This is a genomic window from Aliidiomarina iranensis, assembly GCF_003987135.1.
Classification (GTDB): Bacteria; Pseudomonadota; Gammaproteobacteria; order Enterobacterales; family Alteromonadaceae; genus Aliidiomarina; species Aliidiomarina iranensis.
The window spans coordinates 1-57,671 of the sequence record NZ_PIPJ01000002.1 but is presented as its reverse complement, the minus strand read 5'-3'; the positions used below and the strand labels follow the sequence as shown (position 1 = coordinate 57,671).

General features: G+C 45.9%; 50 protein-coding genes and 1 pseudogene (1 of these 51 running past the window's edge). 19 read left to right on the top strand and 32 right to left on the bottom strand.

What is annotated here, in order from left to right:
- Positions 1 to 1,073: the 3' portion of a S41 family peptidase gene (locus tag CWE08_RS03395; protein ID WP_126765652.1), read on the top strand. 130 nt of this gene lie to the left of the window's left edge; the window shows 1,073 of its 1,203 coding nt (coding positions 131–1,203); its start codon lies beyond the left edge, outside the window; its stop codon occupies positions 1,071 to 1,073.
- A 42-nt stretch (positions 1,074 to 1,115) separates the two neighbouring features.
- Here CWE08_RS03395 and CWE08_RS03390 read toward each other — a convergent pair whose 3' ends face one another.
- The 14 genes from CWE08_RS03390 to CWE08_RS03325 form a co-directional block, all read right to left on the bottom strand.
- Entirely contained in the window at positions 1,116 to 2,207 is a 1,092-nt protein-coding gene (locus tag CWE08_RS03390) for a cytochrome-c peroxidase (protein WP_126765650.1), read from the bottom strand.
- Complete coding sequence (locus CWE08_RS03385; RefSeq protein WP_126765648.1) at positions 2,201 to 4,933, bottom strand: TonB-dependent receptor; 2,733 nt, start codon at positions 4,931 to 4,933, stop codon at positions 2,201 to 2,203. The genes CWE08_RS03390 and CWE08_RS03385 overlap by 7 nt, the downstream gene beginning before the upstream one ends.
- Positions 4,896 to 7,595, bottom strand: coding sequence for an Ig-like domain-containing protein (locus tag CWE08_RS03380; RefSeq protein ID WP_126765646.1), 2,700 nt, complete (start codon positions 7,593 to 7,595; stop codon positions 4,896 to 4,898). Before CWE08_RS03380 ends, CWE08_RS03385 begins: the two co-directional genes overlap by 38 nt.
- Before the next feature lie 91 nt (positions 7,596 to 7,686).
- Positions 7,687 to 8,970 carry an acetyl-CoA hydrolase/transferase family protein gene (locus tag CWE08_RS03375; protein ID WP_126765644.1) on the bottom strand — a complete coding sequence of 428 codons (1,284 nt, stop codon included), beginning with the start codon at positions 8,968 to 8,970 and terminating at the stop codon, positions 7,687 to 7,689.
- A 97-nt stretch (positions 8,971 to 9,067) separates the two neighbouring features.
- Positions 9,068 to 10,618, bottom strand: coding sequence for an AbgT family transporter (locus tag CWE08_RS03370; protein WP_126765642.1), 1,551 nt, complete (start codon positions 10,616 to 10,618; stop codon positions 9,068 to 9,070).
- A gap of 161 nt (positions 10,619 to 10,779) precedes the next feature.
- Complete coding sequence (gene trxC / locus CWE08_RS03365; protein ID WP_126765640.1) at positions 10,780 to 11,226, bottom strand: thioredoxin TrxC; 447 nt, start codon at positions 11,224 to 11,226, stop codon at positions 10,780 to 10,782.
- A gap of 29 nt (positions 11,227 to 11,255) precedes the next feature.
- Entirely contained in the window at positions 11,256 to 12,272 is a 1,017-nt protein-coding gene (locus tag CWE08_RS03360) for a DUF3667 domain-containing protein (RefSeq protein ID WP_157981219.1), read from the bottom strand.
- Positions 12,273 to 12,388: 116 nt separating this feature from the next.
- Entirely contained in the window at positions 12,389 to 14,212 is a 1,824-nt protein-coding gene (locus tag CWE08_RS03355) for a putative bifunctional diguanylate cyclase/phosphodiesterase (protein WP_126765637.1), read from the bottom strand.
- Positions 14,209 to 15,168 (bottom strand): GGDEF domain-containing protein, encoded by a 960-nt coding sequence (locus CWE08_RS03350; RefSeq protein WP_126765635.1) that lies wholly within the window; start codon positions 15,166 to 15,168, stop codon positions 14,209 to 14,211. The genes CWE08_RS03355 and CWE08_RS03350 overlap by 4 nt, the downstream gene beginning before the upstream one ends.
- Positions 15,169 to 15,189: 21 nt before the next feature.
- Entirely contained in the window at positions 15,190 to 16,002 is an 813-nt protein-coding gene (locus CWE08_RS03345; protein WP_126765633.1) for an alpha/beta fold hydrolase, read from the bottom strand.
- Between the two features lie 97 nt (positions 16,003 to 16,099).
- On the bottom strand, positions 16,100 to 18,739 hold the full coding sequence (locus tag CWE08_RS03340) for a sensor domain-containing phosphodiesterase (RefSeq protein ID WP_126765631.1): 2,640 nt from the start codon (positions 18,737 to 18,739) through the stop codon (positions 16,100 to 16,102).
- Positions 18,740 to 18,763: 24 nt separating this feature from the next.
- Positions 18,764 to 20,119, bottom strand: a complete 1,356-nt coding sequence (locus CWE08_RS03335; RefSeq protein ID WP_126766518.1) for an MBL fold metallo-hydrolase — start codon at positions 20,117 to 20,119, stop codon at positions 18,764 to 18,766.
- 218 nt (positions 20,120 to 20,337) lie between these two features.
- Positions 20,338 to 21,225 (bottom strand): S-formylglutathione hydrolase, encoded by an 888-nt coding sequence (gene fghA / locus CWE08_RS03330; RefSeq protein ID WP_126765629.1) that lies wholly within the window; start codon positions 21,223 to 21,225, stop codon positions 20,338 to 20,340.
- A 25-nt stretch (positions 21,226 to 21,250) separates the two neighbouring features.
- Positions 21,251 to 22,369, bottom strand: coding sequence for an S-(hydroxymethyl)glutathione dehydrogenase/class III alcohol dehydrogenase (locus tag CWE08_RS03325; RefSeq protein WP_126765627.1), 1,119 nt, complete (start codon positions 22,367 to 22,369; stop codon positions 21,251 to 21,253).
- Between the two features lie 228 nt (positions 22,370 to 22,597).
- On the opposite strand from CWE08_RS03325, the gene CWE08_RS03320 reads away from it, so the two are divergent.
- Positions 22,598 to 23,470 carry a LysR family transcriptional regulator gene (locus CWE08_RS03320; protein WP_126765626.1) on the top strand — a complete coding sequence of 291 codons (873 nt, stop codon included), beginning with the start codon at positions 22,598 to 22,600 and terminating at the stop codon, positions 23,468 to 23,470.
- On the opposite strand, the gene CWE08_RS03315 is transcribed toward CWE08_RS03320, so the two are convergent.
- The 5 genes from CWE08_RS03315 to CWE08_RS03295 form a co-directional block, all read right to left on the bottom strand.
- Positions 23,453 to 25,216 (bottom strand): putative bifunctional diguanylate cyclase/phosphodiesterase, encoded by a 1,764-nt coding sequence (locus CWE08_RS03315; RefSeq protein WP_126765624.1) that lies wholly within the window; start codon positions 25,214 to 25,216, stop codon positions 23,453 to 23,455. The genes CWE08_RS03320 and CWE08_RS03315 overlap by 18 nt on opposite strands.
- Before the next feature lie 208 nt (positions 25,217 to 25,424).
- Positions 25,425 to 27,263, bottom strand: a complete 1,839-nt coding sequence (locus tag CWE08_RS03310) for an amino acid ABC transporter ATP-binding/permease protein (protein WP_198677064.1) — start codon at positions 27,261 to 27,263, stop codon at positions 25,425 to 25,427.
- Positions 27,253 to 29,076, bottom strand: a complete 1,824-nt coding sequence (locus CWE08_RS03305; RefSeq protein WP_126765620.1) for an ABC transporter ATP-binding protein/permease — start codon at positions 29,074 to 29,076, stop codon at positions 27,253 to 27,255. Before CWE08_RS03305 ends, CWE08_RS03310 begins: the two co-directional genes overlap by 11 nt.
- A complete protein-coding gene (gene cydB, locus CWE08_RS03300) occupies positions 29,063 to 30,070 on the bottom strand; it encodes a cytochrome d ubiquinol oxidase subunit II (protein ID WP_126765618.1) in 1,008 nt (335 codons plus the stop codon). The genes CWE08_RS03305 and cydB overlap by 14 nt, the downstream gene beginning before the upstream one ends.
- Positions 30,067 to 31,473 (bottom strand): cytochrome ubiquinol oxidase subunit I, encoded by a 1,407-nt coding sequence (locus tag CWE08_RS03295; protein WP_126765616.1) that lies wholly within the window; start codon positions 31,471 to 31,473, stop codon positions 30,067 to 30,069. The genes cydB and CWE08_RS03295 overlap by 4 nt, the downstream gene beginning before the upstream one ends.
- 256 nt (positions 31,474 to 31,729) lie before the next feature.
- Here CWE08_RS03295 and CWE08_RS03290 point away from each other — a divergent pair, with 256 nt between their 5' ends.
- Complete coding sequence (locus CWE08_RS03290; protein WP_126765614.1) at positions 31,730 to 32,542, top strand: TlpA disulfide reductase family protein; 813 nt, start codon at positions 31,730 to 31,732, stop codon at positions 32,540 to 32,542.
- Positions 32,543 to 32,560: 18 nt separating this feature from the next.
- Here CWE08_RS03290 and CWE08_RS03285 read toward each other — a convergent pair whose 3' ends face one another.
- From CWE08_RS03285 to CWE08_RS03270, 4 genes are all read right to left on the bottom strand, one after another.
- Positions 32,561 to 33,727, bottom strand: a complete 1,167-nt coding sequence (locus tag CWE08_RS03285; RefSeq protein ID WP_126765612.1) for a vWA domain-containing protein — start codon at positions 33,725 to 33,727, stop codon at positions 32,561 to 32,563.
- Between the two features lie 5 nt (positions 33,728 to 33,732).
- Entirely contained in the window at positions 33,733 to 34,605 is an 873-nt protein-coding gene (locus CWE08_RS03280; RefSeq protein WP_126765611.1) for an AAA family ATPase, read from the bottom strand.
- An 86-nt stretch (positions 34,606 to 34,691) separates the two neighbouring features.
- A complete protein-coding gene (locus CWE08_RS03275) occupies positions 34,692 to 34,898 on the bottom strand; it encodes a DUF3185 family protein (RefSeq protein WP_126765609.1) in 207 nt (68 codons plus the stop codon).
- A 263-nt stretch (positions 34,899 to 35,161) separates the two neighbouring features.
- Positions 35,162 to 36,226 carry an alpha/beta hydrolase gene (locus CWE08_RS03270; RefSeq protein ID WP_126765607.1) on the bottom strand — a complete coding sequence of 355 codons (1,065 nt, stop codon included), beginning with the start codon at positions 36,224 to 36,226 and terminating at the stop codon, positions 35,162 to 35,164.
- A 267-nt stretch (positions 36,227 to 36,493) separates the two neighbouring features.
- Here CWE08_RS03270 and xthA point away from each other — a divergent pair, with 267 nt between their 5' ends.
- Complete coding sequence (gene xthA, locus CWE08_RS03265) at positions 36,494 to 37,306, top strand: exodeoxyribonuclease III (protein ID WP_126765605.1); 813 nt, start codon at positions 36,494 to 36,496, stop codon at positions 37,304 to 37,306.
- Positions 37,307 to 37,343: 37 nt separating this feature from the next.
- Here xthA and yfbV read toward each other — a convergent pair whose 3' ends face one another.
- Entirely contained in the window at positions 37,344 to 37,769 is a 426-nt protein-coding gene (gene yfbV / locus CWE08_RS03260; RefSeq protein WP_126765603.1) for a terminus macrodomain insulation protein YfbV, read from the bottom strand.
- Between the two features lie 356 nt (positions 37,770 to 38,125).
- On the opposite strand from yfbV, the gene CWE08_RS03255 reads away from it, so the two are divergent.
- The 4 genes and pseudogenes from CWE08_RS03255 (at position 38,126) to CWE08_RS03240 (ending at position 40,737) form a co-directional block, all read left to right on the top strand.
- Positions 38,126 to 38,476 carry a Spx/MgsR family RNA polymerase-binding regulatory protein gene (locus tag CWE08_RS03255; RefSeq protein WP_126765602.1) on the top strand — a complete coding sequence of 117 codons (351 nt, stop codon included), beginning with the start codon at positions 38,126 to 38,128 and terminating at the stop codon, positions 38,474 to 38,476.
- Positions 38,469 to 39,617 (top strand): annotated as a pseudogene (dapE, locus tag CWE08_RS03250) (succinyl-diaminopimelate desuccinylase); the annotation flags it as partial. The gene CWE08_RS03255 and the pseudogene dapE, both read left to right, overlap by 8 nt.
- A gap of 146 nt (positions 39,618 to 39,763) precedes the next feature.
- Positions 39,764 to 40,498 (top strand): M15 family metallopeptidase, encoded by a 735-nt coding sequence (locus CWE08_RS03245; protein ID WP_126765598.1) that lies wholly within the window; start codon positions 39,764 to 39,766, stop codon positions 40,496 to 40,498.
- Entirely contained in the window at positions 40,495 to 40,737 is a 243-nt protein-coding gene (locus tag CWE08_RS03240) for a DUF2897 family protein (protein ID WP_126765596.1), read from the top strand. The genes CWE08_RS03245 and CWE08_RS03240 overlap by 4 nt, the downstream gene beginning before the upstream one ends.
- Positions 40,738 to 40,792: 55 nt before the next feature.
- Here CWE08_RS03240 and purC read toward each other — a convergent pair whose 3' ends face one another.
- From purC to dapA, 3 genes are read right to left on the bottom strand one after another with little or no spacing between them, the layout of a single operon-like run.
- Positions 40,793 to 41,506, bottom strand: a complete 714-nt coding sequence (gene purC / locus CWE08_RS03235) for a phosphoribosylaminoimidazolesuccinocarboxamide synthase (protein ID WP_126765594.1) — start codon at positions 41,504 to 41,506, stop codon at positions 40,793 to 40,795.
- A gap of 14 nt (positions 41,507 to 41,520) precedes the next feature.
- Entirely contained in the window at positions 41,521 to 42,639 is a 1,119-nt protein-coding gene (gene bamC / locus CWE08_RS03230) for an outer membrane protein assembly factor BamC (RefSeq protein WP_157981218.1), read from the bottom strand.
- 10 nt (positions 42,640 to 42,649) lie between these two features.
- Positions 42,650 to 43,528, bottom strand: coding sequence for a 4-hydroxy-tetrahydrodipicolinate synthase (gene dapA, locus CWE08_RS03225; RefSeq protein WP_126765590.1), 879 nt, complete (start codon positions 43,526 to 43,528; stop codon positions 42,650 to 42,652).
- Between the two features lie 138 nt (positions 43,529 to 43,666).
- Here dapA and bcp point away from each other — a divergent pair, with 138 nt between their 5' ends.
- Positions 43,667 to 44,131: a thioredoxin-dependent thiol peroxidase gene (gene bcp / locus CWE08_RS03220; RefSeq protein WP_126765588.1), complete on the top strand. Its 465-nt coding sequence runs from the start codon at positions 43,667 to 43,669 to the stop codon at positions 44,129 to 44,131.
- Positions 44,132 to 44,277: 146 nt separating this feature from the next.
- On the opposite strand, the gene CWE08_RS03215 is transcribed toward bcp, so the two are convergent.
- Entirely contained in the window at positions 44,278 to 45,378 is a 1,101-nt protein-coding gene (locus CWE08_RS03215; RefSeq protein WP_126765586.1) for an AI-2E family transporter, read from the bottom strand.
- A 327-nt stretch (positions 45,379 to 45,705) separates the two neighbouring features.
- Here CWE08_RS03215 and bepA point away from each other — a divergent pair, with 327 nt between their 5' ends.
- From bepA to CWE08_RS03200, 3 genes are read left to right on the top strand one after another with little or no spacing between them, the layout of a single operon-like run.
- Positions 45,706 to 47,196: a beta-barrel assembly-enhancing protease gene (gene bepA / locus CWE08_RS03210; protein ID WP_126765584.1), complete on the top strand. Its 1,491-nt coding sequence runs from the start codon at positions 45,706 to 45,708 to the stop codon at positions 47,194 to 47,196.
- 44 nt (positions 47,197 to 47,240) lie between these two features.
- Positions 47,241 to 47,597 (top strand): arsenate reductase (glutaredoxin), encoded by a 357-nt coding sequence (gene arsC, locus CWE08_RS03205; protein ID WP_126765582.1) that lies wholly within the window; start codon positions 47,241 to 47,243, stop codon positions 47,595 to 47,597.
- Complete coding sequence (locus CWE08_RS03200; protein WP_126765580.1) at positions 47,594 to 48,019, top strand: DUF2069 domain-containing protein; 426 nt, start codon at positions 47,594 to 47,596, stop codon at positions 48,017 to 48,019. The genes arsC and CWE08_RS03200 overlap by 4 nt, the downstream gene beginning before the upstream one ends.
- Before the next feature lie 4 nt (positions 48,020 to 48,023).
- Here CWE08_RS03200 and hda read toward each other — a convergent pair whose 3' ends face one another.
- Complete coding sequence (hda, locus tag CWE08_RS03195) at positions 48,024 to 48,749, bottom strand: DnaA regulatory inactivator Hda (protein WP_126765578.1); 726 nt, start codon at positions 48,747 to 48,749, stop codon at positions 48,024 to 48,026.
- A complete protein-coding gene (locus CWE08_RS03190; protein WP_157981217.1) occupies positions 48,737 to 49,921 on the bottom strand; it encodes a DUF2066 domain-containing protein in 1,185 nt (394 codons plus the stop codon). Before CWE08_RS03190 ends, hda begins: the two co-directional genes overlap by 13 nt.
- Before the next feature lie 164 nt (positions 49,922 to 50,085).
- On the opposite strand from CWE08_RS03190, the gene CWE08_RS03185 reads away from it, so the two are divergent.
- Positions 50,086 to 51,381: an MFS transporter gene (locus CWE08_RS03185; RefSeq protein ID WP_126765575.1), complete on the top strand. Its 1,296-nt coding sequence runs from the start codon at positions 50,086 to 50,088 to the stop codon at positions 51,379 to 51,381.
- A 75-nt stretch (positions 51,382 to 51,456) separates the two neighbouring features.
- Here the strand turns inward: CWE08_RS03185 and pgm are convergent, their stop codons facing one another.
- Positions 51,457 to 53,091 carry a phosphoglucomutase (alpha-D-glucose-1,6-bisphosphate-dependent) gene (gene pgm, locus CWE08_RS03180; RefSeq protein ID WP_126765574.1) on the bottom strand — a complete coding sequence of 545 codons (1,635 nt, stop codon included), beginning with the start codon at positions 53,089 to 53,091 and terminating at the stop codon, positions 51,457 to 51,459.
- Positions 53,088 to 53,642 carry a replication initiation negative regulator SeqA gene (seqA, locus tag CWE08_RS03175; RefSeq protein ID WP_126765572.1) on the bottom strand — a complete coding sequence of 185 codons (555 nt, stop codon included), beginning with the start codon at positions 53,640 to 53,642 and terminating at the stop codon, positions 53,088 to 53,090. The genes pgm and seqA overlap by 4 nt, the downstream gene beginning before the upstream one ends.
- Positions 53,643 to 53,897: 255 nt before the next feature.
- On the opposite strand from seqA, the gene CWE08_RS03170 reads away from it, so the two are divergent.
- The 6 genes from CWE08_RS03170 to CWE08_RS03145 all read left to right on the top strand — a co-directional run bounded on the left by CWE08_RS03170 (position 53,898) and on the right by CWE08_RS03145 (position 57,516).
- Positions 53,898 to 54,710 (top strand): alpha/beta fold hydrolase, encoded by an 813-nt coding sequence (locus CWE08_RS03170; protein ID WP_126765570.1) that lies wholly within the window; start codon positions 53,898 to 53,900, stop codon positions 54,708 to 54,710.
- Between the two features lie 139 nt (positions 54,711 to 54,849).
- Positions 54,850 to 55,068, top strand: a complete 219-nt coding sequence (locus CWE08_RS03165) for a DUF2788 domain-containing protein (protein WP_126765568.1) — start codon at positions 54,850 to 54,852, stop codon at positions 55,066 to 55,068.
- A gap of 12 nt (positions 55,069 to 55,080) precedes the next feature.
- Positions 55,081 to 55,359 carry a LexA regulated protein gene (gene ybfE, locus CWE08_RS03160; protein WP_126765566.1) on the top strand — a complete coding sequence of 93 codons (279 nt, stop codon included), beginning with the start codon at positions 55,081 to 55,083 and terminating at the stop codon, positions 55,357 to 55,359.
- 69 nt (positions 55,360 to 55,428) lie between these two features.
- Positions 55,429 to 55,953 carry a flavodoxin FldA gene (gene fldA, locus CWE08_RS03155; RefSeq protein WP_126765564.1) on the top strand — a complete coding sequence of 175 codons (525 nt, stop codon included), beginning with the start codon at positions 55,429 to 55,431 and terminating at the stop codon, positions 55,951 to 55,953.
- A 67-nt stretch (positions 55,954 to 56,020) separates the two neighbouring features.
- A complete protein-coding gene (gene fur / locus CWE08_RS03150; protein ID WP_126765562.1) occupies positions 56,021 to 56,488 on the top strand; it encodes a ferric iron uptake transcriptional regulator in 468 nt (155 codons plus the stop codon).
- Positions 56,485 to 57,516: a saccharopine dehydrogenase family protein gene (locus CWE08_RS03145; RefSeq protein ID WP_126765560.1), complete on the top strand. Its 1,032-nt coding sequence runs from the start codon at positions 56,485 to 56,487 to the stop codon at positions 57,514 to 57,516. The genes fur and CWE08_RS03145 overlap by 4 nt, the downstream gene beginning before the upstream one ends.
- Positions 57,517 to 57,671: the final 155 nt, after the last annotated feature.

Below are 57,671 nucleotides of genomic sequence, written 5' to 3'. Positions count from 1 at the left end.
CCATTCCCGGTGGAAAAGAACAACCTACACTAACTACCGAAGAAACCGCCCACTATCAGAATGTGGTTGCGCATTACAAATCTTGGGCAAACAATTCGCAAACTTTCAACACAGGTAATGCCCAGCCCTGTGAAGTTAACCAAAACAGCGCTTACATCATATCGCAAAATGCACCCATGAATGTGAGCAAGAGCATCATACGAATGGGGGCTAGAAGTTTAAATCAAAGAACGACGATGTCACCAATTCAGGTCCACCTTCTTGCTGGTGAGTGTAATAATGGTGAGATCTCTGGCCCGTTTGAAGCCATTGTTTCCTATTCAACGAATACAATGTTGGCAAGTAACACGCAGCAAAATACAACTTACACAGCACGCATCAAGGGTGAACTCGTTAATAATACCCAACGCGGCCAATGGCAATCTATATCAAGTGTTCGCAGCCAATCAGAGTATTTTGGTAGCGATCAAACCAGCTGGTCTGCGCAAAGCTATGAGTTTAACAATGGCCAAATTAGTGGGACCCAAATGACTTACGCTGAGTTTCCACAATTCAACAGTTTAACTATCACGGATAGCCCCTATGATAATGAAATGCGGCGGGTACGAACCTTCACTGGGCGCAATATGAGTAACATGTATACCACCTTCCAGAATGCTATTTACGGCTGGTTCTACACCTATAACAACAATCAGCTATTGGGAACCTCTTGTATGTGGAATAACCAAACTGTTGCCAATACCGCTTGTCAGCGTTTTTCCGCTGCAGCACCACTTTCCGAGTTTGTAGGAATAGGCATTATGCTTCCCAATGAGATACGTGGTCGCTTTCAAGTTCACGGATTATTTCACCCAAGTGGCGCATCGAGGGCCGGAATAACAGTAGGCGATACCATTCTTGCTATTAACGGTGTTGCGTTAACAGATGCTCACGATTCCACCTATGTACAAGATAATCTTCGTGGCGCTGAGGGCTCTAAAGTTTCTATCACTGTACTTTCTGAAAATGCTCTACAAAGTCGTGAAATAGCCTTAACACGATCTCGAATTCGCAATCCCGCGCTCAGTAACTAAATGAAAACTATTGTTCTTGATTTTCACCTTGAATGCGCTGCCTCACAGCGCATTCAAGAATTTCACCAGCGCTTGCTCCTCCTCTTTCGTCAACGAAAAGGGCTGCAATAGTTCTGATGTTTCCGGAAATAAGGGATCATTTACCTGCTCACCTCGCGGTTTTGGCCGAGCGCCACCGTGGCTATACATGCGCACAATGCCGAGCAAGTCATTGAAAAGGCCATTGTGCATTAAGTGTTCGCGCTCCCCAACATAACGCAACGAAGGCGTTCTAAATGCCCCTACGTGAGCTGGATTACCACTGATTTGATAATGGCCGAGATCCTCAAAGCTCCGGCCGTAATAGGCCAAACCAATGTTGTGCATGCGCTGATCTGAAAATAGATCGCCAGCATGGCACTGTACACAACCCGCTTTTGTTCGAAACAAATGGAGGCCTAACCGCTCCTCAGCATTTAACTGTTCAGCAGCCGCTACTTTATCTCCTTCAGCTACTGCGTACATGAACTTATCGAACCGCGTGGGTGGATGTTCAACCGCGCGCATAAACTCCGCGATCGCTTCCGCAATAAGGTTCCATGTTGCCGGTTGCTGAAACACATGTTGAAACATTTCCGAATACCGATCACTTGCAGTTACATAACTCTCAACGTGAGCTATAGTGCTATCCATTTCCATAGGATCTTGCACCGGATGTGCCACTAAAGCTTCTAAATTCGCTACTCGGCCATCCCAAAATAAAATATCCCAATGCCCTGCTAGCCGAAGCATTTGTGATGTTCTGCGCCCTTCTCTGCCTTCTACTCCAGGCGAAATACGCACGGTATCGGCAAAGTGGGCTGAACTTTTGTGGCAACTTGCACAACTCACACTCCCATCCCGTGATAAACCCGGATCGTGGAATAACTGTTCCCCAAGTTGCACTATATCCGCATTAGTTTCGAGAGGTTCAGGCAGTGCAGCCACATCTGCATGAGCATTTTCATGAAGTGTAGGCCATTTGCTTTGGGGTTCGAGGTAGCGCTGTGTCAACTCGCTCTCGGCTGCTAAACTCGGGGCAACACCGAACCCGGCGCACCACGCTAGAACACTTAAACAAACCAACGCGGCTGAGGCGTAAAAACGCTTTACCATGCAATATTTACTCCCAGCCAAAACTCACGGCCAACCTCAATACCGGCCGTGCCTGGAGATACTAAGTAGGTGCGCTCGTTTAATAAATTGCTAACTTCGAAATTAATCGCTGCACTTAACTCATTAGCTAGTGTTAAGCGATACTCGAATCGACCATCAAATGCTAGGCGTTCGGGCCGCTCATATTCCCGAAATAAAGGATAAGTAAGCGCATTGATATCGCAATTTTCACAAATCAGCGCGCCATCGCGTTCAAACTCATACAACAGCCCGGTATCAATGATTGAATCAAATTTACCCATGTAGCTTGCAGTTAGAGTTGAAGAGAAATTTTCGAACCAACGAGCGTTCCATACTAGGTTTGCAGTAACTGGGCGGCTAAAATCCATTTGCCTACGAGTCAGATCATCAAAACTCAAAAGTTGCAGCTGATCATTCAGGGAGCGAACAACTACCAGCTCATCTTCTGGAACGCCCACTACGGTGCCATCGTATGATTCAGCTGAGGATTCATTTTCCGTGTAACTCACATTAAATGTTAGCGCATGCCTATCCCACGCTTGGTTATATGATAACGAAATACGATCATGCTGATTACTGCCCTCATTTGTTTGAAACAAATAGGTAAGCCCATCAATAACTTGCTGTGGCCCTCGCGTAATCTGATCATAGCCTCGGCGTTGCACATAGTTCAGCGAAACGATTGCGTTATGGCCTAGATATTGATTAATCCCCAAAGTTGCCTCATCGCTGTAAGGCGTTCGCACATCATCAAATCGATAACGAAAACGCGGCGCCGAGGAAGACGTTACCCACGGCCCAACCACTCCACCGCTAAGCGTTCTGTATTGGGTTATGTATGGGCGTTGTTCTTCCCGCAACTTATAGGTAATTAGGTTTGCAGCATAATAACGATTTAAGCCTGCCACAATAACGGTTGAATCATTCCCAAACACATCAAACCCAATCCGGCTGCGATAAGCCACATTTAAATTCTCGAGAAAATCATCGTGGTCGGCACGAAAACCCAACGTAAGTTTTAGGCGTGGCCAATCCAATGAATACTCACCGTAAACACTAGCTTTTTGCAAGCTGACCGCAATATCTTCTGCCAAATATAAACGGCGATAGCGGAAAAACTGGCCACGTGTAATCAAGTTATCCGCGTATGCTTGCACATGCTCCGGATTACTGAAATCAATACTGCCACCCAGCATCACCTCTAGCTCAGCTAGCGGTATCTGATATGTTTGTTCAACACAATCAATTGTTTGCCCGTTACACTGGATATTTGCATCACGCCATGCTGACGAATATGTAGCCGCTGTATTAGGCCGCTCTCGTTGCAAATCGAGCTGCGTTGCTGAAACGCCAACATCGACACTATGCAGTGCGCCTAACCACTCTCCTAAAAAGCGTTGGTAATCCGTGTTCATCGACCATGATGTTTGTGTTTTATCGAGATCACCGTATCCGCCCTCTACACTTAATGGGGGTTGTCCGCTATCGATACCCCATGATTTCCCTTGAGCTCGAATCCAGGGTAAAAACAAATTGGGGGCTGTGCGGCTATTTTCACTCTGCGACCAAGAAAATAATGCACTCCAATCACCATCCCAAAGCTCATTTTCTAATTTGAGGCTAAGTTTCGCTCCACCGCCTTCTAAATCAAATTCCGAGTCACGAACATTGGTAATGATGTGACGCCCAGTGTAGGGAGAATATCCCGCATTCAGCCGGATACGATCAAAAACAATATCATCGAGTTGATAAGTAATTGCGGTACTGATTGATTCACGCTTGGTTTGCACCGCATCTTGCAACGAAATATCGGTTATCGTTGAAGTTGTCCGTGCTACTGAAACAGTAACCGCTTGATTATCCGATATTTCTCTACTGGCGCTAAAGCTTAAGCTTTCCTTATCAAAATTTGGCTGTTCCGGCCAATCAACATCTAAAGCTTCAGCCTCGGCATCCTCATTGTATTCCCGCAAATCAAGTAGGTGATAACTACCCCAGTCACTGTGAGAACGCCGATAATTCAAGGTGAAACTCGGGCTTAATCGCGGTTCCCGCAGTTGCATGTCTACCACACCACCATTAAAAGCCCCATATCGTGCCGGAATATTACTATCGTAAAGCGTAACACTGCCAACCAACTCCTGATTTACAAAGGTAGCTTCTGGGTGCCCCTGCACATCATTAATCGCTGTGGGCGAACGGCCACTACTACCCGGATCAAGATACGAGTTATTGTTCACCCCATCCAACATAAAAGCGGTGTGCCAGGGTTGAGCTCCGGATATTGAGAGTAACTGGCTGCGTATTTCTGCTTGTTCACTAGCACTCAATGCCGATTCTGAGCCCTGTACACCGGGAAGAAATAACAGCATATCAGTTATATTTCCATTCCCTTTCAGTGCGTTATCAAGAAACTCGCGATTTAACGTGAAACTACCCTGAGCACTGGTTGTTTGCGGTAACCATCGGCGGCCGTAAACTTGAATGCGCTCAATATTAGTGCGATCACGAGCTTGCTCAACATTGCTTTCTGTATCTCTGTTTAAAGTTTGGCTTTGCTGTGATTCAGAGTTTGCCTGCGGCCCAGAATTTTGTTCATCAGCAGCAGTAGCCAATGCCCCGAAGGGCACCGGCAAAGCAATGATGAATGCAATTGGCCAGCAGATTTTAAAGCGCAGAGCCAAGCGGTTGTGGATCTTCTTCATCAATTACTCCATCGCCATCGGCGTCATCATCAAGTTGAATATCAGTTTCAGCAAGTTGCGCGGTAGATGCTGCAATCGCATAGAAATTTGCGCGGCCATCGCTATCGGAATCTACCGTAGCAATTGCACTTGCTGGAAAATCATCTTGGATCGCTTGAATGCTTGAAATTAAAGTAAGGTTTTGTAAGCGTTCTACGTCACCAATACTCAGAGATTGCAGTGTGTTCTCAGCGGTGCGATAAAGGCGAGCTAGAGCCAAAGCTTCCGTTAATTCTTCAACGAGCTCATCTTGCTCTGGTAGGGGCAAGCTTGTTACCGTTCCCGCTATCTCAGTTAGTAATCCCTGTACTGAAGATGTAATATTTTGCAGCCACTGAGAATAATTGAGTTCGTTGTATGCATGGCTGCGCAATTCCACGAAAAGAGAACGCGCCGGAGTATAAACAGTTGCTTCCTGCCAGCCGGTGATTTGTTCAATGGCCTCAAGCGTGCTGGAAATATCGTCAATCGCTGACGTTTGCACACTATTAAGTTCATCAAAACCCTGATTAAAGTAATTCTGACCACGCTCATAAAGACGAGCATTTACTGCGCTTCGCGCTAAATCCAACCAACGATTTGCAGCATCAAACTCGCTTTCAATTTCATCATTTAAAACAAATTCAGCTTGCTGAAATAAAACCTCTGCGCGTTGCGGTTGCTGAACAGCAAGATGCATTTTTATAATGTTCGTTGTATTTTCAAACGCGCCGGCGGTGGCCTCAGCCAAGAGGCTTTCACACTGAAGGGCGCCTTGTTGGGCGCGCTCTTGTTCACCAATGCCCAAAAGTCGATTTACCGCGCGGAAACAACCGCTGTTGCCGGTTAAGAATCGCGGCACGCTGCCATTTTGTTCGATGTATTCGTCCGATAGCATAAGCGTAAACGCTCGATCGTAGGCGTACAGAGCCTCATCGTATAAACCAAAGCGCCAAAGCAGAGATGCTAATTTTGGAAATTGTGGCGATACTTCAATAATTTCTGAAACCTGCGTACGCGGATTACCAGCATGGAATACGAGAAGCTCATCAATCACGTTTTCCACACTGTTGGTGCCCGTGCCATCATTCAGAATTCGCAGAAAGAACGACATACCCTCGATATCGTCGAGCGCTCGAGCAAAGGCAACGGCATTGCCATTCGCTTCAAGAAGCGCTAAGGGATAGTTGTCTGCTTCAGGGTACAGCACGGAAAACATTACTGCCGCGTCTCGAAGCGGTGCTGTGTATTGTTCTAATGTGGCCTCTGCATATGGCTGCGCAGGAAAGCTATTCGCCGGGTCGTAGTCCACATCGCCATAATAAGACAAGCTAAAGGCTAACTGAGTTTTGGCTTTCTCGAGTTCGCCAATGTAGAAATATTGCTCAGCCGCCCAAACACTATACAAAGGTGCTAAACGGAAATGCCGCGGCCGATTGCTTAAATCTTGAAAGCCCGCCTGAGCACCGGCGCGTGCCATGATGTCAATGTTTTGTAGGGCTTGAGTATACAAATTTGCATCATTGCTTTGTAGATATGTTTCCACAAGGGCTACCGCGTTGGTGCGGGCTGCTTGGGCAATAAAACCAATGGCGTTTTTGTATTCGCCACCACCAAGCGCATCGATATAAAGATTTATCTGATTAACAATATTGCTTGCCGTTTCTTCATCATTATTTTCCCGCGCCTCACGCAGTAAGCCTAAATAGAATTGGCCATCGGCATTTGTCATGTTTTCAATGCCGTTATCGATAACCATCCGGGCATGGGTTGTTAAGGCATTACTTCGAAATTCTGATGCTAGCTGCAATTCATCTCTGCTGGCATAAAGTTCCGCAATGTCCGCATAGCTGCTGGCTAGCGCAGATTGGCTATTAATATTATTCGCTAGAATACGTTCAACTTCCTGGTCCATGCTGGCAAGCACATAGCCCTGCGCGATTGCACCATAGGCTATCTCGGTATCAACATCGGATTGCAAAGCGGCTAAACGGCGTTCGCTCTGTAAAAGGTGGGAATGTTCTGAAAAGTAGTAGTAAGCCGCTTTTTCTTCATTCGAGCGATACGCTGGAAGCATCACTACATTCTCAACAACGTCGGCGTTTACACCATCGCTGATCGCTACGGTAAACTGGGCGTTCGGAAGAATCAGTTCATCAACGGTGTATGAGAAAGTACCATCGTCGGCAAGAGAAAAGTTGCCAGCTTCTGGAGCGCTTATTAAGGAGAATTCAATGGGGTCGTTGTCTTGATCATAAACAACCAGAGTTCCAAATATTTCTCTACTGGCAATCACCTCTATTTCAGTATTTTCTAGCACAGGTGATTGGTTAACCGGGTTTACGGTAAAACTAACCCGATAAATTACATTATCACCTTCAATGCTTGCGTTATCGCTGCCCCGGAAGGATGGCTCAGGCACATAGGTTACTTGGTTGCCTTGAATGTTAAGCGAGCCGTTTGTTGGCGATTGAATAATCGCTCCGAAATTTCCTAGTTCAAGGTTATCTTGCCACTGTTCACCTTGATCAAGCGAAGCGGAGATATTAACTTCATTTACACCTTCACTACCCCCTCCGCCACAGGCTACTAGCGATATGCAAAAAACCAAAACACTAAAAATACGTACCTTTTGCGAGAACATTCCAACCTCCAATTGATAATAGTTATCATTTGGATTGGGATCTTAATGAAAATCATTCTTGTTTGCAACAGGCGCTTTACATATTTTTATATTAAACTTTTAGTTTCAATCCCCATTGATCACGCGCTTCTCGAGCTAAGGGTTCCTGAAATTCTGGCGCCGCTACCTTAATTAACTCCCCGGCTCTCTCATTCATACTTCGCCCACGCAAGTTGGCTACACCATACTCAGTAACAATATAATGCACATGCGCTCGAGTAGTTACTACACCCGCTCCGGGGCTAAGCATGGAACTAATGCGAGAAACACGGCCCCCTTTTGCGGTTGCGGGCAATGCAATGACCGAGCGCCCGCCCTCGGATAAGCTCGCCCCACGAACAAAATCCATCTGCCCACCAACCCCGGAGTAAATCGAAGTGCCGAGAGAATCAGCACATACCTGGCCACTCAAATCTACTTGTAATGCACTATTGATCGCCATCACTTGTTTATTTTGGCGAATAACTGAGGTGTCGTTAGTGTATTCAACGTCTAAAAACGCAACTTCGGGATTATCATCAACAAAATCGTAGAGCGCTTGGCTGCCCATGGCGAAGGTGGTTACTATTCGCCCTCGGTGCTTGCGCTTACGTGAATTGTTAATCACACCCGATCGCACTAAGGGCAAAATGCCATCGGAGAACATTTCAGTGTGAATACCTAAATCTTTTCGATCGCCCAAACAGGCTAACGTAGCATCCGGAATACCGCCGATACCCATTTGCAAACAATCACCATCACCAATTAAGCTCGCCACATTCCGACCGATCTGTTGGGTAACTGCATCTTGTTCAGGTTGTTTGTGCTGGGGCAATTCAGCACTAGCCTCAAAGTAGCGGCTAAAACGGCTTAGATGCACGAATGAATCACCGTGAGTGCGCGGCATTTTGGGGTTTATCCATGCAATTACTTTATCCGCCATTTGCAATGCAGCCCGAGTCGCTTCTACAGAAATTCCTAAGCTACAATAGCCATGTGCATCGGGAGGCGATACCTGCACTAACACGGCATCTAACGGTTGCTCTTTCGAGCGAAAGAGCTTTGGGATCTCGGATAAAAACATAGGAACATAATCAGCGAGCCCATGATTTACCGCTGAACGTGTTGCCGCACCAACAAAGAATGCACGTTGCCGCAGATGGCCCTGTAAATCAGGGTTACAAAGCGCCCCACTGCGTTCGGTGTGTAATTGCAAAAGCGTTAGATTTTTCCGTTCAAAGGCCACCTCAGCAAGGGCATTTAGCAACAGAAAGGGTGTTGCTGCCATTGATTGGCACCAAATCACATCATTGTTCTTGACAATACTTACAGCTTCTTTAGCGGTATTCACGCGCATAGCCAGCTCCTTGTTATTAATGTTTCGTGTCTGCTTTTCAGCGATAGCTCAAATTTTGTAGGGGCTGGCTACAGGGATTTATTTAGATATCTGCATATCAAAATCCTAACGGAATTCCAAAACTAAAGAATCCTACCAACAACGCAATCCAAACCAACATGAAAGCAATCGAATATGGCAGCATCATGGCGATCATCTCGCCGAATGTAAGCTGCGGATTATATTTGCGCATAAAAGCCAGAATAATACCGGCGTAACTCATCATGGGAGTGATAATATTCGTAGCAGAATCGGCTACGCGGAAAGCAGCAGCAACCAAATCGGGTGTCATGGCTGGGTTCACCATGTAAAGCATGGGAATAAATATTGGCCCGAGTAGCATCCATTTCGAAGTTAATCCGCCCACAAATAAATTGATAATCGCAGTTACGATCACAAAGCCAATCAGCAGCAATACCGGGAAACTTTGTAACCCCATACCCGTGAGCGCGTTTGCGCCTAAAAACGTAATATAGGCGCCCAAACCACTGTAGCTCAGTACTCCCAAAAAGTTATAACAGAAGAAAGTGAGCACCAATATATAACCCATTGTATCCATCTGCTTCACCATGGCCTTTACTACATCCATCATAGATTTAAATTTGCCGCTCGCCACGCCAAAAGCAATACCAATCGCTGCGAACACAAAGGTAATTAGGAGAATAATGTTGTTTAAAAATGGCGTTACTTCCACACCAGCTTCGTTGGTGTACGGAGCCAAAGGCCCAACCGCCAAGCCATATACGGCCGCCAATGCGGCAAGTAGTGCGATACCCGAAGCTCGCAGCCCACGTTTTTCTTCCGGAGTTACATCAAAATCGGAAATGCGTAATTCTTCCGGTATCGTAAACTCTTTTTGTTCTAGGCGCGGTCCAACAAATTTAAGAGTTACCCAAGCGCCCACTATTGCTAGCACAAAGGTGGAAACCAAAATAAAGTAATAGTGCATGGTGGCTGGTGTAAGCGTTTCACCGGCTGCGTTAACAAAAGGAATGCCTTGGGCTTCTGCGAAAATTCGCGCATTTTCACCGATAATGACATCAATGGGCGTTGCCGGAATTAAATTGGCACTAAAGCCAGCAGAAACCCCGGCAAAAGCGGCTGCCATGCCAATTAAAGGGTTTTTCCCCAAACCGGCGTAAAGCAAGCCGGCTAAGGGTATTAATATAAGGTAGCCCGCATCAGTAGCTATGGAGCTCATAATGCCAATGAAAACCAAGAATAATGGTAAGAACTTTACCGGTAACCCGCGGCTCACTTTCTTCAAAACCGCAGCAAATAATCCTGAATGTTCCGCAATACCAACCCCTAGCATCACAATCAAAATAACACCGAGAACGCCACCGCCAAATCCCAGCCAATTCGCGAGCAAGGCGTTATCGAATAGCCAAACTACATTTTCTCGCGCCAGCATATTGCGAATTTCATGCACTACTGGAGCGCCACCGGCACCGTAGGTTTCAAAGGTTAAACCACCAATCAGGGCTGTGAGAATGAGCGCGCCAACAAGAAAGTAAATAAAAATAATTACTGGATCGGGAATGCGCTTCCCTACGCGTTCAATAAAGGCGATAAAGCCGGTAGGATTGGTTTCAGAAGAATTACTCACAGCAGCCTCTTTTTAATGCTGGAAGGGTTAAAGGATACCGAATCCTAAAATAATTTGCGCATGGGTACAAGCACACTCAAATGGACAATTGCCGGCCATGCGAATAAGCACCCCCACGCAAGCAATATCCGCCATGCAGGCGTAAAAAGTGCCAAAGAATGCTACCAACCCACTTTAGTTAATTCTTCTTCTAACCATTTGTGTAATTGCTGGGGCGGCATGGCGCCAGAAACACGAGCTAACTCCTGGTCATGATGGAAAATAGCAACAGTAGGAATACTGCGAATATTGTAACGCTGGCCCAAAACAGTTTCATTTTGGGTATTAGCTTTTACAAACCGAGCGCGCTCAGCAAAAGGTGCCGCAACCATTTCAAAAATAGGGCCAAACTGCTTGCATGGGCCACACCACGGAGCCCAAAAATCAACAACTACGGGCATATCGCTGCTCATATGGGCTTTTAGGTTATTCAACGTTAAATCAAACGGCACACCGGTAATTAATTTTTCTTTACATGCACCGCAATGGGGGTGATTTGATAACCGCGCTCGGCCAAATTTATTACGCTGGTTACATACCGGGCAAGCCACCAGAACTGAATCACTCATTTTCTTTCAAACCTCTTCTATTTATTAGCCTATGCGCTCCAGATACTCCAAATTACCCCAAATGCTATGGCTACAGTTAAAAGGAACAGGTAAAAGAGCGCAGTTAAATTAAACTTGATAAAAGTTACGAAAAACGATTGCCGATAGAAGCGTTTTTGCGCCATAAACAAGTACACAGGCAACCAAAACCACAGCCCTTTTAAGAGAAACGAAAATGGCGAGGTTAACCAACCGCTCACATTATTTTCTATTAACAATGAATGAATCAGGTTCACACCGAGAATAATCAATAATGTGATAAGCATGAACGCGTGCGTGTGTAAGGCTAGCACCACATGCTCGATATAATAACGCTTGCTGCCGAGATACAAAACTTTCAAAAAGAAAGCGAAGATGGGTAGCATGATCAACATCATTTGCGGAGCCACCGTAAAAAACTTATCTACAAGTATTTTTGGCCGCTCTACCAATACTTTTAGCTTTTCATTGAGTTCAGCGTTTTGCTCATCACTTAAAAGCCAAAGGAATACAGCTTCATTATTTGTGTATTCTTCCGAAGATTGTTTGAATGAAGTGAGATCTTGCTCTTCTGAATAGCCGCTAATTTCCCTCTGATCCTCTTGTTTTGCTGCGAGCTCAGGCAAAATATTAGTATCGGCATTAGTTGCCTCAGCTATCTCTTGCGGCGTTCCAGCGTTGCCATTGATAGCTAGGCCACTACCCAGTTGCGAAAAGAAAATAAAAGCAACGATGGAAATAAATAGATACAAGCGTAGTGGCGGAACATAGGGAACCCTTCGGCCGCGCACATACTCATTCGAAAGGAATGCTGGGCGTAAAAAAAGTGGAATAAGCGTACGCCATACGCGGCCATCCCAATTACCCATTTCACCGAAAAATTCGGTAATTAAACTACCTATTCCGCGCACGTAGTGAGTATCTTCTTGGCCACAATGATGGCAAAAAGGGCCTTTTAACGCATTACCACAGCTCAAACAGGAGGAAGGATTCTCATCACAAGGAGCGTTGTTCGCCGATTCACTCATGCTAACGTTTCTTTTTCTCTTCATTACGGAAGAACCAAATTAAATATCCCGCGATAATGGCAATGAAAGCCACAGGAATAAATACGAGCATTAAAACCGGCAACAACGACATTCATTTACTCCAGAAATTTATTATTTATCCGTGATTCATTATCACTTAACTTTGGCTGCAACCAACGCTCTGCGAACTCGTTAGCAGGAACAGGTTTCCCACGTAAAAAACCCTGCATACAAAAACAGCCAAGAGCCTTAAGCGTAGCCTCTTGCTCAGGTGTTTCCACACCCTCAGCTACAGTATCTAAACCTAGCGCCTCCGCCATAGCAATGATGGTAGTAACAATCGCATGTTGATGATTCCCAGGATACATTTTTTGAATAAAAGTACGGTCAATTTTCAATACCGAAATTGGAAACTGCGTAAGATAAGACAACGAGGAATAGCCCGTACCAAAATCATCAACAGCGATACCAATCCCGCTATCCTGCAAGCGTTGTAGCTGCTTCATCCCATGTTGCGGATTCTGCATCATAATACTTTCGGTTAATTCAAGAGCAAACACGCCTTTTGGCAAATCAGAGGTTTTCTCAATCAAATAATTAGCCATGTATGGGTCTTCAAATTGCAATGCTGAAATATTCACACTCAATGTGCCTGCAAAGCCATCATAGTGTGTGAGCCAATCTTGCAACTGTGTAATTGCTTCACGCACCACCCAATTCCCCAACGAATAAATCAAGCCGCGCTCTTCCGCCAGTTGAATAAATTGCATGGGAGGAACATTTCCTAATTCTTCGTCATGCCAACGACAAAGCGCCTCCGCACCGCATAGTTTACCGGTACGAACATCAAATTGTGGTTGATAATACAAACTTAGCTTTTCTTCGTTAATGGCTAGTTTCAAACGCTCCAACATTTGTTGTTCATCGAGCAACTGTTGGCTCATGGACGAATCATAAATTCGGCTATGGGAAGCAATATGCCGAGCGTGATTTAGGGCAATACTGGCCCGCTGCAATAATGTGCTAACTTCCGGGGTGGTGGAAGGATAATGCGCGGCACCAATTCGAACCTCAACACCAAATAATCGCTCACCGGTATCTAGGGGTTCTGAAAATGCTAATTTCACTCGCTCAATGGCTTCGGGTAGTTCATTTTCAGCCGTGCACGGCATTAAAATACCAAATTCATCACTACTGAAACGAGCAATAAAATCTTGCTCGCTCAATGTGTTTGATAATCGCTCGGCAACAGCAGCCAAAAGTAAATCACCCACGTAATGACTGTGAGCATCGTTTATTTCTTTAAACCGGCGAATATTCACCACTAATAAACATAAGCCTTCACCTTTTTCATCGGCGTGTTTTTTCTCACGATCGATGCGATGCATAAACGCAGTACGATTTGCGATACCTGTAACGGGGTCGGTAAACGCCAGTTCATGCATTCGGCTCTCGTTACTGCGCCGATGCAACTCAGCAGCCACTTGAGCGCCGGAAATTCGTAATACCTCCAAGCATAGATCTGCATCTAAAAACGGTTTATCCGCCATGATTGCGATTAAGCCATACTTATCGCCTTGGCGATCTAGCAACGGATAGCCCATGTAGCTATCAACCTGCAAATCAACTAACATTTGATCATCAGGAAAATCATGAGCTGCGTTGGTTACGTAATGGCAGGCGGTTTGTGAAGAAACCTGTTCACATGGAGTACCAGAAAGTGAATACTCAACGCCCGCAATATGCTGGCCATTCGAAAAAAATGAATGGGCATACGCCATCTGAGTTTCGCCATCAACACGCGAGATAACAACATGTTGAACAGAAAGGATTTCGGCTAGACGTTGGCTTAGTATATCAAAAAAATCTGTGTCTTCGCTGAATGTGAATACATCGGCGAGCGCCCGAAAAACCGCGTTCTTATCTGAATCGCTTATCATTGCGTACTCTCATCTAACACTGCTCGGTTTCGACCTGCGCCCTTGGCACTATAAAGAGCTGCATCAGCACGCATATATAAGCCTTGAATACTTTCGTTTTTTCTTGCTTCTGCCACACCTAAGCTAATGGTTAACTTCCCGGTTGGATAATGACCCGCAGCAATCACTTTTCTGAGGCGTTCAGCGAATTTAAGTGCCTGCTTACCCGATTGCTGTGGCAACACAACAGCAAATTCTTCTCCACCAATCCGAGCAAGATACTCACAATGCCGCATGTTTTCAGATAAGTTTTCACTAATAGAAATCAGCGTTTGATCACCCATATCGTGACCATGGCTATCATTGATTGATTTGAAGTGATCAATATCAATAAGCACTAACGAAACCGGTTCATCGTTGGTATTAAAATTTTCTAACTCGCGCTCTAAAGTGTTCTGGAAATATCGCCGGTTATGCAATCCAGTGAGCGAATCTGTACTTGCCAGCGCTTCTAATTCTTGATTTTTTTCCGTTAATAATTGCTGTAGTTGCGCAAGCTCCGCATAGGCTTCTTTCGATTTGGCCGTCGCGGCTTCAGCCACTTTTCTTGCTTCCATTAATTCCTGTTCAAATTGCTGCCGTTTCGCCATGGGTAACATCACAAATACATCGCAATAATCGGTTCGCACCGCATTCAACACCACCGATATCAATTGATTCTCTTTTGATTTTAAATGCAGAAACATTTCTTCAATGTGGCCTTTATTGGCTAACGCGGGCTGTATGTGAGTAAGATAGAAAATGCGCGCAGCCCCAGAGAGAATATCGGAAATATGCTGGCCTTTCAGAATGCCAGTGGGAGCAATCCAGCGATTTAGCTCGGAATTTACATCCAAAATGAGCCCAGATGGCGCCATATATAGCACGCCAGCAGGTAACTGATTAATGTCACCAACGATCGCATCGTTTTGGCTCATAACGTTTATCCTATATCGATTCTATCGATTTAATTCCTTTTCAATTTCCATAGCCACCAGTTTGGGTTCACTTACATGCGGGTAGTGGCCGGTAACCGGTATTTGTATCGCTTTGCAATGTTCTAAGTGCTCGATTTGGAATTCGATAGCACTCTCCGGAACCACCATATCAGCGGTGCCATAGAAAAGCACCACAGGCACTTTAACCTCTGGCAAACGTTCTCGAATATCACACAGGAAGGTTGCTCGAGCAAAGCTTTTTAATATAGTTGGATCAGTGGCCCTGAAACTAGCGGCTAAATCCGCTGCCAGCTCCGGGCGATCATCTTGATTCATCGCTTTCGGTGCCAGAAAACCAGCCCACTCATAAAAATTGTGCTCCATCATCGCAAACAATTGCTGAATATCCGCTTCTTCAAAGCCACCATAGTAATCATTTGTAGGATCATTTAAGTAGCAAGCAGAAGGGCTGAATGCGATAACTTTTTTTACTTTTTCTGGCAAGGCCAGTGATACTAAATAACCAATAGCACCACTAATCGAGTGCCCTACGTATGAGAATTCCTCTAGATGTAGGGCTTCAACGACTTCTATAATATCCTGCGCATAACCATGGATATTTGCGTAGCGGCTCTCAATGAAATGAGATTTATCAGATTTGCCGGCCCCCACATAATCAAAGAGTACAATGGTATACTCGCCTTGCAATGCAGCTATTGCCGGTTCCCAAATCCGCTGATCACACCCAAAACCATGGGCAAACAAAAGTACTTCACTACCGCTACCTAACACGCTGATATTGTTTCTTTTTATGATGTCAGTTCGTTGGCTCATTTATGCTCCAGTATTCGATAGCTAGCTCTTCATCATAGCTAATCATGCGCGAATAGCGAGAAATTAATGCGGTTGGCTAGAGCTAATCATTAACTGGTTAGGCTTGCATTTTTTGCTCACAAAACCTAGCTAAGTCATCGATAGCCATTGGCAACGCCAGTAAATATCCTTGGTAGAATTCACAATCCTGTGTTTTTAAAAACGTAAGTTGCTCTTCGGTTTCTACCCCTTCCGCCACTACCTGCAGCTGCAGCTCTTGGGCAACAGCTAGCATAGCACGGGTGATGCCTTCGTATTTTTTACCTTCGCCAACATCACAAACGAAACTGCGGTCAATTTTCAAGATATCAATTGGCAGCTCTTGCAGATACCTTAAACTTGAATAGCCGGTACCGAAATCATCAATGGCGATACGAAAACCTTGTTTGTGGAGCTCATTGAGAATGCTCGAAGCATTTGTTAGATCGCTCACAAGCACATTTTCTGTAACCTCTAAAACTATTTGCCGAGCTTCTATTTGGTATTCTGCTAACAATCCTTTGATATCATCAGCAAAGCGATTTCTACTCAGCTGCAAGGGCGATAAATTAACCGACACCGTAGGGATATCCATAGCCTGTAGCTGGAGCATGTCTTGGCATACTTGCTCAATAACCCATCGCCCCATGGGAATTATCTGCCCAGTGTGTTCAGCTAAGGTGATAAATTCGTAAGGAGAGATAACCCCTTGCACTGGATGATTCCAACGAATCAGGGCTTCCACACTACAAATCTTTTGGTTTTGATCGAAGATGGGTTGATACACTAATGAAAACTGCTTACATTTCAGCGCTTCTTGAATCTCATGGCGCATCAGAACATGGCGTTCAACCTTATCGTTAATATCTTGCGTAAACCATTCGAAGTTATTATTACCGCGGCGTTTAGCTTTATACATTGCCATGTCGGCTCGTTGAATAAGCAACCTTGGATCATCCAAATCCTCATCACTTAAAGCTAAACCGATGCTCGCAGTGAGCGTAAGTTCCTTGTTTCCAACCTTATAAGGTTCAGCAATTTCAAATAAAAATCGCTCAGCAATTTCATTGATATCCGATTCCGTGCCCGCATTTGGTAAAACCACCACAAATTCGTCACCGCCAAACCGCGCAAGCGTATCACCATCTCGGATGGTGTTTTGTATCCGTTCTGCCACCGCACACAAGAGTGCATCGCCCACACTATGGCCCATTGAATCGTTTACAGGTTTGAAACCATCGAGATCGATAAACATCACTGCAAGATTGCGTTGGTAACGCCGGCTAAACCGAAAAGCTTGTTCTAATCTATCTTCGAGCAGCGAACGATTCGGTAACCGCGTAAGCGGATCGTGAGTGGCGTGCCACGCCACTTGTTCTTCCTGTTCTTTGCGTGCGGTAACATCATTCTGAATACCGATGTAGTGCGTTAACTCGCCCTTTTGATCACGCACGGGGGCCAGATATAAATCATTCCAAAACGCGGTACCATCTTTACGATAGTTACGAATAGTAGTTTGCACATCACGCTCTTTCTTTAAACCATTTCTAATCTGCTCAAGCGCTCGTTTATCACTTCCCTCTCCTTGCAAAACCTTGCAGGTTTTTCCAAGTATTTCAGAAGCTGTGTAGCCGGTAATTTTCTGAAATGCAGGATTTACATACACCAGTGGGTAGCCGGGCTTTCTCCCATCGGCGATTACAATTCCGTTTACACTGGCCTCCACACTGCGCTGCAAAATCTGAAGTTGGCCTTGATCACGCAACCGTTGCGTAATATTCGTGGCAATACCATGAATACCCGTAATTTTACCACTCACAACAATGGGCATATTCGTGATATCCACATCAAGCGTTTCACCAGCTTGATTAAATATCTGTATTTCGTAGCGTTGTGCTTCGCCGTTTAAAGCAGCAACAAAATGCTCATGCGTACGTTCAAGATCTTGTGCTCTTACTACCTTGGAATAATGTTGGCCGATGATCGCAGTTTCACTCAGGCCGAGAAGGCGTAGCCCTGCCTCATTCATTTGTAAAAATTTACCATTTTCATCAAGCGTAAACACGGTTTCAGGGTTGTATGTATGTAAAGAACGATAGTGCTCTTCACTCTCCATTCTTCTGTTTTTTTCTAGGTGCTGGGCATAAATAAGCCCCACAAGATCTCGAGTTTGTTCAATTAACCGCAAATCTCTATTACTCGGGTTCTTTCGCTTATCGAAGTATAGTGCGAAGGTACCGACCACTTCCTGATCAATATTAAAGAACGGAAAACTCCAGCAGGCCCGGAGGTTATGTTTTTCGATTACCTCAATAAAATCAGTGAAGCGCGCATCCACCATCATGTCGGCAACAATAACCGATTCTCCAGTTGCGGCCGCCGTACCACATGCACCAACACCATCACGGATGTTTAATTCACGTAAGGGTTCAATGATTGATATCGGTAGCTTCTCATTTTCAACTACGCGCAACACATTGGCCTTAAAATCACGAATCATCACAGTGCACAGTGAACTTGCGATTTGTTGCTCTATTAGCTTACACACAGTATTAAGTTTTTTTACTAGTGAGGCGTCTTGCGCTACCAACGCGAGTAAAGCCTGTTCATTTTCGAGCAGCATGTTTTGCTTACGATTACGCACAAACAACCACGCGGTAGCGACTACTAAACCGATCACGGCGGAGAGTAAGATACTGAGTTGCACTTTTTCTTGCATTTATATTGCCTGAACAATCTTACGTTAAACTTTTAAGATACTCATATAATCCGGAATATCAACGTTATAGGTAGTATTTGCAGAAAGAAAATCACGAAAAGTTTCTAACGTATCCGGCTCGCCATGAACGAGCTGGATATTCGTATTACTTGCTAGCTTTGAAACCTTTAACCAATTGGCCAGTTCCTGATAATCACCATGGGCAGAAAGGCCATCTAAGGAACAGATTCGAGCTTTAATGGGCAACCATTCTCCATGCACCTTAATGTGCTGCACGCCTTGCGTCATCTTCGCACCCCGAGTACCGCCCGCTTGATATCCGCTAAATAACACTGTGCTACGATGATCGCCAAGCCAATGTTTAAAGTGATGCAAAATTCGCCCACCTGTTGCCATGCCGGAACCAGCAATAATAATATGCGGCCCCTTCTGTTCACCAATAGCCTTAGAATCTTCAATACTTTTAGTATATTCGATTACTTGCTCAGAGCGTGCACACTGTTCCGCAGTAAGGCGGTGATATTCATTATGTCGACGATAAATATCGGATACGCGAATTGCCATTGGGCTATCGAGATACACGGGTAAACGTGGAATTTGCTTACTATCCATTAAGCTCACAATCAAATGTTGAATAAGTTGTGCTCTACCCACAGCAAAACTAGGAATCAGCAGCACCCCACCCGCTTTCGCAGTTGAGTTTATAACATCAGCCATTTCTTGCATTACATCAGTGTTCTCGTGCAGCCGATTACCGTAAGTTGATTCCAACAGCAACACATCTACCGGAGGCATAGGATCCGGCGGCAGCATAAGCAAATCGTTACTGCGGCCAACATCACCGGAAAAACCAATTCGTTTGCCATCGGCCTCCACAACTACACTGGCGGCGCCTAAAATATGCCCCACGGGGTTTAATTCAATACTAATATCACCGATTTCGAACCGGCTCTTAAATGTTACCGGTCGGCAAAGTTTGTGGGCTTTGTTCGCTTCTTCTTCAGTATATAAAGGCTCGGGTTTCTCGTGTTTGCTAAGCTTGTGTTTCCCGAGATACTTGGCATCTTCCTCTTGGATACGCCCAGAATCAGCCCAAAGCACGGCGCAAAGATCAACCGTTGCCTGATGCGCGTATACGGGCCCGCGATAGCCATGTTTATAGAGAACCGGTACATAGCCGGAATGATCAAGATGAGCGTGAGTGAGCACAACGGCATCCACGTTGGCAATATCTAAGGGTAAAGGTTGCCAGTTCCGCCGGCGCAACCATTTGTAGCCTTGGAACAAACCACAATCAATCAGAATTCGAGTAGTATCCGTTTCTACTAAATATTTAGAACCGGTAACCGTTTCAGTACCACCTAAAAAAACAACCCGCATCACGTTATCCTTTTGCTTAACTTAGTATGATCACTATAGCCTTAAACAAGTGATTTATATTGTTTTTGAACAATATAACTGTAATAAGCACGCAAATTCGCGCACAACAAGCCTAATCATCCCTGCTGTGTAGATCAATCATTGTGGAAGCCGCAAAAAAAAGCCCCCAAGAACTGAGTTAACCAATTCTTGGGGGCTAATTATTTACGGGCTAATAGTTACCTAAGATTACTAGCGTGAAAATGCAAATGTTCTTCAATGAAACTCGCAATGAAGTAATAGCTATGATCATAGCCAGGTTGATAACGAATTTTCGCGCCAGCACTGGTTTCATTGTTCACCGCAATTAAAGCTTCGGTTCTCAGTTGATCGGGGTAAAAATTATCGGCATCTCCTTGGTCGATTAAAATCGGTGGAATATCGTGGCTGCGGCTATCGCGTTCTTGCAAAAGCACGGTAGCGTCGTATTGCCGCCATTGGCTTTCATCATCCCCCAAATACCCACTGAACGCTTTCTTACCCCAAGCGCAGTTGATTGGATTTACTATCGGTGCAAACGCTGAAATTGATTGATAACGTTCACTGTTCCGTAAACCAATAACAAGCGCTCCATGGCCGCCCATTGAATGGCCACTAATAGCGCGGTCAGAAGTAAGCGGAAGGCCTGATTCCACCAATTCAGGTAGCTCTTTCACAATGTAATCATACATTTGATAATGCTTGGCCCAGGGTTGCTCAGTGGCATTAACATAAAAGCCAGCACCTAAACCAAAATCATAAGCCCCATCAGGATCATCGGGCACACCATCGCCTCGCGGGCTCGTATCTGGAATGATGAGTGCTATGCCCAAATCAGCCGCTACTCGTTGAGCGCCAGCTTTACTGGAGAAATTCTCATCAGTGCAAGTAAGCCCAGAGAGCCAATACACTGCAGGCACTTTTTCGCGTTCAGCCTGGGGCGGCAGAAACACAGAGAAATCCATGGCGCAATTCAATACACCCGAATTGTGGCGAAAACGCAATTGTTTACCACCAAACGCTTTTTTCTCGTCTTTTAATTCAATTGCGTTCTTACCGGCAAACCGAACACCTGTAAAAAATGCCATAGCACGCTCCTTTACTCAAAAACAATTAATAGTGAATAACACTGCGAATTGATTTCCCTTCATGCATTAAATCGAACGCTTTATTGATATCTTCCAAACCCATGGTGTGCGTAATGAAGGTATCAAGCTCATATTCGCCGGCCAAATAACGGTTTACATAATCAGGTAACTGCGTGCGCCCTTTCACGCCACCAAACGCGCTACCCCGCCAAACTCGGCCTGTTACCAGTTGAAACGGGCGAGTTGAAATTTCTTCACCGGCACCAGCAACACCGATAATTACCGATTCACCCCAACCTTTATGGCAACTTTCGAGCGCTGAGCGCATCACTTTCACGTTACCAATACACTCAAAGGAATAATCAACGCCGCCATCGGTTTTTTCTACAATCACTTCTTGAATCGGTTTATCGTAATCATTCGGGTTAATGCACTCGGTTGCACCTAATTTTTTCGCAATATCAAACTTCGATTCATTAATATCAATAGCGATAATCCGGCTAGCGCCTGCCATTACTGCACCAATGATGACCGAGAGGCCAATACCGCCGAGGCCGAAAATAGCAACCGTATCGCCTTCTTCTACTTTCGCCGTATTCTTCACCGCACCCATTCCGGTGGTAACACCACAACCGAGAAGGCAAACTTTTTCCAACGGCGCATCTTTACTAATTTTGGCTAACGCTATTTCTGGCACTACTGTATGTTCCGCGAACGTAGAGGTTCCCATATAGTGATAAATTGGCTGCCCATTTTTTGAAAAGCGCGTAGTACCATCAGGCATAAGGCCCTGCCCTTGCGTATTGCGAATCGCTTGGCATAAATTGGTTTTGCCTGATGTGCAAAATTTACATTCGCCACATTCTGGGGTGTAAAGCGGAATCACATGATCCCCTACCTCAACAGAGGTTACACCCTCGCCAATCGCCTCGACAATACCGGCACCTTCATGGCCTAAGATGGCTGGGAAAATCCCTTCAGGATCAGAGCCGGAAAGCGTATACGCATCCGTGTGGCAAACACCGGTAGCCACAATACGCACAAGTACCTCGCCTTTTTGTGGCGGCATTAAATCAACTTCTTCGATTTTTAGCGGTTCCCCTGGGCCCCATGCAACAGCAGCCCGTGTTTTTATCGTGTCCATTGTTAATTCCTTGAGGTTTATGAACGTGAAGATACAGCTTTCTATTGTAATTATTTCTCATTAAATGATAATAGTGATTAATTAAATTTACTTTTTCATTTATGCAATAATGGACTAATCAATTGCAATTAAATCACGGTAACTAACTAGCGCTAACTGGCGAACGTTAGCCAATAAACATTAGCCAAATACAAGCAACCGAACTAGCCACGGCATAAAGGCAACCACATGACCAAAATCTGGCAGGGCATTAGCGAATTTACCGCAGTAGCAGAAACCAATAGTTTCACCCATGCTGCGCAACAACTCGGAATTTCCGTGGCGCAAGTTAGTCGCAATATTAGCGAACTCGAAGCAAGGCTGGATATCAAACTGCTCTATCGCTCTACGCGAAAAGTTAGCCTCACCGAAGAGGGCGCGCTTTACCTACAACATTGCCGCAATTTAGTAAGCAGCTTAGATGAGGCGAATCGCAGTATTACTAACCTTAAACTAACACCTCGCGGGCTCATAAAGATCACTGCACCGGTTTACTATGGCGAAAATCATTTGGCACCATTATTGAATCAATTTCTGCTCGCTTACCCAGAGGTGGAGCTTGATTTGCAACTTACTAATAATAAACTTGACCTCATACAAGGTAGCTTCGATCTCGCTATCCGGTTAGGGCAACTGGAGAGCTCGTCGCTTATCGCTCGCCGCCTAAGTTCCCGAACCCAGCATATAGTGGCCGCTCCGAGTTACTTAAAAAAATATGGCGAACCACAATCTCCAGCAGAGCTCAGCCAACATCAATGTCTACTCGGTAGCGTAGATACCTGGCGTATCTTAAACGCACAGGGTAAACCTATCTCATTTAAACCACATGGCCGCTTACGCTGTAACAGCGGCCCTACTCTCTTAAATGCGGCATTATGTGGCTTAGGTTTAGCGCAATTGCCAGATTACTATGTAAAAGCGGCGATTCGCAGCGGTGATTTACGGATGCTGTTAGAAGATTATCGGCTACCCGATGATGGCATTTGGGCTGTTTACCCACAGAATCGTCATCTTTCCGCAAAGGTTCGGCATTTAGTTGAATTCCTAGTTGAGCGTTTGTAACCATTCCGCTACAGGCTCAGGACGATGGAAAAAGAATCCCTGAAACTCCTCAATTCCCTTAGCTCGCAAGTATTTGAATTGTTGCTCAGTTTCAATACCTTCAACCACAGTGCTCATACCTAAATTTTGGCTCATTGAAATAATAGTTTCGAGTAAAACCTGCGGTCGGCCACCCTCCATACCACCTTGTACAAACTGCCGATCGATTTTTAATTCCGTTACCGGAATCCACTGCAAACGTTGCAAATTAGAGTAACCAGTGCCGAAATCATCAACGGAAAAACTCACACCTTGCGCTGCTAGTTCATCCATTATCACCTTCACCCGCTCAATATCATGGATCAACAGGTTTTCTGTAATTTCGATTTGCAGGCCTGCTAAATCAACCTCTTCTTCGACAAATATAGCGCAGAGATTAGCTACGAAATATTCATTCATAAATTGCCGTGGGCTAACATTCATCGCGATCTTAAAAGCCGGTTGATATTGCCGTACGGCGCGTATAGCTCGAGCAACTGCACGGCTCATGATATCACCAATATCATTAATGATACCCAAGCGTTCAGCTAACGGAATGAATTCATCTGGGCTTACAAGATTACCTTTATGGCGCCAACGCGCGAGCGCCTCGGCCGCAATAACTTGGCCATCACCATTTACCTTACTTTGAACCCAGCACTCGATTTCATTACCTTGCACCGCAGCACGAAGTTTTTGTTCAAGCTTGAAATCCGCAACAACCTGAGTGGTCATTATGCCTTTGTAAACGGAAAATTGATCGCGCCCGTTGGTTTTCGCTTGATGCACGGCAGTTTCGGCATGGGCCACAATTTCTGAGGCACTGCCTCCCTTTTCCATGGTAGCCAGCCCAATGCTTGCAGTAAGTTTATAACGGCGGCCGTTGATAATAATTTCTTCCCGCAGCACTGAAAGTAAGCGGCTCATGCGCTTCTGATGATACCCCTTACCCTCTTCTTCGGATACTTGAATACCAATCCAAAACCGATCTTCAATATCTTTCGCCAACACGCCGTTATATTCTGAAACTAGATAACTTAAGCGGCCGGCGATTACACGAAGCACCTCATCACCTTCATCCTCGCCTTGGGCGATATTAATACGATTAAAGTAGTCCATATTTATCGCAACAACGCGCACATTGCTGTAATGCAGTTGGTGCTGTACGAGTTTTATAAAGTTAGCTCGGTTCGGTAAGCCCGTAAGGGCATCAAACATCGATAAGCTTTCAATGGTTTGTTCCGCTTCTCTACGTTCAGAAATATCGCGGATCGAGCCGATATAACAAGGCTCGCCAAGCCAATCAGCTTCATTGATACCAATGGTAACCGGAAATAACGAGCCATCTTTGCGTTGGGCTTCAAGTTCGCGCTGCCGTCCCAATACGCGGGGGCCAGCACCATACATTGCATTATGCATAAAATTTTGATGTTGTTGGGCCATGGAAGGCGGCATTAGAATACTTACATTGCGGCCGATCACATCGCGCGGATAATACCCAAACATACTTTGTGCGGTGCGATTGAAAGCAACGATAGTGCCTGCTTGATTAATGATCACAATTGCATCAAACAAACAATCAAAAAAATTTAATAACCATTGGTGTTCAGAAGTGTTCTCTTGATTAGCCCCTAGCCGCTTGCCCACATTGTTTTTTTTGCCCGTCGTTTTAACGCTCGCTGATTCGTTAGTTTTTACTTGAGTATCAGCGTTCGATTTATTTTTCATAAAGCCCTAACAGTAGTTCTTCGCTCGAAGAATGATTGCAATGGGTTGTATTGTAGTAGCTAAACAGGTTTCATGCGATCACTATGACAACTCTCATATTTGATCTACGATAAACGCACCGCCGCAGCGCTGGAAATATAGACTAAAACAATCTAGCCAAAGCTACTTAGCTAAAATTATTTAACTAAAGCTACTTAACTAAAGCTATTTAACCCAGGCTCTGTAACTTCCCTTCCGCTATTTTGAAATAATAATGAGCTTTCGGTAGCGCTTCGGTTTTATGCCCGAGCATTAAGCACGTGCGCCCTACCAACCATTCTTCTAAGGTATTCTTAATCTTCGTTGCAGTCATTCCATCCAAGCCGGTGCATGGCTCATCTAAAATCACCACAGCTGGATTTTGTAGATATAACCTCGCCAACACAAGGCGCCGCGCTTGGCCTCCGGATATAGCTAAACCCGCTGTACCCACCCAGGTTTCCAACTGCTCAGGCATTGCCCTCACTTCATCGGCGAAGGCTGCAAACGTAAGTGCTCGCCACAATTCCTCATCACTTGCACGAGGAGCCGCAATACGCAAGTTGGTGGCAATGGTACCCGCCAATACTAAATTTGCTTGGGTAACGTAGCCTAATTGCCCTAACCAACTACTATCGGGTTGCGTTTTATTGCTTACTTTATCGTTTGCTTCATCTGTTTCTATAAACACCTGAATGCCAGGAAGCTCACGTATTCCGGCAAAAACCTGCGCCATTGTGCTCTTCCCAGAGCCAGAACTCCCTAACACCGCGGTAATCTTACCAGCCCGAAGGGGTAGTTTCAGGCCTTGTAAATTCAAACCCGGCAAGGCTTCCCCAGTATTCTCTGTATTCTCTGTATTCTCTGCAATCTCTATATTAGCTCTGTTAGCGGCGCTTTGTGTGTTAACCGTGTTAGCTGTGCCCTCTGCGTTTTCGATGTTAGCTGTGGCAGCTGTGGCCTTAACCTTATCGGTAAAGCGAAGTGCCGCTGCTTGCCTTTGATTCCCACTAGGCGCAGGCCCATTCAAATCATGCAAGCGTTCCGCAGCTTCATTCACCAGCCCAATCTGGCTGCTCTGTTCAGCCAAGGGCACCAGCACTTCGGCTAAGGCTAAAATGGCTAGTGCTTGCATAACCGCTATCGGCAAGCTCATCTGCTCTTGGCTATAGGCATGCAAGCCGAAAAGCAAAACGGCTAGAGCTAAACTCTGCAATAAGAACTGCAGCACATTTTCAATGGCCGCTATTCGCTGCAGGCGTTCTTGGCCAAATCGATTAATAGTCGCCCCTAACTGGCGTTGCTCAGCGCTATTTTGTGCCAGCCTACCAGCACCAAAAAGCTCTGCCATCCCCTCGTAAAAATCCATGCTTTGTTGCCGAAATGCGGCACTTGCTCGCAGCTCTTGCCGGCCTAATGCTTCGGTTTTTTGGCGTGCTTTAATCACGGCTAAATACCAAAGAAACGGCAAAACAACAGCTATCAAAAATATAATTTCGGGTGCGGCCCGCCAACTGAACGCACTAATCAGAATCAACACGAGAATTAGCATCCACCCGGCCACAGCTGGCGGAGCCAACAAGCGCAAGTACAGCCCGTCTAAAATATTTAAATCTTGCGTCAATCGCTGTAACACGGTTCCCGTGCGAAGTTTTGCAAAGCTGTGCGCCGGTTTTTGGCTAAGACGATGAAAAAAAGCAACTCGCCAACGGGCTTGCACTCTTAACACCGCATCGTGATGAAATATCCTTTCGAAATATCGACCTACGGTGCGCATTAACGCAAACACACGAATACCAGTGCCTGGGGTGAAAATATCAAAAAGCACTAAAATACCAGCCGCCGTGGCAATTCCAGTAAGTGCCGAGGCTGTAATAAACCAACCTGAAAGTGCGAGTAAACCCACGCCTGCCGCCGCGGTTACAAACATACAAGCGAAGCCCAACAGCAGGCGTTTACGTTCCTGTTTTAAACCTTTGTAGAACATATTTTGAAGAATAGTTGTACTTTTCTTCGAATTACTTTTCATTCTGTTCTCCAGCGTTAATACGAGCTGGGGCCCTGCTACTTTCCTCGGTATCGAAAGATTTTGCAGTTTCATCAGGCTCAGCGAACTTTTCAAACAAAACAGTGCGATCTGCTAATGCAGTAAAATCATCACTATGGCTTGCAATCACCATACTTATGCCCTGTTTACGCAGCCGTTTTACTGTTGCCACAATATACTGGGCGGAAGTATCATCGAGAGCAGCCGTGGGCTCATCGAGCAGCATCAGTTTTGGAGTGAAACCAGTTTCAATGGCCACAAGCCAACGCGCAAAGGTTAAGCGTTTTGCCTCACCGCCGGATATCCCAGCACCACTCTCACCAATCTGGGTATCTAGCCCATGGGGTAAGCGCTGAATGAGCGGTGCTAAGCCCATATCATGCATGGCTTTATGTAACGCAGTAGAACTTGCATCCGGCGTGAACAAGCGCAAATTATCGGCAATGGAACCATAAATTATCCACGGGCTTTGTGGTAGGTAGGCAACCGAATTTAGTGCTCTGGCATCAGCCTCTTTCGGCCATGGCAACAACCCCGCTAAAAGCTGTAGCACCGTACTCTTACCCGCTCCCGATGGGCCTTGGAGTAACAATGTTTGCCCTACCTGCAAATTAAGTTCCGGAATGAAAATAGTTTGATTGCGCGATTCGTATTGGAATTGGCATGCCTGAGTATGCACTAGATTAGTATCAGGATACTCTGGTTGCTCTTGTGCTGCTTCACTTACATCCTTATTAGCCGTGTTGTTCGGGCTAGCCGCGCACTTCAGGCTAGCGGCGCTATTTTCGCGATCTGCAGCGCATGTTTGCGGCGCAAGAATAGTTGCCGCACCCAGAGCCGCGGCACGATCGTGATAAAACTGAGAAAGTAACCGTATTGGTTGAAAAAACTCCGGCGCCAACAACAAAATAAACAATCCCGAAAACAATGTGAGCTCGGCGCCCGGTCCAACCTCATAATAGCCAAGTAAGGAAAAGCCAATGTAGATAGCAATTGCGGCGATCGCTATTGCCGCAAAAAACTCCAAAACTGCCGAAGATAAAAAGGCGATTTTCAAAGTACGCATATTCAGTGCACGATACTCATCGCTTGCAACAGCCACTTGTTTTTCTGCCATGGGCAGCTTTTGCATTAAAAATAGCAAGGTTAAATTACGTACACGATCAATGAATAAACTAGCAATACGTTGCACCGCCACCGCTTGCTTCTGATGAATTCGTTCCGCCCCCATACCCACCAGCGCCATAAACACCGGAATCAAAGGAGCGCTCAGAAGTAAAAATAATCCGGCGAGCCAATCAAGATAAAAAACAACAGCCAGAATAAGCAAGGGTTGCCAGGTAGCTAACCAAATTTGAGGTAAAAAGCGTGAGTAGTAACCCGCCAGTGAATTCACCGGCTCAACTAAATCGTTAGCAGCGCTAGCATCGCCCATGCGCTGCCACGAGAAGTTTTGCATTTGCTGTTGCCAAAATTGCAGCAAATTGTACCGCGCTGCATCTTGAGCGCTATCGGAAGCCTTGAGCGCCCAGCGTTGATACTGCCAGTTGGCTATGCTGCGCACCGCAATAGCAGCTATCGCACTCAGAGCAAAGGGCATTAGGGTTGCCACGGTTTCGCCCTGTAATGCGGCATAAACCAACCACGCAAACAACCCCATCTGCACAATCAGCGCAATGGCTTGCAAACTGCCATATAGCTTTGCCCAGAACAAAGAGCGGCCGGTGGCCGCTCCTATTCTTGCGAGATATCTCTTCTCTGCCGCAAAGGGCTTTTCAGGTTTAGTGGTAGCCAACGTCTGCTGTTACCTTGCCGCGGAATACCCAGTAAGTCCATGCGGTATACACCAACACAATTGGAATCACGAACAATAACCCTAGCAATAAGAATAGCTGTGATTCGTGCGCTGAGGCTGCATCCCACAATGTATAGTTTGGTGGCACTACATATGGGAATTTACTCGCTAACAACCCGAGGTAGGTAAAGATAAACATGCTCATAGTTGCTACGAATGGCGTGCCATCGCGACGCTGATACAACGCTCGAATCAACCACACGGCACTCAGTAATGTGAGCACTGGGAATAACCAGATATAGCTAATACCGCTGAACCAACGCTCAGCAACAAAGGCATCCACAAAAGGAGTCCAAATGCTGATAATCGCGAAGATAACTAACACCGCAATGAGTAGATATGGCGTTATTTTAAATGCCCAATTTTGAATATCACCTTCAGATTTCAAAATTAACCAAGTAGCACCCAACAAAGCATAGCCCGCTACCAAGCCGAGGCCAGTTAAAACCGTAAAGGGTGTTAACCAATCTAAAGCGCCGCCCACATAGGCCATGTTTTCAACATTAAAGCCCTGAATATAGGCGCCTACTACAGCACCTTGGGCGAATGCCGCTACCGTTGAACCAATCGCGAATGACCAATTCCACAGATACTTAGACGTTCTCGCTTTGAACCTAAACTCAAAAGCAATACCGCGGAAAATTAGCCCTGCCAGCAGTAAAAACACACCAATGTATAGTGCCGGAAGGAATACGGCATAAACCAATGGGAATGCGGCCAATAAACCGGCTCCCCCCAGAATCAACCAGGTTTCATTACCATCCCAAACCGGTGCTACGGAATTCATCATAACATCGCGGGCATCTTCGCTCGGAGCAAATGGGAATAGCACCCCAAGCCCCAAATCAAAGCCATCCATTAGCACATACATAATTACGCCAAACGCAATAATGCCGGCCCAAATAATAGTTAGATCAAATACGGGTTCGCTCATTGTTGAGTCTCCTCTTCCCAAGCGGCACTAGCGGCTGATAACGGACGTTTCGCCCGTTGGTTATTGCTATCGGCGGTCGTCATCTCATGCTCGGGCGCTACACCCACACGCAATACGCGCATCAGATAATACAAACCAGCTGCGAATACCACCGCATATACCGAGATATAACCAATCAAGGTAAACAGTGCCATGCCGCCCGTAAGCGAGGGCGTTAAGCCTTGCGCATGAGTCATTACTTCGTAAATTAACCATGGCGCACGGCCTACTTCGGTCACAAACCAGCCTGCAAGCACAGCAATAAAGGGGCTAATGGCCATGAACCGCATACCTTGTAAGAACCAAGTTGTACGAGCATAAGCCTCTTTGCGGCGCAGTACTAAGCCGGTTATCGCGAAGAGCACCATTAGCATGCCTATGCCCACCATGATCCGGAACGACCAGAACACAATAGCCACCGGTGGTTGCTCTTCTGGCGGCACTTCTTTTAAGCCTTGCACTTCACCATCCCAATCGTGGGTAAGAATAAAACTTGCTAAACGCGGGATGCCAATTTCAAAATGATTGGTTTGAGCTTCTTGATCAGGAATTGCGAACAAGAGCAATGGCGCGCCACGTTCGGTTTCCCACACCCCTTCCATCGCAGCTACTTTCGTAGGTTGATTCTCAAACGTATTTAAACCATGAATATCACCCACCACAACTTGCGCTGGTGCAATGATAAGGAGTAACCATAACGACATGGAAAGCGCACGTTTATGCACCTCTACATCTTTCTTACGCAACAAATACCAAGCACTCACACCGGCAACCACAAAGCCACCGGTTAAGAACGACGCTAAGCCCATGTGGAAGAAGCGCGGCCATAAACTGGCGTTGAAAATTGCATCGGCCCAGCTGGTAACATGCACCATACCATCACGCAACTCATAACCGCCCGGTGTTTGCATCCAGCTGTTCGCAGAAAGAATCCAGAATGAAGAAATAAAGGTGCCCACGGCTACCATTACTGCGGCAAAGAAATGCACGCCCTGGGGCACTTTACCCCGCCCAAATAGCAGTACACCTAAGAACGCTGCTTCGAGGAAAAACGCAGTAACCACCTCGTAACTCAGTACTGGCCCTAAGAAGTTAGCGCCCGCATAGGCGAAATTACTCCAGTTAGTACCAAACTGAAACGCCATCACGATACCGGATACAACGCCCATACCGAAAACAACAGCAAATACTTGAATCCAGAACCTCGATAATCGTTCCCACACTGGATTTTTCGTTCGCCACGATAGGCCTTCTAGCGCAGCAATATATGACGCCAAACCAATAGTGAATACAGGGAATATTGCGTGAAATGATACTACGAATGCGAATTGAATTCGCGAGAGTAAGAGCGGATCAAGATCCATGGTAGAGCTCCTCGTTACAGCAATTATCTATCAACCAAGATTTCATATAAAAGTATACGCTCAATTGATAGCTTTAAAAGTTTTGCAAGCCGTGGCAAATTAGCACACCTTAATCTAATTAGCACATGCTAATATTCAGTTTACGCTCCTTTTGTTGGCAAGAAAATACTACATTCACCAGAACATTGAGCTAGATCAAGTTTGGTGGCAACATACCTACATTCACTACGAAGATTAACGCAAGGTAGATTAGATTATGTCGGTTTCATTTGGCCCGTTTGCCATGGGTATGCTGCAGTTTATATTTGTTTTGGCAGTGGTGGTAACCATGCTTATGGCGTGGTTGGTAAGTAAAAAATACAAAGTGGCTATTTCTGATTCTGTTTTTCACGTTTTAGCGGTAGGCATTCTTGTTGCTCGTATCAGCTTTATTGTTCGTTACTTTGAATTATACGCTGAAGCACCCTGGCAAATTATCAATATTCGTGATGGTGGTTTCGACCTTTGGGCAGGCGTTGTGGGGTCAATTCTGATGGCGGTGTGGGAAATAAGCCGCAATCGAAAAATTTGGCAACCTCTTACTATCGCGTGTGTATCCGGCGCTATTGCTTATACAGCAATGAATGGTTATTACCAGCATAAATATGGCGGCGAACTTTTTGTTCCCAACGTACAAGTACAAACTTTAGACGACCGCACCGCCTATTTAAACCGTGAGTACTTGGGCCAACCTATGGTTGTGAATCTATGGGCCACTTGGTGCCCGCCTTGTGTTCGAGAAATGCCGCTACTTGAAGATGCGCAAGCAAAATGGCCTGATGTTGCCATTGTTACTGTGAATCAGGGTGATACCAAGCAGCAAGTGTTAGATTTTGTTGCTGAGCAAAACCTAAATCTCACGGATATGTTGCTTGATCATAATAATCGCTTGAGTAACGAAATAGGCTCTTTTGCCCTTCCCACTACTTTGTTTTTCAACGCCGAAGGCATGCTTATTGATACTCATGTAGGCGAATTCTCGCCTGCTCGCCTGCAGCAAGCGATAGAGCTAATTAGTAGTGATGAATGATAGGGATATAGGCTTTATCTAGCGCAAGCTTTGAATTGCATCGCCAATGCCGGCAAGGGTGAGCGGATACATTCGGCCCTGCATAATATCGCGCATCATATGAATGGAATGATAATAATCCCAGCGCTCTTGTGGTTGTGGGTTTAGCCACACCGCTTTTGGGTAGTGGTTTAATAAGCGCTGCATCCACACCTGCCCCGGCTCTTCATTCCAATGTTCAACACTGCCACCCGGGTAAGCAATTTCATAAGGCCCCATGGTGGCATCGCCAACGAAGAACAACTTGTAATCACTGCCATACTTATTGAGTACTTCTAAAAGTGGTGTTTGTTCTTTGAAGCGACGTTGATTGCTCTTCCATAATCCCTCGTACACACAGTTATGAAAGTAAAAGAATTCGAGGTGTTTAAACTCCGAGCGTACCGCTGCAAATAACTGCTGGCATTCATAGATGTAATCATCCATTGAGCCACCCACATCAAACAGAATGAGCACTTTCACGGCATTGTGGCGCTCTTGCTGCCATTGCCAATCAAGCATCCCTTTTTTGCCCGTGGCACGAATGGTTGCAGCCAAATCAAGTTCATCTGCTGCCCCTGTGCGCGCGAATTTCCGGAGCTTCCTTAAAGCTAATTTGATATTTCGATTACTCAGTTCCGCATCGGTATCTAAATCAGCAAACTCGCGCTTATCCCAAACCTTCACAGCACGGCGGGCATTGCTGCCCTCTTGGCCGATTCGAATACCTTCTGGATTATAGCCATAGGCACCAAAAGGCGAAGTGCCACCAGTGCCAATCCATTTATTGCCACCTGCATGCCGTTTTTGTTGCTCAGCCAAGCGCTCATTGAACTGCTTTAAAAGCTCATCCAAACCACCCAGTGCTTTTAGTTTTTCTTTATCTTCAGCACTTAATTGACGCTGCAAACTTTTCTCTAACCATTCTTGCGGGATTGAGGCGGCAATATCCACCTCATTCACCCCTTCGAAATATTCAGCAAACGCACGGTCAAAGCGATCGTATTGGCTTTCATCTTTCACTAACACCATGCGTGAAAGTGAATAGAAATCGTCGATATTAGCAAAGATAACCTGTTGCTCGAGGGCATTCAGTAAATCTAAAAGTTCCGTAATGCTTACCTTTAAACCATGCGCCCGCAGCCGAAAGAAAAATTCAATAAGCATAAAATTTAGCGTGCGCCCCGACGTGACATAAACGCAAGCTTTTCTATTAACTCAACATCCTGTTCATTTTTCAGCAACGCACCAAACATCGGCATTAAGCCGCCATCAGATTTAGTTAAATCGCTAGGGCTAATATCTTCAGCCAATAAAAGCTTTAACCAATCGAGTAATTCTGAGGTTGATGGTTTCTTTTTCAGGTTTGGCACTTGCCGTAAATCAAAAAATACTTCTAGCGCGGTTGCTAAAAGTTGTTTCTGGATATTTGGGAAGTGTACCGCCACAATCGCGGCAAGTGTTTCGGCATCAGGGAATCGAATGTAGTGAAAGAAACAGCGGCGTAAGAATGCATCGGGGAGCTCTTTTTCATTGTTCGAAGTGATAATAACGATGGGCCGTTGCTTAGCCTTTATTTGCTCACCGGTTTCATAAACATGAAACTCCATTTGATCGAGTTCGTGCAACAAATCATTGGGAAATTCAATATCCGCCTTATCAATCTCATCAATTAATAGCACCGGCCGTTTTTCAGCACTGAAGGCTAACCATAGCTTGCCCGGTTTAATGTAATTACTAATATCATGCACTTTCTCGCTGCCTAACTGGCTATCACGTAAGCGCGAAACCGCATCATATTCATAAAGGCCTTGTTGCGCCTTCGTCGTTGATTTTATGTGCCAACGTAGAAGGTTGGTATCCAGCGCGGCTGCCAACTCTTCCGCCAAGCGGGTTTTCCCCGTACCCGGCTCACCTTTGATCAATAACGGCTTCTGCAAAGTAACCGCCGCATTCACCGCCAAGGCTAATTCGTTCGATACAATGTAATTCGCTGTGCTTTGAAAACCATTCTGCGCTGCGCTTTTACTTCCCGTTCCCGCCATATAATCTCTCACTTTCGAACGCCCAAAAAATTAGCGCCATGATAACAAATCATGGCGCTAATCACAGATCCTAAAAATTGCTTTGGTTAGTTTTTCTTCAAACCGGTAAGCACACCGCCAATCCCTACAATAGTGAGCACCGCGCCGATGATTAAAAACCAGAGTGCATTATCGGTTGGTTGCCCGGTAATTGCCTCTGAAGCTTGGCCTAGCGCTGATTCACGCTCCTGCCATCCGAAATATAAAATGATTAAGCCAGCAACTAAAATAGCGAGTGATACAAATTTATTCATGAACACTTCTCCTTTGAGTTCTAAGAACTTTTCTTTTTATCGAACTAGCAACTTTATGTTTCTAAAACTTTTTATTGCAAAAACTTTATACTCGTAAAAACTTTATGTTAATACTAACGTAAGTTTAACTAATTGCTTTTAAGTACCTTTTTAGCGTAGAGCAAATAAACTAAAAGTCCAGTTTGCTCATGCACCTTTACTTTTTTTCAAGTGCGTTACTCGTTTAAATTTCGATATTCATAAGCTCAGCAACGCGATTTCAATCATTTCCAGAGCACTGCATCATGTTTAATCCGCCCCGTTACGATGCTCTCAGCAACCTCCTCGGCCAAACGATAGCCAGCATCCGTGGCCTGTTGCCAAAATTTTTGCCGCGCAGGAACATCAAGATCGGCAAAATCATGACGATCGGGAATTTTGCCGTAAGGTAGGGCATCAATAAAAGCTTGGCTTGGTGTAATCAGCACCGCATTTGGCCAATGCGCCCCCGTAGTTCGCCGCTTGGTATTTTTATCAAACCAGCCCGGTATCACTTCGCGCTGAAAATGTGGATACAGCACTAGGCCCTCTTGATCATCGAGCGGCACATCAAAATGGTAATCCGTAACACCGCCATCTCGATAAACACCCGGAGGCGCTCCTGGGATATCGCGCACACCATCGAGAACGAGCGGTATCGAACCAGTAGCCAATAGCGCTTGCCGAAAGTTTTCCTCACTCAAGGGCACATGCAATGTTGGTAAATCCCGCCATTCTTTTCCCATAATAGGGTTTGCTTTCGGGTGATGAAAAATCACTCTTTCATAACTGCTTCCCAGTGTTTTTCTGGAAATCGCGTTTAACCCAGCGGCTTTCAGTAAACCAAGGCCCTGCCCCAAGCGGCCATTTGCTGCGTTTAAGCCTTTACACCGCACCGCAATCATATGATGGCGAAAAGTATCTTGCTGTAAAATTTCAGCAACCGCGGAATCGGGCACATATTCATGCAGTAAATCAATGGCTTTATCAGTAATTTCTCGAATATCGGGTTTTTCGGAATAAACGGTAGCGCGATAAAGCTTACTGAATAGTGCGCTCGCTTCGGCTGCATTTTTCCTGCCCAAGCTGGCAAAGCGCCAACCGCCAGCAGATGTACCCAAAAGGTTAAGTGGTTGCTGCCGATCGGCAAAAAAATCAGCAAATAAAAAGTTATCCAAGCCCTGCAAAACAAACCACTTCGGCCCGCCTGATGCTCCCAGCAAGGTGCTCACATCATTCGCCTGCAACCCATTTTCACGAATGTGCGCAAGCGCCCTTGCACCTGCCTTTACTTCTGCCCATTTCATCATGAACGCTATCAATCCTAGTTAACGTGTTTGTTTACCACTGCACTAAAAAACATGAACGAATGCACTAGCAAATGCACCACCGAATGCAAAAAAGAATCTCGAAAAAGAGATAGCGCTTAGTATACCTTGCATGATTTTGAAGTACAGTTGCCATCGCTACTGCAACATTTGTTCGGCAATGGTATTCTTTCGTTACTAAATTTCTTACATCGAACCCTAAACCCAGAATGTTTATTCTTAAACATCAACACTAAAAAGAATAATTTTATGAAATTCATAAGTTTTAATATCAACGGAATTCGCGCACGCTTACATCAACTTCAGGCGCTTATTGATAAACATCAGCCTGATGTTATCGGCCTGCAAGAAACCAAGGTACACGATGATCAATTTCCGCTCGCTGATGTGGAAGCCATGGGTTATCAAGTGCTTTATTTCGGCCAAAAAGGCCATTACGGCGTGGCATTATTAACTAAACTGCCCTTCGAAGATGTATGTTATGGCTGGCCCGGTGATGCGGAAGATGCTCAGCGCCGCATGATTATGGCAACAGTAACCAGCGCGAATGGCGAAAAAATACGCGTAATGAATGGCTATTTCCCACAGGGCGAATCGCGTGATCACCCGCTGAAGTTCCCAGCGAAAGAAAAATTCTATCAGGATTTAATGCACTACTTAGAAACAACTCAATCGCCAGAGCAACCATTAATTTTGATGGGTGATGTGAATATCTCATCTACTGATTTAGATATTGGTATTGGCGAAGCGAATCGTAAACGCTGGTTGAAAACGGGCAAATGTAGCTTTTTGCCTGAAGAACGGGAATGGATGCAGCGCCTAATGGATTGGGGTTTCACCGATACCTATCGCGCTGAACATCCAGAACGCGATGATCAATTTAGTTGGTTTGATTACCGCTCTCGCGGGTTTGATGATAACCGGGGCCTGCGTATCGATTTAATTCTTGCTACTAAGAACCTCGCGAATCGCTGTATCGATACCGGCATCGATTATGAACTGCGCGGCATTGAAAAACCCTCAGATCATGCACCGATTTGGAGCACCTTCAAAGTAGAATAAAGTACAAAAAACTAGAAAAAAACAACTGGCTTTGGCGTTATTGCTCCTCGGGTGGCAATACCGCCAAGGCCTTCCGTAACACCCGCGCCAAATCCACATAACACGGCCCTTTGCGATGCCCGGGCAAACGAATATCCTCGCCCGCTGCATTTAATTTGTTTTGCAGTTCGAAATACCAACTATTTAGCGCTGGCGGCAATATCTGATGCGCACGTTTACCTAACCAATAGTACCCTTGAATTGGCAAGGCCAATAAAAACAAAGATGCGCCTAGAATCTGAGGTAGGAACTCTGCTCCCAAATATTGAAATTGCACAAAGAAATTAGCCACAGCCGCAAACGGCAATAGTTTTATCCCTAGTTTAGTAGCCGGAATGAATTTGCTTTCCGGCATGTTGCCAACAACGGCATGGTTGGGCCAAAGTTTTAAGTAATTAGCCCCGCGTTGTAAAGTTTTCCACATGGAGCATCCACCTATTTCGCAAATATACCTCTATATTCGCACAAAGCAGCAAATAAGATCAAAAAATCAGCATGTGATGAAAACTCGCACAATCAATTTAATTGTTTATTTTCAGTGATATAGAAACTTCACTCCAGCTAATTAACAAGGTTATCCACAGAAAAAGTGGATGGAATTGAGTAACTCACCGGTAATTCAACGCATACACCACTATAAAATATTTTATGAACTGTGAAAGCATGATTTGCGGGGCTTACGTATCCTTGTTGAGTTTACTTTGCTGAGCTTCCGTTTTTTTCGCTTCTGTGGCACTGTAAGCCTGTATTTTAGCTTTTATATACGAATGGGAATTGAATATGAGCATAGTAGTTTTCGGTATAAAAAATTGCGATACCGTTCGCAAAGCACGCAAGTGGCTAAAAGAGCATGATGTGAATTATCAATTTGAAGATTTGAAAACAACGCCATTAGCCGGTAGCACTATCGAACATTGGTTAAACCAAGTTGGCGCCGATATTCTGGTAAATAAACGCGGTACTACGTGGCGCCAATTACCCGATGACGACAAGGGCGAGCTCACTTTGCCCCGCACTATTCATTTAATTCAAAGCAACCCAACGCTGCTTAAACGGCCGATAGTGGTGAAAGGTAGCGAGATAACTGTAGGGTTTAATGAAGGTGAATGGCAGGAGCGTTTCGGTGGATAAATCCTATGATGTTGATCACCCAACGCTTGTTTTAGCACGCGAATTAATTAGCCGCCGTTCAGTAACACCAAACGATGCAGCATGCCAGCATTTACTCGCTGAGCGCTTAGCCCCCTTGGGCTTCGATATCGAGTCGATGGTATTTGCCGATACTACCAACATGTGGGCACGCCGAAATAAAAGCGGACCAGTTTTTTGTTTTGCCGGCCACACTGATGTTGTTCCCGCGGGTGATGAAAACGATTGGGATACGCCACCCTTTCAGCCAGTGGATAAACAAGGTGTACTTTACGGCCGCGGTGCGGCTGATATGAAAGGCAGTTTGGCGGCTATGATTGTGGCCACCGAACGGTTTTTGCATAACTACCCTGAACATGCGGGCAGCCTTGCTTTCTTGATTACCAGCGACGAGGAAGGCCCGTTTATTAACGGTACTGTAAAGGTAATTGAAACGCTAGAAAAGCGTAACGAAAAGATTACTTGGTGCTTAGTGGGTGAGCCCTCGAGCACAAATTACTGCGGCGATGTGGTGAAATATGGCCGCCGTGGCAGTTTAACCGGGCATCTTACGGTAAAAGGTATCCAGGGCCACGTAGCCTACCCACATTTAGCGCGCAACCCAGTTCACCAAGCCGCACCGGCCCTTGCCGAATTGGCTTCCGAAGTTTGGGATGAGGGTAACGAAGCGTTTCCGCCTACCAGCTTCCAGATCGTTGATATTCAGGCCGGTACTGGCGCTACTAATGTTGTACCCGGCAAGGTTAAAATTGCCTTTAACCTTAGATTCAGTACCGAATCCACTGCTGAATCCATAAAATCACGTATTTTAGCCATACTCGATAAGCACGAACTAACTTATGAAATAAACTGGGCACTGAATGGCCTGCCGTTCTTAACGGATCATGGCGAACTCGTAAGTGCTACCCGCGCTGCGGTTAAAACGGTAATCGGAAGCGAGCCAGAGTTTTCAACCGCCGGCGGCACCTCGGACGGCCGCTTTATTGCCCCTACCGGCGCACAGGTAATCGAACTCGGGCCGGTAAATGCAACAATTCACAAGGTTAACGAAAACGTGAGCCATCGCGATTTAATTGATTTAACCGATATGTACGAACAGATCTTGTTTAATATGTTGGTGCGGAACGAGGGCGCAAATGCCAACAGTGGGAATCACCGGGGCAAGGATACCGAAGCCAGTGGTGTAGCAGCAAACAATTCCGGAACAACGGATTCCGAAATCAAGGGCTCCGGAGATAAAAATTCGCCTAGCTTCGGGCATTCAGGCCCATGAAAGATAAGCGAGGCGAACAAACCAGTGCGCTAGCGAGAGCAAAAGCGGCCGTTACTCGCGAGCAATTGCTCGGTGCCACCGATGCGCATGTGGTATCGCTCGCCTCGGCTGTATCCAGTAAGGTTAAGCTACAACCTGCAGCTATCAACGCCTATGAACAGATGCGAGAAGCCGCATCTGCAGCAGGGTTTCGCTTACAGGTTGCCAGCGGATTTCGTGATTTTCAGCGGCAAAAAACTATTTGGAACAAAAAGCTCAATGCCAGCGATGAAAGTAGCCGAGCTTTGGAACAGATTCTGCATTGGTCGGCTTTACCGGGCACAAGCCGCCACCACTGGGGCACAGATTTTGATTTCTTTGATGAAGGCGAGTTTCCACCCTTTCAGGAAAACAATCGAACCTTGCAGTTATTGAGCAGTGAATACCAGCCCAATGGGCCATGTCATGCCCTGTATCAATGGTTGCTGAAGCATGCACCAAATTATGGTTTCTACTGGCCCTATCAAGGCCGCGGCAATGGCGTAGCCGCAGAACCATGGCATCTTAGCTATGCGCCACTTGCCGCAGAATTTCAGGCATTATGGGGGCAACCGGAGCAAATTGGCTATCTTCGTGATTTTCTCCATAGCCAAGAACTGGCCGGTTTTTCGCTAATTAGTGAACAACTCGCAAGTATCATTCAACGCTACAGCTTACAGGTGGAATCACCACCTAAAGAGATAGCCTTATGACAATGCCATTGTGGGCCGTTATCTTAATTATTGTATTAGCCCTCGCGGTTATTTTCAGCAATGTAATGTTGGTGAAAAAAACCGCGAATATGAAAATGCCCGATATCCTGAACAAACAGGGAAAAAAGGTAAAAGATTGGCAAAGCGATGAGTGGGATGAAAATAATTGGGAAGATGATGATTGGGGTGAAAAACAAAACAAAGATGAAACCGATGAAACCGATGAAACAAAAAAATAGCGCTAAACATTAGTTAAGCGCTACTTTATTTTTACGATTTTGTAGAATTTCGCGTTTAATCGAATTGCACACCTAAGCGTTTACCTACTTCTTCGTAGGCTTCTACTACACCGCCAAGGCCTTGGCGAAAGCGATCTTTATCTAGCTTCGTACGTGTTTCGCTATCCCATAAGCGGCAGCCATCGGGGCTAAACTCATCGCCCAACACTACTTGGCCAGCAAAAACACCGAACTCCAATTTGTAATCAACGAGCAACATACCGCCCTCTGCGAATAACGGCTGCAACACTTCATTCACCGCAAACGTTAGGCGCTTCATTTCGGCCAGTTGCGCTTCTGTGGCCCAACCAAAGGCAACAGCGTGGCTTTCGTTTACCATCGGATCGTGCAATGCATCGTTTTTCAAAAAAAATTCGAAGGTTGGCGGGTTCAGAGTAATCCCCTCTTCTACACCCAACCGGCGCACAAGTGAACCCGCGGCAATATTACGAACAACGCATTCAACCGGAATCATATCGAGTTTCTTTACCACAGATTCGGTATCAGAAAGCAGTGATTCCATTTGCGTAGGAATGCCCGCCGCCGCCAACTTCTCCATAATAAAAAAGTTAAACTTATTATTTACCATGCCCTTTCGCGCCAACTGCTCAATACGCTCGCCATCAAAAGCCGAGGTATCATCACGAAATTGCAGAATCAAATAATCTGGGTTGTCAGTGGTATATACCGTTTTCGCCTTGCCCCGATAAAGCTCTTCTTGTTTTTGCATCAATCTAATCTCGATTAATCTTGAGTTTGTTCACGAAATGCACGAGCGAAGGAAGGCATCCATTCTGCCAAACTCTCTGCCGACGCAGGTTCTTCATTGATGTAAGGAATCACGTAAATTACGCCATCTCTATCATCTACGTTAAATTCGATTTCGGTACCTAATTCAATGGGCAGCTCGCCTTGTTCGGTTCCCCGCCAAAATGCTAAGCGTTGGAAAAATGAGCGTTTACCAGCTGGCTCATAAATCGTGTAATAAATGCCTTCCGATTGATTAAAATCTTCAATCACAAAACCAACGCTTTCTAACACACCCGGCATTAAACTCCATGCAACGTTGAAATTACTATCAAATACAATGGCCGAGAAGCCATCTGCTGTTTCACCTTGACGAATTTCAACACCCTGGCGCGCATCAGCAATTTGATCGGCAGAGTAGTTACGCGCCAAATACGCTGAAATCTGGTTCAAAACACCCGCTTCAAGTTCCCGTTGCAACATAATTGGCGTATCTTGCGAAGAAACTGGGTTACCGTTCTCAAGCCAAGCAATCTCAGAGGCTTGCGCATCGATTACTGCACTGCGGCGGTGGCTTGCAGCTTGCATTTCTATGGTAATCACTTGCTCAGAAGTGTATTGATCACGTTCCCGGCGTAAGCGGTTAAAAAAGCCTTCCCGTCCTAATTGATAGTGTTCGCGGGTGAAGCGTGCAGTTACAATACGTTCCTGTGGGCTTTCTTCAACAATTTCCGCCCCCATTTCACCCATCACGGCAACAACACCGTTCCACACCCAATTGGGTAAATCGCTGATACCTTCCACTGCATCAAAAGCCAAACGAGTTTCGTTTGAACCTTCTTCGATACGGCTTCCCGGTGCCAGCGTGAGTACTTGCCGAGGCGAACGTACACTCACAGCTTGGCCAATAGAACCTTCTCGCTGTTCTGCTGAAAGTGTAGGTAAAACGTACTGAGAACGTTGCTGAGGCACTTCGAGCCCTTCCGGAGCATTTAACGAGCCATAATCTTCAACTTCTAGATAATCAAAACTACCTTCAGCTAAATCACGTTGCGCTGCGCATCCACTTAGCACTAACGCGCTTAAGGCCACTACCCAAACTTTATTAAACTTCATCAAAACTCCGTTATTGTAAATATCCAGCATCTTTGAGTGCTTGTTCGATAACTTTTTCGTTCTCAAGTTCCGGAGCTGTTAGAGGTAATCGATAATTCGGTTGAATCCACCCCAATCTTGCCATCGCCCACTTTACCGGAATCGGGTTTGCTTCAATGAACAAGGCATGATGCAACGCAGTTAACTTCTTATCCAGCTCTGCTGCTAGCTCAACATCGCCGCGGCGAGCAGCATCTATCATACGCTTCATGGTTTGCGGCATTAGATTAGCGGTAACGCTAATTACCCCGTGCCCACCGGCGAGGATAAAATCACGCGCTGTTGGGTCGTCACCACTTAACAAAAGAAAATCTGGCCCACACAAACGTTGTAGTTCCGCCACTCTATCAATTTCACCGGTAGCTTCTTTAATACCAATAATATTCGGGAATTCAGCAAGCTCTGCCACCAGTTCTGGCAACATATCACAGGCAGTGCGGCCAGGCACATTATATAAAAATTGCGGTAAATCGCTGGCTTCACTAACATGCCGGTAGTGCTCAATTAAGCCTTTACGGCTTGGCCGGTTGTAATACGGCGTTACATTCAGAAAGCCATCAACACCGAGCACGGCAATGCGTTCGGTTAGCTGAACTGCTTCATGGGTTGAGTTGGAGCCATTTCCGGCAATAACGTGAATTCGTTTATCAACTAACTCTACTGTTGCTCGAACCACATCAACGTGCTCATCGTGGCTCAAAGTGGGTGATTCACCCGTAGTGCCCACAGAAACAATGGCATCAGTGCCATACTCCACATGAAACTCCACAAGTTCAGCAAGAAGTTTGTAATCAACGTTACCGTTGCTGGTAAATGGGGTGACAAGCGCCACCATACTGCCGGTCAGCATAGATTCTCCCTTTCAAAATAAGGCCACAATCTTACTCGTGCAGCCGTTGAATGACAAGAGCAGCGCACTAGCGATTCACGATAAACTATGGTTTCATAGAACTGTACATTAACTAATTCAGAACATGGAGCTAATCTAATGAAAACATTACAAGCTGGCGATAAAGTGCCTATGTTTACCCTTCCCGATCAAAACGGCGAAGCGGTTAGTTTGGCTGATTTGTTGAAATCGGCGCAGGTACTGGTTTATTTCTACCCAAAAGCAATGACACCAGGTTGCACGGTACAAGCACAAAACCTACGTGATAAGCGCGATGAACTAGCCGAAAAAGGCGTTACCGTTGTGGGTATTAGCCCCGATGCGCCGAAACGTTTGGCCAAGTTTACCGAGCGCGATGAGCTTAATTTCACCTTACTTGCAGATGAGCAAAATGAGGTGGCTAATGCGTTTGGTGTTTGGGGGCCAAAGAAATTTATGGGCCGTGAATATGATGGCATTCACCGTATCAGCTTTTTAATTAGCAAAGATGGCAAAGTAGCCAAGGTGTTTGATAAGTTCAAAACCAAAGATCACCACGAAGTAGTGCTCAACGCCTTAGCGTAAAAGCTGGGTAAACGTAGCCTTAGGGTAAAGTTAACAACGCCGTTCACAAATAAACCGCCAACTGGCGGTTTATTTCTTAGCGCACAAACATTCGCCGGCTCACTCAATAGATTGGTTGGTTAGCCGTTTTTTAACCACTTTGCACCCTACTCGGCTAAATCAGCACCTGTGGGCTCGGTGGGCTGTTCATCCACATGTTCACCTTGGTGCGATAATGCCGTAATCACCGCTTTCACTAAACTTGCCAACGGAATCGCGAAGAACACGCCCCAAAATCCCCAGATACCACCAAAGATAAGCACTGCGCCTATGATGTAAACGGGGTTCAAGCTCACCGCCTCAGAGAATAAAATCGGCACCAGCACATTGCCATCAAGCGCCTGAATCACTAAGTAAGCAAAAATTAACCAAAATAGAATGGGCGAAATACCAAATTGGAACAAGCCTACAAGTGCCACTGGGATAGTAACCACCGCAGCACCAATGTAAGGCACCAGTACCGATAGCCCCACTAGGGTTGCAAGCAATGCCGAGTAACGTAAATCAAAAAAGCTAAAGGTAATAAAGGTAACTACACCCACAATTACAATTTCCGCTGATTTCCCGCGGATATAATTCATGATCTGAGAGTTCATTTCCGTGCCAACTTGGCTTATCAAACGGCGCTGTTCCGGCAATACTCGGCTGAAATGTGAAAGCAGCAAAGCTTTATCTTTCAACATAAAAAATACCAACAGCGGCACAATAATCATGTAAACCAAGAACACTGCAAGAAGCACAATCGTATTCCAAGAACGTTCAAGAATGCTTTGCCCGAACTGCAATAAGCGATCGTTTACCTTGTCGGTGAACATTTGAATTTGCGAGCCGTCTATGAACGCCGGCGCTATTTCTTCCGCGCTTTCCATTAAATCGCGCCACGCTTGCGCAATCAGCGGCAGCTCGCTGAGTAAATTTACACCCTGTTGCCAAATTACTGGCACCAAGAAAAATACCAGCAGCAAAGCAAAACTGATAAATAGCAAAAACACAATAAGAACCGCATAGAGCCGCCCTAAGCCAACACTTTGCAACCGCGCCACTGGCCACTCGAGCAAATATGCAAGAGCAATAGCCACTAAGATCGGAGCCAAGATTTGCCCTGCAAACATAATAATGGCAAAACTTATGACCAAAAGCAGTGTCAGCGTTACCGCATTTGGATCCGAGAATCGGCGTTGAAACCAGTTTCGTAAATATCCCAGCATGGCTATCTGTTCGCTCCAAAAGTTGGAAAAGAATGATGCACTTACTTCATAATTTAGCGTTTCATTTGTGGCTCGAATACGAGGCCTTAAAATCACCTCAAAGCTACCCGCTCATAATATCAAGCTAGTTGCTGTTATGCTATTAAAGCTGGTGTAAGGAAACTTCCTGTAGCGTAAATGATGAGATTACTTATGCAGTGATTTAATCCTTTCGCAAGGGAACCTGACCCAAATTTTACAATCTCATGTAATATACAATATTCAATTCGTTCGTTAGGCTTAAGGCACAGTTACAGAAATTGCTAGGCCATGGAGTAGTAAGCATCAATGTTAAAAACGTTGCCCAGGATTAGCGTAGCCCTCACGTGTTCAGCACTTTTCGCCTTCAGTGTTGGCACTAGCAGTATTCACAGTGCACAAGCTCAAAGCCGCACAGAGGTGCCCACCATTGGAACGGCGGGTGGCGCGTTTATGTCCATCGAGCGCGAACGCTTGTACGGTGAACACTATTTACGCGAAATTCGCCGCCTTGCCCCGATTGTTGAAGATCCTGTGCTTAAAGAATACCTCAATACCGTTGGTAACCGTTTAGTTCGCCATGCCGATAACGTGCAATATCCTTTTCAATTCTTTTGGGTGCGGGATAACAGTATTAATGCCTTCGCCTTTCTCGGTGGCAATGTGGGCATGCACACGGGCCTTTTACTCGAAGCCTCAGATGAATCTGAGATGGCGGCTGTTCTGGCTCACGAAATTGCTCACGTTACCCAACGCCATATAGCTCGGAATATGGAGCGCATGACAGCAGCAGCCCCTTTAACCTTAGCGCAGATGTTAGGGGGTATCGTAGTTGGGTTAATCAACCCTACGCTTGGTATGGCTGTGCTATCCACAGGTATGGCTGGAGCGCAACAACGGCAGATCAACTATACCCGGCAATTCGAGCGCGAAGCCGACCGCGTGGGTATGGCGGCTCTTGCTAGAGCAGGATATGACCCCGAAGGCGCGCCACGATTTTTTACGAAGCTGCAAGATCGCTATCGTTTTGCTACTCAGGTTCCGCAATTTTTGGTAACGCACCCACTGCCAGAATCGCGCATTGCCGATACACGCTCACGCGCGCAAGCGTTAGGTGCGGTGAACTTGCCACCTGTGCTCGATTTCGAATTAGCGCGTTCCCGAGTTTTAGTGCGTTATGGCACGCGGCAAGCTCGTGATTTGCTATTGGATTTCGAGCGCGATGAGCGTAATGCTAGTCATCCGCACAAAACACAGGCTGCACAATATGGCCGTGCGCTCACATTATTTGAGCTTGAGCGCTATGAAGAAGCTAATGAGATCATCGATGCCTTAATAGCGATCGAGCCGTTCAATTTGTTTTATTTAGATACCAAAACTGATGTTTTATTGGGTTTGGAGCGCTCAACTGAGGCGGTTAAATGGTTAACGCGAGAATATATGCGCCGGCCAAATAATCAAGTTGTTACGCTGAATTTAGCCTACGCAGGCATTGAGGCGGGTGAATATAGCTTAGTGCGCAATATTTTAAATGATTACATAACGCAAAATCGTACCGATGTTGTGGCTTATCAGATGCTCATTGATTTGCATCAGCGCGCTGGGAATTCGGTAGCATTACATGAGGCACAAGCTGAATTACACAGTTTGCGCGGCAGTTTCCAAATGGCGGTAGAAGAATTGCATTCAGCCTACTCAAAAACTGATGAAAAAGATGAAAGTAACCGCCAGCGTATCCAAGCTCGAATTTTCCAAATGCGTTCGCTTGAGGCTGAACGGAACCGAGTTTTTGACATTTAATGAAAACCTTGTAGAGTTCGCACCCTGCGAATTACGGAGAAACCATGGCTGCCTATACGATTTACCACAACCCTCGTTGCTCGAAGAGCCGGGAAACACTAAAGCTGCTAGAAGAAAAAGGTATTCAACCCCATATTGTTGAGTATCTAAAAACTCCGCCGAGCGCAGCCACCGTGCTTGCACTTAGCAAAGGTTTAGGGCTTCCTGTGGCTGATTTTCTGCGTCATAAAGAAGATGAATACAAAGCGCTGCATCTTAAAGGCTTCACTGGCACTGATGAAGCCTTAGCTGAGATCGTCAGCGAACACCCAAAATTACTTGAGCGCCCTATTGTTGTGCGTGAGAGCGATCAACATGCGCGTATCGGCCGCCCGCCTGAAGCGGTATTGGAGCTATTGTGAATACAGATTTCTTGAAAACAGCCAGCTTTCATCGCAAGCTAACCCTAATTTGTTATCCGGGCTTACTGATTTTCGTGATTTTGTGGCACGGCTTTTTGGCGCCAAATGAATTTTTAAGCGTTTGGCTCACCATGGCTATTTGGGTTGTACCCTTGCTTTTTCCACTCAAAGGTATTTTACAAGGCAACGCATACACCCATGCCTGGGCAAACTTCATTCTGATATTTTACTTTATGCACAGCCTTACCGCGCTTTACACTAACCCCGGCGAGCGTTGGTATGCAGCCATTGAATTATTGCTCACTACGGGCGCGTTTATCGGCGCAACTTATTACGCCCGGTATCGAGGCCGTGAACTTGGATTGGGAATTAAGAAAAAGAAAGGTGAAAAAGTAGTAACCAACGCTGGCAAGATGGATTAACCATTTAAAAATCGAGAATTTGCTTGATAAAAGGCAAGGTTAACCGCCTCTGCCGTGCCATCGAGGCTTTATCAAGCTCATCCAGCACCGCCATAAGTTGATGCATATCCCGGCTTAAGCGCTGCATCATGTAATCACCCACATCTGCTGCAAGCTCCAACCCACGCGCCTTAGCGTGCTGTTGCAGAGCAACAACTTTGTCGCCATCACTAAGGCTTTTCAAATGAAAGGTTACCGCCAGTTGCAAGCGCGAACGCAAATCAGGCAAAGCGATAGATAAACGTGCTGTGCTCTGCATTGAAGTACAAACCAGATACCCCTCGCGTTTATCGATAACGCGATTAAAAAGCGCAAACAACGCCTCCGCCCACTCAGGTATCGCAACAACCTCATGAATATCATCAAGGGCAATTAAATCATAGCGCTCGATATCCGCTAACGCAGCCGCTGCTTGTGGATTAGCAAGCTCCGCGAGAGGCAGATAAATACTTGAACGTTCAGCGCTGGCGAACGCTTCGCAAAGGGCACACAATAAATGTGTTTTTCCCCGCCCATTGGCACCAAACAGCAACGTAAATTGCGCTTGCGGTTGCCAACTGGCAATGGCTAAGCGGGCCAAATGAGCATGCGCTTCAGCGTTGTCTCCCAGAATAAAATTATCAAACTGTGCATGATCCGGCAGTTGCACAGGTAATGGCAATTGCTGTTCCTGTAGCATCAACGCAGCCATCGGTACTCCAAAGTGGGTTTTCGCTCGGCCGTATCAAAGTCATCCACTACTGGCAAATCCTGTTCTGGAGCCGCTATTCTTTGCACGCGGCGCTCAAACGCCAATGCTTGCGCCAACCAAGCAGCGCCGCCATTTACTTGCACGTGAAACTCAGCAATACCTTGCTGATATTGCGCTAGGTGTACCCGATAAACCTGCCCTTGTTGCTGCAACATTTGTTCCGCTGCTAACAATTGGCCAATATCGCTAAAACCACTGAAACGAAGCGTGATTAACTCGCTACCATCATCTGATTGGCTAATAAACAAAGCCGCCACACGATCCGTTACCTGATTCACAAAGTTGCGCGCTAAGGTTTCCTCATCGGCGGCTGTTACATATTCAATAAACTGCATATCGCCGATCACAATGGTGGTTTCCATCACTAGGTTCGGCTCGATCGGCGTTAACGAAACCGCATCAGGCGCATCGGTGAAGGCATCTACTGAAAGATCATCGAAGCTTTCCAAGCCCGGCATTTCCGCAGAATACATTCGCGCACTCACTACCCCTGCTACCGGATAACGCTGCGAAGCTTGCAATACCTCACGTTGGAAGCGGCCCCATACATCGCGAGCGCCCACCGCCATTTGATCTTCAAGATCCATAAGTGGCATTAACATTCGAATGCCACGGCGCTGCGCTTCACTGTATAGGCCTTCTAAAAAGGGGCGTTGCTCTGAACGCCGCACTAAACGAACGCCGAGATCTGGGTTATTTTCCGCAACCCATAATAAAAGTTGCGGGCGATCGCCCGTCCATATCGGGAAACCAGCGCGCTGCAACAAATCACGTACTCGGCGCTCATCAAAGCTCGCTTGCAGCGATATCACGTTTTCTGCGCTCTGATACCCGTATTGCAGCAAGTAATCATTAAAAGAACTGATTTCGTTACGAATAATCTCATTCTCTAGAACTTGAGTGGTGCCTGAAACGCGCACCAGCACCTGTTGAAATAAATTGGGAAGCTCCCGTTGCCGCTCTGCACGAGTTTGCCCGTTAACAGGCGCATCAGCTTGCAACAGATCACCAAGGCTATTCCCCTGCGCAAAAGCCGCAGAGCTAAACAACAATGCGCTTGCCATCGCTGCAAGTGCAATATGCCGCATTAAATTTTGAATTAAACAACGCACAAAGTTCGCCTTAGATAATAGTTGAGCATCGATAATAAACATCCCTCTAGCGATGAGCAAGTGACAACCTGTGGATAAGCCTGGGGGAATTCTGGCGAAAACTCAGTTTGCCTGATAAAGTATGCACATAATCACCCACCCCAGTTATTTGGAATCCACTTAGCATGCTTCGACAACAAATCCGCGCGGTCAGTTCTCTGCTTTCAACAATGACACTCATCGGTTTATGTGTCGGCATGACCAGTACGCTTTTAAGTTTGCGTGGCACCATGGAAGGGTTTACAACCGTTACCATTGGTTTAATCATGTCGGCTTATTTCGTGGGTTACTTATTCGGCAGTACCCGTGCCGCCAAAGATATCCGCCGCGTAGGTTACATCCGAGCTTTTGGCGGCTTAGCCGCCCTTGCCTCGGTTGCCGTTCTCGTGCAAGCCATTTGGATCGACCCCATCGTTTGGTTTGTGATGCGTTTCATCAGTGGCTTCGCTATCTCCGCGCTCTTCGTTATTTCCGAAAGTTGGCTTAATACTATGGCCGATAATCGCAACCGTGGCGCTATGTTATCGGTTTATTTAGTATTAATTTACGGTGGCTTAGTAGCCGGGCAGTTAATTCTTGGCTTTGCCGATCCTGCTACCTTTGTGCCCTTTGCCATTATTGCCCTGCTGATTAATGTTTCACTGATTCCGATTTTAGCTACGGTAACGGTGGAGCCCACCACCCATGAATCGAAAAAAGTGCCTTTAAAGTTTCTCATCGAACAAGCGCCGCTCGGCATCGCAACCGCGTTTATCGTGCAAGCTTGTAGCGCTATGTTTTACGGTGTGGGCCCCGTTTACGCCACGCAAATTGGGCTTTCGGTGAGCCAAGTAACTATCTTTATGGCTGCTTTTATTTTTGGTGGCATGCTGGCGCAAACGCCCATTGGTTTACTATCCGACCGCTATGATCGGCGAATAGTTTTGGCCTTCTGTGCCCTCGCCGCTTCAATTCTCGCGGTATTGCTTGCATTCATTCCTGGCAGCCAACCCATCTTGGTGTTTGTAGTCATGGCGTTGCTTGGTGGCGCATTGCTGCCGCTTTATTCATTGGCCATGGCGCACACGAACGATTACTTAGATAAAGACCAAATGATTGGTGCTACCGGCGCGATTATTAAGGTGGGTGGCATCGGCGCCATTATCGGGGCACCCTTGGCCGCGGCGCTTATGCAATTTGGCGCGATTTATATGTTTTTTGCGGTTATGGCCAGTTTCACTTTCGTTGTAGCCGTGTATGCATTTTATCGGGTTACTCAGCGCGCCAAAGCTGCCGAGCAGGTACATTCACCGCTTACCGCGCTGGCACCATCGCAGTTATCAGAAGAATTGTTTGCCAGTATCGTAGAAGAAGCGAACGAGGATTTCGAAGAGCCAAGCGGGAATATCCCTGTAAAACCCGGCTCCAATGGTGTGGTTTAATTGCTTCAAGATAGTTGAAAAGCAGCTCAGCGCGCTGTTGCCAGTGCGCTGAGCAATGCCTTGGTAACTATCGAATTATGCCAACCAAGTAGCCAACAATGCTTGGGCTTCACCTTGTATTTGCGCAAGATGCTCGGGCCCGGTTAAACTTTCGGCATAAATTTTATACACCGGTTCAGTACCCGAAGGGCGCACTGCAAACCAACCATTTTCGGTGGTAACTTTAATGCCCCCGAACCCTGCATTATTGCCGGGCGCTTTGCTCAGCACCGAAGTAACCGTTTCACCAGCAAACGCTTCTAACATGGGTGGGTTCGCAGCTAAATCTGCAAAAGCGGCCATTTGCTCGGGAGTGGCTTGGCAATCAATACGCGCATAACTCGAGGTGCCATACTTCGCCTCTAGCTCACGATAATATTCACTGGGTGATTTGCCCGTAACAGCCTGAATTTCCATCGCTAACAAGCACATAATGATGCCATCTTTATCAGTGCTCCACGCCTCGCCCGCCCTATTTAAGAAACTGGCACCGGCACTCTCTTCACCAGCAAAGGCAAGGGAACCATCAGCAAGGCCGGCAGCGAACCATTTGAAGCCAACCGGCACTTCCATAAGCGATAAGCCAACCCCCGCTACTACCCGATCAATCATGGCACTAGAAACTAATGTTTTACCAATCGCTACGTCTTGGCCCCAATTCCGATAGCGAGCTAAATAATCGATAGCAACCGCTAAAAAGTGATTTGGATTCATTAAACCATCAGGCGTTACAATGCCATGGCGATCATAATCAGGATCGTTGCCAACCGCTAAATCATAATTATCTTTAAGAGCTAATAAGCCGGCCATGGCATCGGGTGATGAGCAATCCATTCGAATCGCGCCATCTTTATCTAAACTCATAAACCGAAAGGTAGGATCGGCCACATTATTCAATATATCGAAGGGTAATTCGTATTGATCGGCAATCGCTTGCCAATACGCACCGCCGGAACCGCCCATAGCATCAACGCCTACGCGCAAGTTTGCCTTGGCAATGGCCTGCATATCCACCACATCGTTTAGCGCCGCTACATATTCATTCAGCCAATCGCGCTTTTTCACCCGCTTAGATTTCTTCGCTTGGGCGAAAGAAACAACGTTCACACCAATCAGTTCTGCACTTAAAATAGCGTTCGCATACTTTTCAATTGTTTTCGTTACATCGCCATCAGCCGGGCCGCCGTGGGGCGGGTTGTATTTGAATCCCCCATCCTGCGGTGGGTTATGGGATGGTGTAATAACCACACCATCGGCAAAACCAGAACTACGGCCTTTGTTGTAACTAATAATTGCGTGGCTGATTACGGGTGTAGGTGTGTATCCCACATCGGCTTGAATATGCACTTCCACGCCATTACCAACAAATACTTCCAAAGCACTGATAAAAGCAGCTTCCGATAACGCATGGGTATCTTTGCCTAACATCAAAGGCCCAGTAATGCCCTGCTCTTCACGATACGCCACGATAGCCTGGCTGATCGCCAAAATATGCGCTTCGTTAAACGAATGTTTTAGTGAACTGCCGCGATGCCCCGAGGTACCAAAGCTCACTTGTTGAGCCGGCTTACCAGGGTTAGGTTCATTTACATAGTAAGCCGACATGAGCGCTGGAATATTACATAAATCGCTCAGTAAGGCTGGTTGGCCAGCACGCGGGTGTTTACTCATGATAAAAAATCTCTAATTTTTTCGGCATCACTAGCGCTATAACCCAGCTCTAATGCTACTTCAGTGAGAATTGATTTCTTCTTCGTTGTGTTGTTGTTGGTTACTACCCAAAAAGCTGTGTCCGGAATTTGCTTGGGATTGGTACTGTTGCCCGCCGCTAACAATTGCGCCTCTGATGCGGCGAAATACAAACGATTACGGCCACGAATATCCAACACCTGCGGGAAATCTTGGCTATGGCAGCGATGCAACATAGAGAGGATAAACAAGAACCGCCCCACTGCGCCTTTCTGATTCGCTAAATCCGCCAGTGTGAGAATATCAAATACAGTTCGGCTACCCGACATCCCACGCGCCAACTCATCATTACCAGAGGCTGAGCCTGAATCCGAGCCTAAAGCCACGTGTGCTGGAGAGAAACCACCAACATCGCTGCTATCTGCAGAAAAGCCGAGCAGCCGGCGTAAAATACTTGATGCACTCTCACCTATATGTTGCGTATGCGAGGCAATATAGGTGTAAAGTTCGTCGTCGATATCAATTTTTTTCATAATTTCGGGCTCAAAAACAACGTGAAGGAATAATAGGCTAACTGCGTACCTAAATACGAACCTAAAAAAGCATTATAACCGTTTATCGTGCCCATGTAATGGCTCTATCGCAATCCAGCCTAACTGGCATTATCCATAAGCTACTCCATTCATCGGCTAGCAACGGTGGCGAGAGCGTACGTAAATTTGCACCCATGAACCACCTGAGGGAGAATAACGTACTTTTGCATGTACTCTACAAGCCGAGGGGAAATAATGGCCGATGCAATTCAATTAAACTATGAAATAACAACCGCGAAAGAATCAACGGCAGATACCGTAGTGTTAATTCATGGCTTGTTTGGCGACCTTGATAACCTAAAAAGTATCAGCCGGGCATTACAGAGCGCTTATCATGTGGTGAATATTGATCTACGTAATCATGGTGAATCGCCATGGTGTGAAACCATGACATTCATGGAAATGGCCGCCGATATCGAAGCGTTACTGGATAAATTAGAAATCAGCAAGGCGCACATACTCGGGCATTCCTTGGGTGGCAAAGTAGCCATGGAATTTGCCCTTGAACACCCAGATAGAGTGCATTCACTTATTATCGCGGATATTGCACCTGTTGCGTATGAACCCAGCCACAACAGTATTCTTGATGCGCTGGAAGCACTGGATATTAGCGCAATAAAAAGCCGGCAAGAGGCCGATAAAGCGCTAGCTGATGCAATATCTGAAAAGGGTGTTCGCCAGTTTCTCTTGAAAAACTTATACAAAGAAAACAATAAATGGCAATGGCGAATGAATATCGAAGGCTTGCGTAATTGCTACGAAGATTTAATTGGCGAGCCGGCTCAGCAAGGCCAATTTGATGCGCCTGTTCTTTTTATTCGTGGTGGTGATTCCGATTATATTCAAGCAGAGCATCGCGATGCCATTCTTAATCGCTTTCCACAGGCAGAATCAAAAACAATTAATGGTACCGGGCATTGGTTGCACGCAGAGAAGCCGGCGGTGTTTAACGGCTTGGTGGAACGTTTTCTTGAAGAAAACTTCGGCTCTGAGGTTACGAATAGCTAAAATCATTTGATGCCAAATTCGCACCAAAATTTAACACTTTTGCACTGCGTTATTACGTATACTAGAGGCTGCAATACTCGCGGAAAACAACACTTTATGCTAGTGTACAGCCGCCTTTGCCAGAGCAATAGGAATTCAAATGTTTGCTGAAAATTTCGAACAAATCGAAGCGCTCATGACAAACCTCGCCATTGCGGTGTTGTTTTTACTGATCGGCTTAGCTATTCATGATGTATTAAAGAAAGGCGACGTGCCAAAGTTTGGCCGCTGGGCCGTTTGGCTTGTGCTCTTTCTAGGAATGGCTGGGTTCTTAGCAAAAGGCGTGATTCAGTTTGTGATTGAAGCTAATTTGCAATAAGAGCTGAACCCTATGGCGAAAGAAGCAAGTGATAAAATCACGCCAGATCTATTTCAAAGTGAGCGGCGCCCGGGGCGCCCGCGAAGCAACCCCTTATCACGCGAAGAGCAAATGCGCTTAAACAAGCGCCGGCAATTAAGGCGAGATAAGGAAAAAGGGCTTAAGCGAGTTGAATTAAAAATCGCGGCCTCCATGTATGAAGAGCTACATGAGCGTTCGGAAGCTCTCGGCATCAGCCGTAACGCGTTAATTGAACGTTTGTTAAAGCAAGCTTTGGCTGACAAGCGCTAGCGGCATTTAAAGCATACAAATTTTGATATACACATTTATCCACTATAAGCAGATTGGAACAACTTAATTATGGCAACTGTTGGATTATTCTTTGGCAGCGATACCGGTAATACCGAAGCCGTTGCTCACATGATTCAAAAAGAATTAGGCAAGCACCTGATTGATGTGCAAGATATTGCTAAATCAAGTAAAGAAGAAATCGCTGAATACGATTTGCTCATGTTTGGTATCCCAACATGGTATTACGGTGAAGCACAGTGCGATTGGGACGATTTCTTTCCCGAACTTGAAGAAATAGATTTTGAAGGCAAAATCGTGGCCATATTTGGCTGCGGCGACCAAGAAGATTATGCCGAGTATTTTCTTGATGCCATGGGCATGATCCGCGATATCGTAGAAGCACGTGGTGGCATTATTATTGGCCACTGGCCAACCGAAAGTTATCATTTCGAAGAATCAAAGGGTATGGCCGATGCTAACCACTTCGTTGGTTTAGGAATCGATGAAGATCGGCAGCCCGAGTTAACCAAAGAGCGCGTTGAACAGTGGTGTGCGCAGTTACGCGATGAGATGGGCCTAGATCAACTCGCCTAAGCCCATTTCATTCCACGGCAAGATGTGGCTATAATCGTTGCCAGATTGTTATTAAAGAGGAACTGAAATGAGCAATGCTGATGTTCAATTAAAACAAGCCGGTTTAAAAGTTACATCACCTCGAATTAAGATTCTGGAAGTGATGAAAAACCCTGATCACCAGCATATCAGTGCCGAAGATGTGTTCAAAATTCTCCTCGAGCAAGGCGACGAGGTAGGGTTAGCAACGGTTTATCGCGTGCTCAACCAATTCGACGACGCCGGTATTGTAACTCGCCACCATTTTGAAGGCGGCCGCTCAGTATTCGAACTCAGCGCAAAAGATCATCACGATCACCTTGTTTGCTTAACCTGCGGCCGAGTGATTGAATTTGAAGATGAAACCATCGAGCGCCGCCAGCTATCAGTTGCCAAAGAACATGGTATTAAGCTTACAAATCATAGCCTCTATTTATATGGCGAATGCAAAAAGCCGGATAGTTGTGAGCACAATACCGATGAAGCCAAACACCAACGAATCGAGTTATCACAATGAAATATATGATTTATGGCGCAACCGGGTACACCGGCGAACTAATTGCAAAAGAAGCCGTAGCGCAAAACGAACAACCGCTTTTAGCCGGGCGCAACCCAGAAAAAGTAGCTGCTCTCGGCAAGGAACTCGGTTTAGCACATAAATCATTTTCGCTTGATTCAGTAGAGCAAGTAGCGGCTGAACTCGCTGATGTCGATTTAGTAATCCACTGCGCAGGGCCGTTTGAACTCACTGCCGAAATCATGATGAAAGCCTGCATCCAAAGTAAAACGCATTATTTGGATATTACCGGTGAGCTTGATATTTTTGAACTCGCATTTAGCTTCCATGAACAGGCAAAAGCAGCCGGTGTTGTGCTGTGCCCTGGCGTAGGCTTCGATGTTATTCCAACCGATTGCGTAGCCGCTCAGTTAAAAGCCAAACTCCCCGATGCAACACACTTGCAACTTGGTTTCGATTCACGCTCTCGCATGAGCCGTGGCACCGCGAAAACAAGTGCCCGGCGTATTGGTGAAGGTGGTGCAGTGCGTAAAAACGGTAAGATCACCAGTGTTCCGCTGGCTTACAAATCGAAAAAGATTGATTTTGGTGGTGGCGAAAAGCTCGCTATGACAATTCCTTGGGGCGATGTTTCAACTGCATACCACAGCACGGGTATCGGCAATGTTGAAGTTTTTATACCCGCCAGCCCGAAATTGGTAAGCCGTATGCGCAAGATGAATTGGTTCCGTTGGCTATTTCGAATGGAATTCATGAAAAATTGGTTGATGAAAAAAATTGATTCACAACCAGCCGGCCCGAAAGATGAAGAGCGTGAGAAGTATTACACTTGGGTGTGGGGTGAAGCGAAAAATGCCAAAGGCGATACTGAAACCATGCGCAAGCAAGTTTTAAACGGCTACACGCTCACGGCAAAAGGCGCAGTTACTATGGCAAAGCATGTTTTAAGCAGCAACCCAACCGCTGGTTTTAGCACGCCTTCCAAGCTTTACGGGGCCGATTTAGTAGAGCTGTTTTTGTATAAATAACCGGTTCAGTTTCTTTGCTTGGTGCTGCTGTAAACATCCCTTAAAATAGTACCAGTGATTTTTTAGTGTGTCTGTGGATAATAGTCTTAACCACGGAGACAAGATAATGCGTAAATCACGTTTTACTGAAACACAGATCCTTAAAGTTTTGAAAG

Excerpts from the sequence above, each read along its gene's own strand:
- fghA (WP_126765629.1), bottom strand. The coding sequence starts at position 21,225 with ATGGCATTTTTTACAGGTGTTCGGTTTGCCGGTAAGAACGCAATTGAA.
- CWE08_RS03240 (WP_126765596.1), top strand. The coding sequence starts at position 40,495 with ATGACAATGCCATTGTGGGCCGTTATCTTAATTATTGTATTAGCCCTC.
- CWE08_RS03360 (WP_157981219.1), bottom strand. The coding sequence starts at position 12,272 with ATGAGTGAATCGGCGAACAACGCTCCTTGTGATGAGAATCCTTCCTCC.
- CWE08_RS03145 (WP_126765560.1), top strand. The coding sequence starts at position 56,485 with ATGAAATATATGATTTATGGCGCAACCGGGTACACCGGCGAACTAATT.
- CWE08_RS03290 (WP_126765614.1), top strand. The coding sequence starts at position 31,730 with ATGTCGGTTTCATTTGGCCCGTTTGCCATGGGTATGCTGCAGTTTATA.
- CWE08_RS03165 (WP_126765568.1), top strand. The coding sequence starts at position 54,850 with ATGTTTGCTGAAAATTTCGAACAAATCGAAGCGCTCATGACAAACCTC.
- fldA (WP_126765564.1), top strand. The coding sequence starts at position 55,429 with ATGGCAACTGTTGGATTATTCTTTGGCAGCGATACCGGTAATACCGAA.
- CWE08_RS03215 (WP_126765586.1), bottom strand. The coding sequence starts at position 45,378 with ATGCTGGGATATTTACGAAACTGGTTTCAACGCCGATTCTCGGATCCA.
- trxC (WP_126765640.1), bottom strand. The coding sequence starts at position 11,226 with ATGAGTGATTCAGTTCTGGTGGCTTGCCCGGTATGTAACCAGCGTAAT.
- ybfE (WP_126765566.1), top strand. The coding sequence starts at position 55,081 with ATGGCGAAAGAAGCAAGTGATAAAATCACGCCAGATCTATTTCAAAGT.
- CWE08_RS03325 (WP_126765627.1), bottom strand. The coding sequence starts at position 22,369 with ATGGACACGATAAAAACACGGGCTGCTGTTGCATGGGGCCCAGGGGAA.
- CWE08_RS03380 (WP_126765646.1), bottom strand. The coding sequence starts at position 7,595 with ATGTTCTCGCAAAAGGTACGTATTTTTAGTGTTTTGGTTTTTTGCATA.
- CWE08_RS03385 (WP_126765648.1), bottom strand. The coding sequence starts at position 4,933 with ATGAAGAAGATCCACAACCGCTTGGCTCTGCGCTTTAAAATCTGCTGG.
- cydB (WP_126765618.1), bottom strand. The coding sequence starts at position 30,070 with ATGAGCGAACCCGTATTTGATCTAACTATTATTTGGGCCGGCATTATT.
- CWE08_RS03270 (WP_126765607.1), bottom strand. The coding sequence starts at position 36,226 with ATGATGAAATGGGCAGAAGTAAAGGCAGGTGCAAGGGCGCTTGCGCAC.
- seqA (WP_126765572.1), bottom strand. The coding sequence starts at position 53,642 with ATGAAAAAAATTGATATCGACGACGAACTTTACACCTATATTGCCTCG.
- purC (WP_126765594.1), bottom strand. The coding sequence starts at position 41,506 with ATGCAAAAACAAGAAGAGCTTTATCGGGGCAAGGCGAAAACGGTATAT.
- CWE08_RS03355 (WP_126765637.1), bottom strand. The coding sequence starts at position 14,212 with ATGATAAGCGATTCAGATAAGAACGCGGTTTTTCGGGCGCTCGCCGAT.
- CWE08_RS03320 (WP_126765626.1), top strand. The coding sequence starts at position 22,598 with ATGACCAAAATCTGGCAGGGCATTAGCGAATTTACCGCAGTAGCAGAA.
- CWE08_RS03310 (WP_198677064.1), bottom strand. The coding sequence starts at position 27,263 with ATGAAAAGTAATTCGAAGAAAAGTACAACTATTCTTCAAAATATGTTC.
- CWE08_RS03275 (WP_126765609.1), bottom strand. The coding sequence starts at position 34,898 with ATGAATAAATTTGTATCACTCGCTATTTTAGTTGCTGGCTTAATCATT.
- CWE08_RS03255 (WP_126765602.1), top strand. The coding sequence starts at position 38,126 with ATGAGCATAGTAGTTTTCGGTATAAAAAATTGCGATACCGTTCGCAAA.
- CWE08_RS03390 (WP_126765650.1), bottom strand. The coding sequence starts at position 2,207 with ATGGTAAAGCGTTTTTACGCCTCAGCCGCGTTGGTTTGTTTAAGTGTT.
- CWE08_RS03340 (WP_126765631.1), bottom strand. The coding sequence starts at position 18,739 with ATGCAAGAAAAAGTGCAACTCAGTATCTTACTCTCCGCCGTGATCGGT.
- CWE08_RS03285 (WP_126765612.1), bottom strand. The coding sequence starts at position 33,727 with ATGCTTATTGAATTTTTCTTTCGGCTGCGGGCGCATGGTTTAAAGGTA.
- fur (WP_126765562.1), top strand. The coding sequence starts at position 56,021 with ATGAGCAATGCTGATGTTCAATTAAAACAAGCCGGTTTAAAAGTTACA.
- CWE08_RS03335 (WP_126766518.1), bottom strand. The coding sequence starts at position 20,119 with ATGCGGGTTGTTTTTTTAGGTGGTACTGAAACGGTTACCGGTTCTAAA.
- bamC (WP_157981218.1), bottom strand. The coding sequence starts at position 42,639 with ATGAAGTTTAATAAAGTTTGGGTAGTGGCCTTAAGCGCGTTAGTGCTA.
- bepA (WP_126765584.1), top strand. The coding sequence starts at position 45,706 with ATGTTAAAAACGTTGCCCAGGATTAGCGTAGCCCTCACGTGTTCAGCA.
- CWE08_RS03280 (WP_126765611.1), bottom strand. The coding sequence starts at position 34,605 with ATGGCGGGAACGGGAAGTAAAAGCGCAGCGCAGAATGGTTTTCAAAGC.
- CWE08_RS03375 (WP_126765644.1), bottom strand. The coding sequence starts at position 8,970 with ATGCGCGTGAATACCGCTAAAGAAGCTGTAAGTATTGTCAAGAACAAT.
- CWE08_RS03350 (WP_126765635.1), bottom strand. The coding sequence starts at position 15,168 with ATGAGCCAAAACGATGCGATCGTTGGTGACATTAATCAGTTACCTGCT.
- yfbV (WP_126765603.1), bottom strand. The coding sequence starts at position 37,769 with ATGTGGAAAACTTTACAACGCGGGGCTAATTACTTAAAACTTTGGCCC.
- hda (WP_126765578.1), bottom strand. The coding sequence starts at position 48,749 with ATGGCTGCGTTGATGCTACAGGAACAGCAATTGCCATTACCTGTGCAA.
- CWE08_RS03185 (WP_126765575.1), top strand. The coding sequence starts at position 50,086 with ATGCTTCGACAACAAATCCGCGCGGTCAGTTCTCTGCTTTCAACAATG.
- CWE08_RS03345 (WP_126765633.1), bottom strand. The coding sequence starts at position 16,002 with ATGAGCCAACGAACTGACATCATAAAAAGAAACAATATCAGCGTGTTA.
- CWE08_RS03245 (WP_126765598.1), top strand. The coding sequence starts at position 39,764 with ATGAAAGATAAGCGAGGCGAACAAACCAGTGCGCTAGCGAGAGCAAAA.
- arsC (WP_126765582.1), top strand. The coding sequence starts at position 47,241 with ATGGCTGCCTATACGATTTACCACAACCCTCGTTGCTCGAAGAGCCGG.
- CWE08_RS03295 (WP_126765616.1), bottom strand. The coding sequence starts at position 31,473 with ATGGATCTTGATCCGCTCTTACTCTCGCGAATTCAATTCGCATTCGTA.
- CWE08_RS03170 (WP_126765570.1), top strand. The coding sequence starts at position 53,898 with ATGGCCGATGCAATTCAATTAAACTATGAAATAACAACCGCGAAAGAA.
- bcp (WP_126765588.1), top strand. The coding sequence starts at position 43,667 with ATGAAAACATTACAAGCTGGCGATAAAGTGCCTATGTTTACCCTTCCC.
- CWE08_RS03315 (WP_126765624.1), bottom strand. The coding sequence starts at position 25,216 with ATGAAAAATAAATCGAACGCTGATACTCAAGTAAAAACTAACGAATCA.
- xthA (WP_126765605.1), top strand. The coding sequence starts at position 36,494 with ATGAAATTCATAAGTTTTAATATCAACGGAATTCGCGCACGCTTACAT.
- pgm (WP_126765574.1), bottom strand. The coding sequence starts at position 53,091 with ATGAGTAAACACCCGCGTGCTGGCCAACCAGCCTTACTGAGCGATTTA.
- dapA (WP_126765590.1), bottom strand. The coding sequence starts at position 43,528 with ATGCTGACCGGCAGTATGGTGGCGCTTGTCACCCCATTTACCAGCAAC.